Genomic DNA, 57671 nt, shown 5'->3' with positions numbered 1-57671 from the left:
CCCACCGGTGTGGCCGGGGGCGCCGACGCCCCTGGGAGCCCGCTGCCGGGTCGGGCCGGGCGGGGTGACGGGCACCAACTTCGCCCTGTGGGCGGGGGGTGCGGAGGCCGTGGAGCTGTGCCTGTTCGACGAGGACGGTACGGAGCTGCGGCTGCCGCTGACCGAGCTGACCCACGAGATCTGGCACGGCTTCGTGCCCGGGATCGGCGCCGGACAGCGGTACGGCTTCCGGGTGCACGGCCGCTGGGACCCGTGGACGGGAGCCCGCTGGAACCCGGCGAAGCTGCTCCTCGACCCGTACGCCCGAGCCGTGGAGGGTGACTTCGCCCTGCCGCCGGAGGTGTACGGGCATGTGCGGGACTGGCCCCAGCAGCATGTCGCCGACACCGTCCGCGACGACCGGGACTCCGCCCCGTACGTCCCGAAGGGGGTCGTCGTCCACGACGACGACGACTGGTCGGACGACCGCAGGCCCAAGACGCCCTGGCAGGACTCGGTCATCTACGAGCTGCACGTGAAGGGCTTCACCCAGCAGCACCCGGGCATCCCCGAACGGCTCCGCGGCACGTACGCGGGGCTCGCGCACCCGGCGGCGATCGAGCACCTCGTGGGGCTCGGGGTGACGGCGGTCGAGCTCCTGCCGGTCCACCAGTTCGCCCACGAGGACCACCTCCTGCGGCGCGGCCTGCGCAACTACTGGGGCTACAACTCCCTCGGCTACTTCGCCCCGCACGCCGGGTACTCGTCCTCCGGGACGACGGGACAGCAGGTGGGCGAATTCAAGAAGATGGTGCGGGCCCTGCACGCGGCCGGCATCGAGGTCATCCTCGACGTCGTCTACAACCACACGGCGGAGGCGGGCGAGCTGGGTCCCACCCTCTCCCTCAAGGGCATCGACAACCGCGGCTACTACCGGCTCCAGTCCGACGCCCGCCGGTACGCCGACTACACGGGCTGCGGCAACACGCTGCACGTCGTGCAGCCGCAGGTGCTGCGGCTCATCACCGACTCGCTCCGCTACTGGGTGACGGAGATGGGCGTGGACGGCTTCCGCTTCGACCTGGCGGCGGCCCTGGCCCGCTCGATGCACGACGTCGACATGCTCTCCCCGTTCCTCGCGGTCATCGCCCAGGACCCGGTCCTGCGCCGGGTCAAGCTGATCGCCGAACCCTGGGACGTCGGCAACGGCGGCTACCAGGTCGGGGCCTTCCCTCCCCTCTGGACCGAATGGAACGACCGCTACCGGGACGCCGTCCGGGACTTCTGGCGGGGCGCGCTGCCCGACGTACGGGACCTCGGCTACCGGCTCTCCGGCTCCAGCGACCTGTACGCGTGGGGCGGGCGCCGACCGTACGCCTCCGTCAACTTCGTCACCGCGCACGACGGCTTCACGCTCCGGGACCTCGTCACGTACGAGCGGAAGCACAACGAGGCCAACGGCGAAGGCAACCGGGACGGCACCCACGACAACCGGTCCTGGAACTGCGGGACGGAGGGCGAGACGGACGACCCGGAGATCCAGGCGCTCCGCCTCCGCCAGCTCCGCAACCTCCTCACCACGCTCCTCCTCTCCACCGGGGTCCCGATGCTCGTCGCCGGCGACGAGATGGGCCGCACGCAGGGCGGCAACAACAACGCGTACTGCCAGGACAACGAGATCGGCTGGCTCGACTGGTCGCTGCCGGACGACCCGGGCCGCGCCCAGCTCCTCGCCCTGACCCGCCGGCTCCTCGCCCTGCGCCACCGCCACCCGGTGCTGCGCCGCCGCGCCTTCTTCTCGGGGCGGCGGCAGGGCGCGGACGGCCTGCGGGACCTGGCCTGGTTCGGCGCGGACGGCGGCGAGATGACCGAGCGGGACTGGTACGCGCCGACGGCGACGCTCGGCCTCTACCTCTCGGGCCGCGACATCCCGGGCCGCGACGAGCGCGGGGAGCAGGTCACCGACGACAGCTTCCTCGCCGTCCTGCACGCCGGCTCCGAACCGCTGGAGTTCCGGCTGCCGGGCCCGCCGTGGGCGGAATCGTACGAACTGCTCGTCGACACCACCCGCGAGGACCAGTCCCGCGCCCCGGGCACGGTCCACGCGGGCGGCGGGACGATCACGGTGGGCGCGCGCTCGACGGTGCTGCTGCGGGTCCGGGAATGAGACGGCGGCCGGCCGAGGAGGGCGATCGGAAAACCGGATGAGACGTGTCAGTGGTGAACCGTAGGGTCGGCCCTGATGCCCGAGAAACCCATGCCCCCAGAGAACCCCTCCCCCGCCCGCTCCGCGGTGCGCGTGCTGCTGCGGCTGTGGCCGTACGTCCGGCCCGTGCGGGGACGGTTGTTCACGGCCGCGATCGTCGCGATCGTCGCCTCCTGTCTGTCCCTGGTCATCCCGCTCGTCCTGAAGTGGATGGTCGACGGGCCCATCACCGACCGCGAGCCGAGCGGCGTATGGCTGGGGGCGCTCTACCTCCTCCTGCTCGGCATCGCCGAGGCCGTCCTCTTCGGGTACCGGCGCTGGCTGGTGGCGCGCCCGCTCGCCGGGGTCGAGGCGCGGATGAGGGCCGATCTGTACGGCAGACTCCAGCGGCTGCCCATCGCCTTCCACGACCGGTGGGCGTCGGGGCAGCTGCTCTCGCGCGGCACGACCGACCTCATGCTGGTCCGGATGTTCCTCGCCTTCCCGCTGACCTTCCTGCTGGTCAACGGCGTGACGATCCTCGCCGGTTACGTGCTGCTGCTCGCCCAGGACTGGTCCCTCGGCCTGGTGCTGCTGACGCCCGTGGTGCCGCTGGTCATCGTCTGCTCGCTCTTCGAGAGCCGGTACGGGACGGTGGCGCGCCGCGCCCAGGACCAGGTCGGCGACCTGACGACGGTCGTCGAGGAGAGCGTCCTCGGCATCCGGATCGTCAAGGGCTTCGGCCGGCACCGCAGCCAGGCCCGGGCCTTCCGCGCCCTCGCCGAGCTGCTGCGGGGCACCGAGCTGACCAAGGCCCGGCTGCTCGCCATGATCTGGGCGGTCATCACCGTCGTACCGGAGCTGGCCATCGGGGCGGCGCTGGTCCTCGGCACCGTGCAGGTGGCGGACGGTGACCTGTCGGCGGGCACGCTCGTCGCGTTCCTGTCGACGGCGCTCGCGCTGCGCTGGCCGGTCGAGTCGATCGGCTTCCTCCTCGCGATGAGCCAGGAGGCGGCGACCGCGACGGAACGGTACTTCGAGGTGATGGACGCGACCGAGGAACCGGACACGTCCGCCCCCTCGGCGGTGGACGGCCCCGAGGGGGTCCGGTTCGAGGGCGTGACCTTCCGCTACCCGGACGCCCCGGAAGGGACGCCACCCGTCCTCGACGGGATCGACCTGCACATCCGCCCCGGCGAGACACTCGCGCTGGTCGGCGGCACCGGCTCCGGCAAGACGACGCTCACCGCGCTCGTCCCGCGCCTGCACGAGGCGACGGGCGGACGGATCCTGCTGGACGGCGAGGACATCGCCCTGATGGACCGGGAGCGGCTGCGGACCCTGGTGTCGGTGGCCTTCGAGGAGCCGACGCTGTTCTCGGCGAGCGTCGGGGAGAACGTCCTGATGGGCGCCGCGGCCGAGGCCGGCGAACCGGAACTGCGGCGCGCCCTGGGCGTGGCCCAGGCGGACGGCTTCGTCGACCGGCTTCCGCAAGGCACGGAGACACAGGTGGGCGAGCAGGGCCTGAGCCTGTCGGGCGGCCAGCGGCAGCGCCTCGCGCTGGCGCGCGCGGTCGTCGGCAAGCCCCGCTTCCTGGTCCTCGACGACCCTCTCTCGGCGCTCGACGTGCACACGGAGGCGCGCGTGGAGGCGGCCCTGCGGGAGGTGCTGCGCGAGACGACGGCACTGGTCGTGGCGCACCGCCCGTCGACGGTGATGCTGGCCGACCGGGTGGCGCTGCTGTCCCGGGGCCGGATCGCCGCGGTCGGCACGCACCAGGAACTGCTGCGGAGCAGCGAGGAGTACGCCTGGCTGATGTCCGGCAAGGACGAGGGGAACGAGAAATGACGGAAACAGCCGTCGCCACAAAAACCACAACCCCCACAACGCCCCCTCCCACACCCCCCACGGACCCCTTCGACCGCGACGACCTGCCGGCACCCCCGGGCGCGACGGGCGCGCTGCTGCGTTCCCTCCTGGCCGGCCACCGCCTGCGGGTCACGGTCGCCGCGCTGGTCCTCCTCCTCAAGGAGGCGGCGGTCCAGGCGGGCCCGCTGCTCGTGGCGTACGCCATCGACCGCGGCGTCCCGGCCTTCCGCGCGGGGGACCACGGCCCGGTGGTGGCGGTGGCGCTCGGCTACCTGCTCTGCGCCGCGCTCTCGGGACTTCTCCAGTACGCCTTCGTCCGGGTGGCGGCCCGGGTGAACCAGGACGTCCTGCTGGACATCCGGGGCCGGATCTTCCGCCACGCCCAGGTCCTGAGCGTCGACTTCCACGAGCGCTACACCTCGGGCCGGCTGATCTCCCGCTCGACGACGGACGTCGAATCGCTCCGCGAGCTGCTCTCGGAGGGCCTCCAGGAACTGATCGGTGTAGTCCTCTCCTTCGTGTCCATCGCGGCGATCCTCCTCTGGCTGGACCTGGGCATCGGAGCAATGGCCGTAGCGTCGTTCCTCCCCCTCTACCTGCTGGTACGGCTCTACCGGCGCCGCGCGGGCAAGGTGTACACGGAGAGGTCCACGGCGATCGCGGGCGTGATCGTGAAGTTCGCGGAGACCATGAACGGGATCCGCCCGGTCCGGGCGTTCCGCCGGGAGCGGACCAACGACGCCGAGTTCGCGGTGCTCAACCACCGCCACGAGCGCAGCAACGGCGACGCGCTCCTGGAGATGGCGCGCTACGTGGTCGGTTCGCGCCTGGTCGCGAACGCGGCGGTGGCGGGCATGTGCCTGTGGGGCGCGTACCGCGTCGCGGACGGCACGCTCGACCTGGGCGTCCTGGCGGCGGCGGTGCTGTACATGCGGCGGCTGTACGACCCGATCGACCGCCTCGGCATGTTCCTCAACTCGTACGAGTCGGCAGCCGCTTCGCTCGCGAAGATCGCGGGCCTCCTGGCCCAGGAGCCGGGAGTCCCGGAGACGACGACCCCGGACCACCTGCCGGAGCGCACGGGCACACCGGGCCGCGAGGTGGTCTTCGAGAAGGTCCGCTTCGCGTACAGGACGGGCGGCGAGGTCCTGCCGGCCTTCGACCTGACGATCCCCGCGGGCCAGACGGTGGCGGTGGTAGGGGCGACGGGCGCGGGCAAATCGACACTCGCCAAACTCCTGTCCCGCTTCTACGACCCCACGGACGGCCGGGTGCTCCTGGACGGAGTGGACCTGAAGGACCTGGCCACACCGGAACTCCGCCGGGGCGTGGTCATGGTGACCCAGGAGGCGTTCCTCTTCTCCGGCACGGTGCGGGAGAACATCGCGATCGGCCGCCCGGACGCGACCCACGACGAGATCGAACGGGCGGCGAAGGCCATCGGGGCCCACGAGTTCATCACCAGCCTCCCGGACGGCTACGACACGGACGTGCGCAAGCGCGGCGGACGGATCTCGGCGGGCCAGCGCCAACTGGTGGCCTTCGCACGGGCGCTCCTGGCGGACCCGGCGGTCCTGATCCTGGACGAGGCGACGAGCTCGCTGGACGTGCCGGGCGAGAGGGCCGTGCAGCGGGCGATGGACACGGTCCTGGCGGGCCGTACGGCGGTGGTCATCGCCCACCGCCTCTCAACGGTCGAAGTGGCGGACCGCGTGCTCGTGATGGAGTCGGGCAGGATCGTCGAGGACGGCACGCCAAGAACCCTGGTCTCGGGCAACGGCCACTACGCGGGCCTGCACCAGGCCTGGCGGGACAGCCTGGTGGGCTGAACGACGGCGGGAGTGGGGGACGTGGAGGGGGTCGTGTTCGGGACGTAGAGCGTGATTTGTGGCGCAGGAGAAACGCCGAGCTCTCAAGGAGCCCGCAGGCGCCGTAAATCATGCAGTCCCGAACGCGACCCCCGGAACGTCCCCCACGCACACTCAGGACCGGGCCCGCAACAAAGCAACCGACAACCCGGCCGCAATCAGCATCAACACAGCAGCCCCCACAGCGGCACCCCCCATGGCCTCGACAAAGGCGGACCGAGCCGCATCGACCACAGAAGCAGGCGCCCCCCACGCACCCCCCAACGTCTCCCGGGCGGCGGCCGGAGCGGAGGAGGGCATCGCGGCGGTGTAGACGGCCGCGCCGATCGACCCGAGGATCGCCATGCCGAGCGCCCCGCCCAGCTCCTGCCCCGATTCGAGGACGGCCGCGGCCGAGCCGGCGCGCTCGGGCGGGGCGGCGCCGAGGGCGAGTTCGTTGGCGAGGGTCATCGCGGAGACGAGCCCGGCGGCGTAGAGGGCACTGGCCACCAGGACGACCCAGAAGGGCGTGGCCCGGTCGATCGCGGCGAGCCAGGCGAAGCCGCCGGAAGCGACGAGGAACCCGCCGCCCATGACGTACGCCCGGTCGACCCGCCGGGCGAGCGCCGCGGCCACCGGGGCGGCGAAGAGGACGCCGCCGGCGGGGACGAGGCTCCACAGGGCCGCTTCGAACGGACTCTGCCCGAGCACGGACTGCAGGTACTGGGTGAGAAAGACAGCGAACCCGACCGTCGCGACCATGGCGAGCAGGTTGACGAGGAGGGACCCGCCGTAGGCCCGGGTGCGGATCAGTCCGAGGTCGATCAGGGGATGGGCGAGCCGCCGCTGCCGCCGGACGAACACCAGGCAGAGCAGCAGCCCACCGGTCACGGCGAGAGCGGGAAGGGAGGCCCAGCCCTCCTTGGCGAGCTCCTTGATCCCGTACACAACCGGCAGCAGAGCGGCCAGGGACAGCCCCGCACTCACCAGATCGAACGGCCCACCGCGGGCCGCTCCCTTGGACTCGGGAAGCAGCAGAGGCCCGAGGACGAGCAGCAAGGCCATCGCGGGCAGGTTGACGAGGAAGACGGACCCCCACCAGAAGTGCTCGACGAGCGCGCCGCTGACGACGGGCCCGAGGGAGATGCCGCTCGCCATGACGGCGGTCCACGCGGTGACGGCCGTGGCGCGCTGGGCCGGGTCCCGGAAGAGGTTGCGGATCAGGGCGAGGGTGGCGGGCATGAGGCAGGCGCCGCCGAGGCCGAGGAGGGCGCGGGCGCCGATGAGGGCGCCGGGGGTGTGGGCGTAGGCGGCGGCGACGGAGGCGACGCCGAAGAGGGCGGCGCCGCCGAGGAGCATCCTGCGGCGCCCGACGCGGTCGCCGAGGGCGCCCATGGTGACGAGGAGTCCGGCGAGGACGAAGCCGTAGGTGTCGAGGATCCAGAGCTGTTCGGTGGCGCCGGGGCGGAGGTCGGCGCTGATGGAGGGGATGGCGAAGTAGAGGATGGAGACGTCCATGGAGACGAGGAGCAGGGGCAGCATGAGGACGCCGAGGGCGACCCATTCGCGGCGCCCGGCGCGAGCGGGTCCGGTCTCGTACCGAGAACGTTCAGCAAGTGTCATGGGAGCAAGGAAGCAGCACGATGCGTACGAGGCCACGACTGCCCTAGTGCACCCCACCCGACACCCCCAACTTCCCACCTCACCAAGGCGTACACCGTCCCGACCGCACTAGTACACTCCCCCGCGTGACGACCGAGCCGCCCTACCTGGCCATCGCGGCGGAGCTGCGCCGCCGCATCCTGTCCGGGGAGCTGTCGCCGGGCGACCGGGTGCCGTCGACGCGGGCGGTGACGCGCGAGTGGGGCGTGGCGATGGCGACGGCGACGAAGGCGCTGGGGGTGCTGCGCCGGGAGGGCCTGGTGCGGCCGGAGCCGGGGGTCGGCACGGTGGTGGTCGGGCAGAAGGGCGCGGCCCCGGACGCGGAGCCGCTGTCACGGAAGCGCCTGGTGGACGCGGCGCTGGAACTGGCCGACGCCGAGGGCCTGAACGCGCTGACGATGCGCCGGGTGGCGACGGTGCTCGGGGTGTCGACGATGACGCTGTACCGCCATGTGCCGGGCAAGGCGGAGCTGGTGCGGCTGATGGCGGACGCGGCGTGCGGCGAGGTGCCGTTGGGGCCGGTGCCGCCGGAGTGGCGGGTGGGGCTTGAGCGGGGGGCGCGCTGGCTGCGCGGGGTGTACTCCCGGCACCGGTGGATGGCGCACGCGATGGCCTCGTTCACGCGGCCGGTGGCGACGCCGAACGCGATGGCGTACACGGAGTGGGTGCTGCGGTCGCTGCGGGGGACTCCGCTGACGCACACGGAGAAACTCCACGCCCATCTGCTGATCTTCGCGTACGTGCAGGGCCTGTCGATGGCCGACGATCTGGAGGAGCAGGCGCGGCAGGACACGGGGATCTCCGACGGCGAGTGGATGGAACAGAATGAGCCACGCTTCGACGCGATCCAGGCGGGCGGTTCGTACCCCGAGCTGAACTCCGTGACCAGCGGCGGCGGTTTCGGTCTGGACCTGGACGCGCTCTTCGAATTCGGGCTTCAGCGAACGTTGGACGGCATCGCGTCCATGATCGGCGAAACGTCCGGTTAACGAACACGGACGTACGGGCAGCGGACGAATTCCGGCCAACTTGCCGATGCCCTCATGACAGGTACCCGTCAGTCCTGTCACTCTCTCCCCGGTTCTTCGCATCAATGTTCACCGCTTCACCCGAACGTGCTCCACAGCTCTCCTTGCTCCGCCCGGACGGGCTCACCCAGGTCCGCCGGTACCCCCCTCGCATAAGGAGTCTGCGTGAGATCCACGCCCAGCCGCCGTGCCACCGCGACCGGCGCTCTGATCGCTGCCGCCGCCATGCTCGCCGTGAGCGTCCAGACCGGTTCCGCCACCGCGGCCGACGGCCCCTGGACCATCGCCCCCAAGGCCCAGCAGGGCTCGGCGGCGAACCCCGGCAAGCTCCCGGCCGACCTCACCCCCGCCGAGCGCACCGCGCTCATCAAGGCCGCCGACGCCGACAAGGCCGCCACGGCCAAGACGCTCGGCCTCGGCGCCCAGGAGAAGCTGGTCGTCCGTGACGTCGTGCAGGACCGCGACGGCACGACCCACACGCGCTACGAGCGCACCTACGCCGGACTGCCCGTCCTCGGTGGCGACCTGATCGTCGAGGAGTCCAAGGCCGGTGCGACCCGGAGCGTCTCCAAGTCGTCCCGCGCGGAGCTGAAGAACGTCGACACCGGTGCGACCGTCGCGCCGGCCGCCGCCGAGAAGCAGGCCGTCGGCCTCGCCCAGGCGGACGGCTCCAAGAAGGCCGCCGCCGACCGCGCCCCGCGCAAGGTCGTGTGGATGGCGCAGGGCGCGCCCGTCCTCGCGTACGAGACCGTCGTCGGCGGCCTCCAGCACGACGGCACGCCGAACGAGCTGCACGTCGTCACGGACGCGAAGACCGGCAAGAAGCTGTACGAGTGGCAGGCCGTCGAGACCGGCACCGGCAACACGCAGTACAGCGGCCAGGTCACGCTCGGCACGGCGCCGTCGTACACCCTGACGGACACGACCCGCGGCAACCACAAGACGTACAACCTCAACGGGGGTTCGTCGGGCACCGGGACGCTGTTCAGCAACACCACCGACGTCTGGGGCAACGGGACTCCGCAGAACAAGGAGACCGCGGGCGCCGACGCGCACTACGGTGCCGCGCTCACGTGGGACTACTACAAGAACGTCCAGGGCCGTAACGGCATCCGGGGCGACGGTGTCGGCGCGTACTCCCGCGTCCACTACGGCAACGCGTACGTCAACGCGTTCTGGCAGGACTCCTGCTTCTGCATGACGTACGGCGACGGCGCGAGCAACCTCAAGCCGCTCACGTCCATCGACGTGGCCGCGCACGAGATGACCCACGGCGTCACCTCCAACACCGCGGGCCTCCAGTACAGCGGCGAGTCCGGCGGCCTCAACGAGGCCACCTCGGACATCTTCGCGGCGGCCGTCGAGTTCTACGCCAACAACGCCCAGGACAAGGGCGACTACCTGGTCGGCGAGAAGATCGACATCCGCGGCAACGGCACCCCGCTCCGCTACATGGACAAGCCGAGCAAGGACGGCTCGTCCAAGGACGCGTGGTACTCGGGCATCGGCGGCATCGACGTCCACTACTCCTCGGGCCCGGCGAACCACTTCTTCTACCTGCTCTCCGAGGGCAGCGGAACGAAGACGATCAACGGCGTCACCTACGACTCGCCGACCTCCGACGGCCTGCCCGTCACCGGCATAGGCCGGGACAAGGCCGCGCTGATCTGGTTCAAGGCGCTCACCACCAAGTGGGGCACGACCACGAACTACGCCGGTGCCCGCACCGGCACGGTCGACGTCGCCAAGGCGCTCTACGGCGCCACCAGCCCCGAGGTCGCGGCCGTCGAGGACGCCTGGGCCGCCATCAACGTGGGCCCGCGCTCCGGTGGTGGCAACCCGCCGACCGGCACGGTCTTCGAGAACACCGCCGACGTGTCCATCCCGGACAACGGCGCCGCGGTCACCTCGACGGTCAACGTCACCGGGATCACCGGCAACGCCCCGAGCACCCTCGCCGTCGGCGTGGACATCGTCCACACCTACCGCGGTGACCTCGTCGTCGACCTCGTCGCGCCCGACGGCTCGGTCTACAGCCTGAGCAACCGCTCCGGCGGCAGCGCCGACAACATCGTCCAGACCTTCACCGTGAACGCCTCCTCGGAGGTGGCGAACGGCGCCTGGAAGCTCCGCGTCCAGGACAAGGCCTCGATCGACACCGGCTACATCAACGCCTTCAAGCTGACCTTCCCGTAACCCGGGAAGACCCGCCTGAAGAAGCGAATGAATTGACGTAGGCAACGGACGCCCGGAGGGAACGATCCCTCCGGGCGTTCGCGCGTCTGCATACCCTGGGGCGCATGATCAGGGTGCTGCTGGCGGACGACGAGACGATGATCAGGGCAGGGGTCCGGGCGATCCTCACCACCGACCCCGGAATCGAGGTGGTCGCCGAGGCCGGCGACGGCCACGAGGCCGTCGAACTCGCCCGGCTGCACCGGCCCGACGTCGCCCTGCTCGACATCCGGATGCCCCGGCTCGACGGACTCGGCGCCGCGGAGGAGCTCCGCAGGACCGTCCCGGACACGGCCGCCGTCATGCTCACCACCTTCTCCGAGGACGCCTACATCGCGCGGGCGCTCGCCCTCGGCGTCAGCGGCTTCCTGCTCAAGTCAGGCGACCCGCGCGAACTCATCGCCGGGGTCCGGGCCGTGGCCGCCGGCGGCGCCGCCCTCTCCCCCGCCGTCGCCCGCCGGGTCATCGACACCCTCGGCGGCGAGCGCCTCGGCCGGGCCGCCGAGGCGCGGGCCCGCCTGGCCCCGCTGACCGGCCGCGAGCGGGAGGTCGTCGCCCTCCTCGGCGCCGGTCTCTCCAACCAGGAGATCGCGGACCGGATGTACGTCGTCGAAGGCACCGTCAAGGCGCATGTGAGCGCCGTCCTGGGCCGCCTGGGGCTCCGCAACCGCGTCCAGCTCGCGATCCTCGCGTACGAGGCGGGCATGGTCCCCGATGCGTGAGCGCCTCTTCGACCTGGGGCTCTGGCTGCTGCTGTGCGTCCCCGTGCTGCTGAGGTCGGACCCCAACGACGGCGGGAGCTGGGCGCAGGTCGCCGTCGGCATCGTGGTGCTCGGCGGCTGCGTCGCGGTCAGCCGGCGGTGGCCGCTGGCGCCGATCGCGGTCACGGTCGCGGCGAGCCTGCCCGCCACCCTGGAGCTGTTCACCCCCTCGTACAGCCTGGCGCTCGTCGCGTTCGGCTATCTCGCGGGGCGCCGCCAGGAGCACACCCGGGGCGCGCTGTGGCTGTTCGGCGCGGTGGCGGCGGCCGGCCTGCTCCTCACCCGGATCACCGCGACCTCGCTGGGCCAGTGGTTCACGCTGCTGCTCGCACTGGCCCTGGCGATCGTCGCTCCCTGGCTGATCGGCCGTTACGTCCGCCAGTACGACCGGCTCGTGCACAGCGGCTGGGAGCTCGCCGACCGGATGGAGCGCGAGCAGGCGGCCGTCGCGGACCGGGAGAGGCTGCGGGAACGGTCCAGGATCGCAGGCGACATGCACGACTCCCTCGGCCACGACCTGGCCCTGATCGCCGTGCGCGCGGGCGCGCTCGAGGTCGATCCGGCACTCGGCCCCGACCAGCAGCACGCGGCCGGTGAGCTGCGCCGGGCGGCGGCCGACGCGACGGCCAGGCTCCGGGACGTCATCGGTGTCCTGCGCCAGCCCGACGAGGATCCGGCGCCCACGGCCCCGGGCGGCGAGCCGGTCGAGGAGCTCGTCGCCCGCGCCCGCGCCTCGGGCCTCGCGGTCACCCTGACGGTGACCGGGACGGGCCGGGAGCCCGACGGAATGGCGGGGTGGGCGCTGCACAGGGTCGTCCAGGAGGCGCTCACCAACGCGGCGAAGCACGCGCCGGGCGGCGGCGTGGACGTCCGGGTCGACGCCGGTGCCGAGCGCGTCGCCGTGGACGTCGTGAGCGGCCCGGGCACGACCGGTTCGCCGCTCGCCTCGGGCGGCACGGGGCTCGTCGGTCTCGACGAGCGCGTACGGCTCGCGGGCGGGGTCCTGTCGCACGGTCCCACGCCCGACGGGGGCTTCGCGGTCCGCGCGACCCTGCCGCGCCGGACGCCCGCCGGCGCCCCGACGGCCACGCCCTCCCGCACCGTGCTCTCCCCCACCTCGGCCCGGGAGCTGGACCGGGTCCGCCGCCAGGTCCGGAAGGGCCTCGCGCAGGCCATCTGGATCCCGCTCGCGCTGCTCGCCGCGCTCGGCCTGCTCATGGCCGGGGTCGCGCTCTGGACCCAGCACCAGTCGTATCTGGAGCCGGACGACTACGACCACATGCGGATCGGGCAGACCCTCACCGCCATCACCGAGGCCGAGGACCTGCCCGAGCACCCGCTGGACGGCCCGCCGAAGGGTGTTCCGGCGGAGCCGCCCGGCATGGACGAGTGCCGGTACTACCGCTCCACGCTGCTCGCCGCGGTCCCGGTGTACCGGCTCTGCTTCGTCGACGGGCACCTCGCCGACAAGGCCGAGGTGCGCTGAGACCGTCTACCGCAGCAGGACGCCCGCGCCCTCCCCCGCCGTCTCCTCCGGCACCGTCACGAGGCCGGGTTCCGCCGGGTGGGCGAGGAACGGGTGCGCGGGCAGGACCCGGACCGTGCAGCCGAAGGAGCCGGTGCGGTCGAGTTCCAGAGTGCCGGCGTACGGCTGCCGGCCCTCCAGGTCCGGGCGGCCCGCCGGCTTCAGCGGGACGGTACGGGTGTCGGCAAGGGTGTCGTCGGCGTCGACCCGGCCGGTGACGGCCTGCACCTCGACGTCGTCGGGGCTCAGCTCGCCCAGGGCGACCCGGACCCGGACGACCGGGGTCGAGCCGAGCTCCGCGTCCGCCAGGTCGTCCGCGAGCCCGTCGCCGACCTCGACGTGGTCGACGGACACCTTGGGCCAGGCCTCCCTGACCCGGGACTTCCAGGCCGCGAGCTCCCGCGCCCGGTCCGGGGTGAGCGCCCGGCGGGCGGCGCCGGCGGGGACGTACAACCGCTCGACGTACTCGCGGACCATCCGGTCGGCGAGCACCTTCGGGCCGAGGTCGGCGAGGGTGCGCCGGACCATCGCCGTCCAGCCGGCCGGTACGCCGTCGGGGCCCCGGTCGTAGAAGCGGGGGGCGACGCGGCGCTCGATCAGCTCGTAGAGCGCGGCGGCCTCCAGGTCGTCGCGGCGCTCCTCGTCGGCGGCCGCCGCGCCGTCGGCGGTGGGGATGGCCCAGCCGAAGTCGGGCTCGAACCACTCGTCCCACCAGCCGTCGAGGACGGAGAGGTTGAGGCAGCCGTTGAGCGCGGCCTTCATGCCGCTGGTGCCGCAGGCCTCCAGGGGGCGGAGGGGGTTGTTGAGCCAGACGTCGCAGCCGGGGTAGAGGCCGCGGGCCATCGCCATGCCGTAGTCGGGCAGGAAGACGATCCGGTGCCGGACCCGGGGGTCGTCGGCGAAGCGGACCAGCTCCTGCACGAGCCGCTTCCCGCCGTCGTCGGCGGGGTGCGCCTTGCCCGCGACGACGAGCTGCACGGGCCGCTCGGGGTGGAGCAGCAGGGCGCGCAGCCGGTCCTTGTCGCGCAGCATGAGCGTGAGCCGCTTGTACGAGGGGACGCGGCGGGCGAAGCCGATGGTGAGGACGTCGGGGTCGAGGACGGAGTCGGTCCAGCCGAGTTCGGCGGCGGCGGCGCCGCGCTGCCGCCAGGAGGCCCGGAGCCGGTCCCGTACATCGGTCACGAGCCGTTCGCGCAGGGTGCGGCGCAGTTCCCAGAGTTCGCGGTCGGTGGCGTCGGGGCCGAGCCGGCCGACCTCGGGGGCGACCCAGGTGGGGGCGTGGACGCCGTTGGTGATCGAGGTGATGGGCACTTCGTCGGCGTCGAAGCCCGGCCAGAGCCCGGCGAACATGTCGCGGCTGACGGCGCCGTGGAGGGTGGAGACGCCGTTGGCGCGCTGGGCGAGGCGCAGGCCCATGGCGGCCATGTTGAAGACGCCGGGGTCGCCGCCGAGCGGGGTCTCGTCGCCGAGGGCGAGGACGCGGCCCGTGTCGACGCCGGGGAGCGCGCCGTCCTCGCCGAGGTGGCGGGCGATGAGGCTGCGGTCGAAGCGGTCGATGCCGGCCGGGACGGGGGTGTGGGTGGTGAAGACGGTCCCGGCCCTGACGGTCTCCAGGGCGGCGTCGAAGTCGAGGCCCTGGCCCTGGAGTTCACGGATGCGTTCGAGGCCGAGGAGTCCGGCGTGGCCCTCGTTGGTGTGGAAGACCTCGGGGTCGGGGGTGCCGGTGAGCCGGGTGTACGTGCGGACGGCGCGGACGCCGCCGATGCCGAGGAGCATCTCCTGGAGGAGCCGGTGCTCGCTGCCGCCGCCGTACAGCCGGTCGGTGACGCTCCGTTCGCCGGGGGCGTTCTCCTCGACGTCGGAGTCGAGCATGAGCAGCGGGACGCGGCCGACCTGGGCGATCCAGATGTGGGCGTGCAGGCTGCGTCCGCCGGGCAGGGCGAGGGTGATCCGGGCGGGGGTGCCGTCGGCCTCGCGGAGCAGGTCGACGGGCAGCTCGCCGGGGTCGAGGACGGGGTACTGCTCCTGCTGCCAGCCGTCGCGGCCGAGGGACTGCCGGAAGTAGCCGTGGCGGTAGAGCAGGCCGACGCCGATCAGCGGGACGCCGAGGTCGCTGGCGGACTTGAGGTGGTCGCCGGCGAGGATGCCGAGGCCGCCGGAGTACTGGGGCAGGGCGGCGGCGACGCCGAACTCGGGCGAGAAGTAGGCGACGGCGGCGGGCGGCCGGCCCGCCTGCCCCTGGTACCAGCGGGGGGCGTGCAGATAGGTGTCGAGGTCCTCGGCGGCGGCGGTCAGCCGGGCCAGGAAGTCCCGGTCGGCGGCGAGCGCGGCGAGCCGGGGGGCTTCGAGGCTGCCGAGGATCCGGACGGGGTCGGCGCCGGCGACGTCCTCGGAGGCGAGGGACGCGAAGAGCGCGCAGGTGGGTTCGTGCCAGGACCAGCGCAGGTTGTGCGCGAGGTCGGCGAGGGGTCGAAGGGTGTCGGGGAGGACGGGACGCACGGTGAATCGACGGATTGCCTTCACGTGTTCCACCTTCGCAGGCGAGTACGGAGCGGAGTGGACGCACCACGCTGTGCGTCCGTCGTTCCGCTCCGACGTTAGGTCACCTCGGCCCGCGGGGCCACGGCGCGTCGGCGCGCATGGCGTGTCGGCACGGCGGGTTTCAGCCGATGGCGGGGAGCGGCACCTCGTACGGGGAGCCCTGATTGACCGTGTCCGGGTCGAAGGCGCCCGTGGCGGCGTAGCGCCGGGCGACGGCGGCGAGTTCCTCGGCGGGGAGGACGTCGTGGATGTCGGTGAAGCCGTGCGGGGCGCGCTCGTGGGCCAGGTTGATGACGACCTCGGGGCCGAGCCGCCGGTTGGCGCGCTGGAGCGCGGTCATGGCGGGACGGCGTGCGGACTCGTACGCGGCGAGGCCTTCGGCCGGGTCGTCGTGCCGGGCCAGCGCGTGGGCGAGGGCGCGGGCGTCGACGACGGCCTGGGTGGCTCCGTTGGAGCCGGTCGGGTACATGGCGTGGGCGGCGTCGCCGACGAGGGTCGTCCGGCCGTGGGTCCAGCGGTCGAGGGGCTCGCGGTCGACCATCGGGTACTCGTGGGCGGAGTCGGCGGCACGCAGGACGTCGGGGACGCTGACGCCGTCGAACTCCCAGCCCTCGTAGTGGCGGAGGAAGGTCTCCACGGGCACGGAACGGTCCCAGTCGCCGCGCAGCCGCTCGTCCCCGCACCCGAACGCCGCTCCGGAGCCGGACCCTGACCCGAATCCGGATCCCTCTCCGCGGTCGGGCTCGGCCGGGCGGGCCAGTGCCCAGTTCACGAGGACCTCGCGGCCCGGTCCCGTCGGCCGGCCCATCGGGTACACGACGGCCTTCTGCCGGTCGTCGCCCGCGATCAGCATGAACGAGCCCACCGCCCGGGCCGGCATCCGGGACACCCCCCGCCACACCAGCATCCCGTTCCACGGCGGCCCGCCCTCGCCCGGGTGCAGCGCCGCCCGGACCGCCGACCGGATGCCGTCCGCGCCCACCAGCACGTCCGGTTCGAGCGAGGCCCGGCCCCGTACGGCCCCCGACCGGTGCTCCAGGCGCAGCCGCGGCCGGCCGTCCGGCAGCGGCTCCACCCCGGTCACCCGGACCCCGGTCACCAGGGCCGCCGCGCCGAGCCGGGCCCGGACCGCCCCCGCGAGGACCTGCTGGAGGTGGGCGCGGTGCACCGAGAGCTGCGGCCAGCGGTAGCCGGCGCCGAGACCGCGCGGCTCGCGGGATATCAGACCGCCCGAGCGGTGGTAGTAGCGCAGCTCGCGGGTGGGCAGGGCGCCGGCCTCCAGCGCGTCGAGCAGGCCGAGGGCGTCGAGTTCGCGTACCGCGTTCGGCATCAGGTTGAGCCCGGCGCCCACCGGGCGGATCGCGGCCGCCGCCTCGACGACCGTGATCCGTTCGAATCCGGCGGCGTGCAGGGAGAGGGCGGTGGTGAGCCCGGCGATGCCGCCGCCGGCGATCACGATGTGCGGGCTCCGCCCGTACAGGGAGGAAGCATGGAGGGACATCGACTGCTCCTTCGCGCCGGGCTACGCGGCGGCGGGCCCGACCGGGGCCCCCGCGGGACGGCGCCGCACGGTCGCGCGGCGCACCATGGTCTCGTTCTCCCTGGTCAGGTCCAGGATGGAGCGCAGCAGCGCGACCGGGGCGCCGCCGCTGCCCTCCTCGTACAGGCGCAGGTCGTCGCTGTACGCCTTGCGGGCGACGCCGATGTGCCGGGCCCGGAAGGTCTTGAGGATCCGTAGCACCCGGCCGAGCGCGGCCGCCGAGTCCACGAGCTCGGGCGGCAGCCGGTCGACCTCCTCCCAGCTCACGGCCGCCGACAGTTTGCTCACGGCCGACACCCCGCCCCGGTGCCGGGCGTGGAACTCCCGCCAGGCCGGCAGGGCGTAGGGCAGGGACTCGGCGAGGAAGGCGTCGTAGGCGGCGTCGGAGCGGTCGCACTGCCACAGCGTCAGGTCGACCAGCCACAGCGGGACCTGCGCGGCGGCCGGTCCCAGGTAGTCGCGGCCCGCGACCTCGACCTCCTCGAAGTACGGCCGCAGGGTCACCGCGAAGTACTCGGGCGAGACCTCGGCGACCGTGAGGTCGATCGAGTCGACCATGGCCCGTACGTGGCGGGCGATCCGGTCCAGGGCGGCGGCGAAGCAGGGGTCGTACGGTTCGAGCCGGGCGACCCGGGAGCAGTCGTCGAGCGCCGCGACGAGGCCGGGGAAGACCATGCGGACGGCTTCCTGGAGGCGGGCCTCGGTCGGATGGCCGGTGTACGAGCGGCGGCGCGGCCCGGGCGGGTTCCAGGTCGTGTAGTGGTGGACCGTGTCCCGGGGCACCATGTCCGTCCGGCGGCCGAGGAGTTCGAGCACGGGCAGCGCCTCGGGGACGGCGTCGAGGGGCTGCACGCCGTGGCGTTTCAGCGAGCCGAGCAGGATGCCGAGGTCCCGCATCGCCGCGAGCGCGGCCCCGACGCTCCACAGCGCGGCCCGGTCCTGGTCGGGGACCAGGGCGCGCAGGGCGACGGTCAGGGCGGCGGTGTCGGCCCGGGCGTTCATCGCGGGCACCGCGGCGAGCAGGGCGTCGGCGCCCAGCGGGTCGGCGGCACGTATGTCCTCGGTGCGATGGCGCGGATCGCCGAGCACGGGACTCTCCTCTTCTTCGGGGCTCGTTCGCCTCCGGGGCGCTGGTGCGGCCCTTCGGCTCACTCGCCGGGTGGTCATGGGCATCGTGCGGGGGGTGGTGCGGGTCATCGGTGCTCCGGTACCGCGGCGCCCTCGGGGGACGGGGCCGGCTCCGGGAGGTGGAGGCGTACGGAGAGCAGGGCGGCGACGGCGGCGAAGGCGGCGCCGGTGAGCAGCGCGGCGCGGAAGCCGGCCGTCTCGGCGACGGCGCGGGCGGCGTCCGTGGCCTCGGTACGGGAGGTGGCGACGGCCACCAGGACGGCGAGGCCGAGGACGGAGCCGAACTGCTGGCTGGTGTTGACGAGTCCGGAGGCGAGCCCGGTCTCCTCGGGCGCGGCCTCGGCCGTGGCGGCGACGTTGGTGGTGACCATGACGAGCGGCAGGGCGGCGCCGATGAGCAGGCTGGGCGCGAGGACGGTGGTCGCGAAGGTGCCGTCGGCGGTGAGCGCGAGGGCCAGCCAGAGGGTGCCGGCGCAGAGGAGGGCGAAGCCGAGGGTCATGGTCCGGGGCAGGCCGATGCGGAAGAGGATCCGGCCGGTCTGCGGGGCGACCGCGACGACGACGAGCGAGAGGGGCAGCAGGCCGAGGCCGCCGCCCAGGGGCGCGTACCCGATGACGCTCTGGAGGTAGAGGCTGACCAGGAAGAACATCGGGAACAGGGTGGTCTGGGCGAGCGCGGCGAGGACGTTGGCGAGACGGAGCGCGGGACGCCCGAGGACGGCGGGCGGGACGAGGGGCGCGGCGGCGCGGGTCTCGACGGCGGCGAAGGCGAGGAGCAGCGCGAGTCCGGCTCCCCCGGCGCCGAGGGTACGGGCGGAGGTCCAGCCGGACTCGGCCGCGCCGACGAGGGCGTAGGCGACGAGCCCGAGTCCGGCGGTCGCGGTGAGCGCCCCGGCGAGATCGAAGCCGCCGGTCCGGAAGCGGCCGGCGCGGTCGTCGAGGAGGCGGAGTGCGAGGGCCGCGAGGGCGGCCGCGAGGAGGACGTTCAGCCAGAAGGTGGAGCGCCAGCCGAGGAGGTCGGTCAGGGCGCCGCCGAGGACCGTGCCGAGGACGCCGCCGAGTCCGCCCATCGCGGCGAAGGCGCCGAGCGCCCTGTGCCGGGCGGGTCCGTCGGGGAAGAGCAGGAGCAGCAGGGCGAAGGCGGCGGCCGCGGCGAGGGCCGCGCCGACGCCCTGGGCAGCGCGGGCGGCGACGAGCGCGGCGGCGCCGGGGGCGAGCCCGCCGGCGGCGGAGGCGGTGGCGAGGAGCGCGAGCCCGGCGAGGAACACCCGCCGGTGGCCGAGGAGGTCGGCGACGCGTCCGCCGAGGAGGAGCAGCCCGCCGAAGGTGATCAGGTAGGCGTTGGCGACCCAGGAGAGGCCCGCGGAGCCGGAGCCGAGGTCCGCGCCGACGGAGGGCAGGGCGACGTTGACGATCGCGGTGTCCATGATCAGGAGCAGCTGGGTGGAGGCGAGCAGCGCGAGCGCCCCGCGCCGCGGCCCGCGCGTTCGGGGGGTCGTCACCGGGTCGTCCCCAGGCCGTAGCCGTCGAGGCAGGTCCGGGSGAGCCGCTCGCACTCCCCGGCGGAGCCGGCCCAGGTCTGCATGGTCAGGTAGACGTGCGGGGCTCCGTGGTAGAAGCGCTCGTACTGCTCGTGGCGGCCGGCGAACTCGGAACCGAGCGCGTCCCAGGCCAGCTTGAGGAGTTTGAGCCGGTCCTCGGCGGGGTGGCCGGGGGCGCGGAAGTACTGCCGGACGAGCGGGCCGAGTTCGGGGTGGAGGAGGTCCCGGCCGCTCGCGGGGAGCTGGACGAGGGCGCCGCCCGCGAGGAGCTTGATGTCCTGGACGGCCCGCGGGTAGAGCTCGCCGGCCATGATCCGCTGGGCGAAGGAGATCTCCTGGCCCGGCCTGACCCCGCCGCGGCCCTCGTCGACCTCCTCGAAGGAGGCCTCGGCGGCGAGGACGAAGGCCTTGGCCTGGGCGACCATGCCGAGGAGCCGGCCGAGGGCCTGGGTGACGGGCGGCAGCTGCTCGGTGCCGTGGGAGCGGGCGACGAGGATCGCGAGGCCGGTGAGGAACTCCAGCTTCGTCCAGAAGCGGGTGGCGGACTGGTGGACGAAGTTCACGTAGGCGGGGGTCCGCCACCAGATGGCGCCGGTGGCGGCCGGGTCCCGGTAGGTGAGGACCCGCTCCCAGGGCACGAACACGTCCTCGCAGACGAGCATCGCGTCGTTCTCGTCGTAACGGGAGGAGAGCGGGTGGTCGAAGACGGACCGGGAGCGCCCCTCGTAGGAGGTGCGGGAGATCAGTCTGAGGCCGGGGGTGTCGAGCCGTAAGGAGAACGTGACGGCGTGGTCGAGGTCGTCCTCGGCCAGGGGTTCGATGGTGCCGACGAGGATCTCGTCGGCGAAGACGGCCCCGGTGCCGATGGTCTTGGCGCCGCGGACGACGATCCCGCCGTCCCGCTCGGCGACGATCCGGAGCGTGAGGTCGTCCTCGCCGGGGCCCGAGGCCGGGTTGGTGAGGGTGAAGGCGGCGTGCAGGTCGCCCTCGGCGAGCCGGCGGTGGAAGCCGAGGGCGTGTTCGGCGCCGTCGAAGGCCTCCCCGGTGAAGACGGCGGGCGCGGCGGCGAACCCGGCCGCGCCGGCGGCCATGTAGTCGGGGGTGCGGCCGAGGAAGCCGTAACTCGCCTCCGCCGTCGTCCGGAAGGCCCGGCGCCGGGCCACCAGGTCCTCGTACGACCGGGGCACGGCATAGGCGCGCCGCACCCCGCCCTGGACCAGGACGGGGTGGTGCACGGGGTCGTCGGCGAGGTCGTACAGACCGGCGAAGGAGGCCGCCGTGGCCCGGAAGGCGGGGTGCGCGGTGACGTCCTTGACGCGCTCCCCGTCGAGCCAGACCTCGCGCCCGTCCCGCAGCGCCTCCAGATACTCCTGCCCGGACCTCGTCACCGGTCGCTCGCCTCTCCTCGGGTGTCACGGCTCTGCCGTCCCGAGCCTTTCCGGCGGGGGGCGTCCGGGCAATGAACGTCCGTCCAGAGGTCCTTAAGAACCGTCCAGCCTCCGGCGCGCCGCCTGGACACCCGTCAGGCGGCCCTGGCGACCCCCGCGCGGTACTCGCCCGGCGTCACGCCGAACCACTTGCGGAAGGCGAGGTGGAAGCCGACGGCGCTCTGGTAGCCGATGCGGGCGGGCAGGGCCGACTGCGGGAGCGACGTCTCGGAGAGGAGGCGTACGGCCTCCTGCATGCGGCGGGCGGCGAGGTAGCGGGCCGGGGACTCGCCGACGAGCTCGCGGAAGGCGGCGGTGAACGCGGAGCGGGACATGCCGACCTCCCGGGCGAGGGAGTCGATCGTCCAGGGCTCGGCGAAGCGGGTCGCCATCATGACCACCGCCCGGCTGATGCCGGGGTGCCGCAGCAGCGGCAGCGAGGCGGGGTTCCCGGCGAGTTCGCGGAGGAGGGGGCGGAGCGCGAGGACGAGGGCCATCTCGAAGGCGCGCAGGGTGATGAGCCGGTCGCCGGGGCCGACGGGCCGGTCGGGTGCGGCGAGCAGCCGGAGGGTGTCGCGGAGCAGCGGCTCGCGGTCGACCTGGGCGCCGTCGAGGACGAGGGCCCAGGGCAGCGAGGTGTAGAGGCCGGTGGCGGCGCTGGCGTCGTAGTGGAGTCCGGCGCAGAGCAGCCGGGCCTCGGGTCCCGTGCCCTCGATGACGATCTCGCCGGAGGTGCCGGGCTGCCGTTCGGGCAGGACGGCCTTGAGGGGGACGCCCTGGCGTTCGGGCCGGTCGGCGAGGCGGTGCGCGGTGCCGGTGGGGAAGACGACGAGGTCTCCGGCGTGCAGTTCGACGGAGGCCTCCCCGTCGGTGGTGATCCAGCAGTCGCCCTCGACGACGTAGTGGAGGACGGCGCAGCTGCGTTCGGCGTCGCCCTCGATGGCCCAGGGGGCGCGGACGTGCCAGCGGCTGTCGAAGACTCCGGTGAGCCGGAGGGGTTTCAGGAGTTCGCTCAGCAGGTCCTCGTGCTCGGCACCGCGCTCGTGCTGGTCGTGACGGTCGGTTCCCACGGTATCCATGGACGATCCTTCAACTTCCGCCCCGGTTTGTTAATTGAACGGCCGAAGCCGCCGCGGCGAGCCTTGAGGCAGCCGACACGACAGCAGCGACAGCCTATCGAAGGGCCTAAGAAAGACATGTCCAGTGAGATTCCGATGCGGGTGGCGGTCGTGGGCGCGACCGGTTTCCAGGGCGGTGCGGTGGCCCGTCTGCTGGCCGAGCGGCACCACCGGGTCCGTGCCCTGACGCGGCGCCCGGAGGCCGACCGGCCGCCGCTTCCCGGCGCCTTCTTCCTCGCCGGTGACCTGGGGCGGCCGGGTGACGTGCGGCGGCTCTTCGAGGGCACGACGCACGCGTTCGTCACGATGCCGCTCGTGTACGAGCCGGAGCGGGTGGAGGCGTACGCGCGGAACATCGCGGACGCGGCCCTCGCCGCGGGCACGATCCGGCTGGCCTTCAACGCCAACACCCGTATCCCGCACGGTCCGACGGAGTTCGCCGCCTTCGAGACGCGGCGCCTCGCGGAGCGGGTGCTGCGGGACAGCGGGGTGCCGCTCGTGGTGATCCGGCCGCCGGTCTACCTCGACAACCTCTTCTCGCCGTGGAACGGTCCCGCGCTCGTCGACGACGGCGTCCTCGGCTATCCGCTGCCGGAGTCGGCGCGGACGGCGTGGCTGTCGCACCGGGGCCTGGCGGAGGCGGCGCTGGCGGCGCTGACCCGGGAGGGCCTGGAGGGGCGGACCTTCGACATCGGCGGTGCGGTGGCACTGACGGGCGGAGAGCTGGCGGCGGCGTTCGGCCGGGGCCTCGGCCGGGCGGTGCGGTACCAGGAGCTGGATCCGGTCGACTTCGAGCACGGACTCGCCGGGCTCCTCGGCCCGGCGGCCGCGGCCGGGGTGGCCGGGATCTACCACTACATGGCGAGCGGCGCGGACCCGCTGCTCATGGCGGGCGACGACGGGGTGTCGGCGGAGGTCCTCGCGCTCGAACCGGCCCCCGTGGAGGAGTGGGTGTCGCGCCAGCCGTGGCAGGTCTGGTCCACGGACGCGGAGGAGCCGGACGCCTCCCCGCGCCGCTGACGGCCGCACAGGAACCGGCCCCGTCCCTCTCCCGGACGGGGCCGGTTCGCGTGAGCCCGGCGAGTGAGCCGAAGGGGCGCGCCGGGGGAACAGGGGCGGGCGCGCGGAGGATCGTGAGGAACGAGCGATTCGAGCACGGCCGCCCCTGTGAGCCCGGCTCCAGCGCCCCGGAGGTGAACCGAGCCGTGAAAAGGGGGTCCGGGCGCTTGCCGGTGGGGCTACGCCCTAGTAGTTAACAAAGCGCCGGATTGCCCACCCGACAACCGGGGGAAGGCTCCTCCGGTACACACCCCCCGGACCCCGCGAACCCGTACTCCCTGTGGACCCGCCATCCGAGTGAACGCGGACAGGAGCGGCCATGCCCGCAACCCGCCGGCCGTCGACGGAGCTAGAAAGAGCGCACCACCACCCGCACCCCCGTAACCCGTCAGGTGATGCTGTGAATCCGCTCATGGGACGCATTCCCGTACTGGACGTACGCCCGCTGGTCGACTGTGGCCGGCGCCCCGCGAAAGCGGTGGCCGGAGAGACCTTCGAGGTGACGGCGACCGTCTTCCGCGAGGGCCACGACGCGGTCGCCGCCAATGTCGTGCTGCGCGGCCCGTCCGGCCGCCCCGGCCCGTGGACCCCGATGCGTGAACTGGCCCCCGGTACCGACCGGTGGGGTGCCGAGGTCACCCCGGACGCCGAGGGCTCCTGGACGTACACCGTCGAGGCGTGGAGCGACCCGGTGGCCACCTGGCGCCACACGGCGAAGATCAAGATCCCGGCCGGGATCGACTCCGAACTGGTCCTCGCCGAGGGGGCCGAGCTGCACGAACGGGCGGCGAAGGGCGTCCCGAAGAAGGGCGGCGGCCGTGAGGCCGTGCTCGCGGCGGCGGACGCGCTGCGCGACGTATCCCGTCCGGCCGCCGTCCGGCTCGCGGCGGCGCTCGCCCCGCGGGTGGTCGACTCCCTCGACCGGTACCCGCTGCGCGAACTCCTCTCCTCCTCCCCCGCGTTGCCGCTCCAGGTGGAGCGGGAGCGCGCCCTGTTCGGCTCCTGGTACGAGTTCTTCCCGCGCTCGGAGGGCGTGCGGAAGGTCAAGGGCCGTACGGTCCCGGGGAACTTCCGCACCGCGGCCGAACGCCTCCCGGCGGTCGCGGCGATGGGCTTCGACGTGGTGTACCTGCCGCCGGTCCACCCGATCGGCGAGACCCACCGCAAGGGCCCGAACAACTCCCTCTCGGCGTCCCCGAACGACGTGGGCGTGCCGTGGGCGATCGGCTCCCCGGAGGGCGGGCACGACGCGCTCCACCCGGACCTCGGCACCTTCGAGGACTTCGACGCGTTCGTGGCGCGCGCCCGGGAGCTGCGTCTGGAGATCGCCCTGGACTTCGCGCTCCAGTGCTCCCCGGACCACCCGTGGGTGGAGAAGCACCCGGAATGGTTCCACCACCGGCCGGACGGTTCGATCGCGTACGCGGAGAACCCGCCGAAGAAGTACCAGGACATCTATCCGATCGCGTTCGACACCGACATGGACGGGATCGTCGCGGAGACCGTGCGGGTGCTCCGGCACTGGATGGACCACGGCGTCCGGATCTTCCGCGTCGACAATCCGCACACCAAGCCGGTGGTGTTCTGGGAGCGGGTGATCGGCGAGATCAACGGCGCCGACCCGGACGTGATCTTCCTGGCGGAGGCGTTCACGCGGCCCGCGATGATGCGGACCCTCGGCGCGATCGGTTTCCAGCAGTCGTACACGTACTTCACCTGGCGCAACACCAAGGAGGAGCTGACGGAGTACCTCACCGATCTGTCCGGGGAGACGGCCGCGCAGATGCGGCCGAACTTCTTCGTGAACACCCCCGACATCCTGCACGCCTACCTCCAGGAGGGCGGCCGGCCCGCGTTCGAGGCGCGGGCGGTGCTCGCGGCGACGCTCTCCCCGTCCTGGGGCATGTACGCGGGGTACGAGCTGTGCGAGAACACCCCGCTGCGGGACGGCAGTGAGGAGTACCTGGACTCGGAGAAGTACGAACTCAGGCCCAGGGACTGGGAGTCGGCGGAGCGGGCGGGGAGGACGATCACCCCGCTGATCACCGCCCTGAACCGGATCAGGCGGCGTCACCCGGCGCTCCGCAGGCTGCGGAACATCACCTTCCACGAGACCGACAACCCGCAGGTGATCGCGTACAGCAAGCGATCGGGTTCGAACACCGTTCTGATGGTCGTCAACCTCGACCCGCACCACACCCAGGAGGCGACGGTCTCGTTGGACATGCCGGAACTCGGCCTCGACTGGCACGAGACCGTGCCGGTGCGCGACGAGCTCACCGGCGAGACCTATCACTGGGGCAGGGCCAGCTACGTGCGCCTAGAGCCGGGTGTCACACCCGCGCACGTCCTCGTCCTGCGACCGTCCCCGCAGACCGGAGGGTCACCCACATCATGACTGTCAACGAGCCCGTCCCCGACACCTTCGAGGACACCCCCGCCAAGGACCGCGATCCCGACTGGTTCAAGCGGGCCGTGTTCTACGAGGTCCTCGTCCGCTCCTTCCAGGACAGCAACGGCGACGGCGTCGGCGACCTGAAGGGCATCACGTCCAAGCTGGACTACCTCCAGTGGCTGGGCGTGGACTGCCTCTGGCTGCCGCCGTTCTTCAAGTCCCCGCTGCGGGACGGAGGGTACGACGTCGCCGACTACACCTCGGTGCTCCCGGAGTTCGGCGACCTGGCCGACTTCGTCGAGTTCGTCGACGCGGCCCACCAGCGCGGGATGCGCGTGGTCATCGACTTCGTCATGAACCACACGAGCGACCAGCACGACTGGTTCCAGGAGTCGCGGCGCGACCCCGAGGGGCCGTACGGCGACTACTACGTCTGGGCCGACGACGACAAGCAGTACGCCGACGCCCGGATCATCTTCGTCGACACCGAGTCCTCGAACTGGACCTTCGACCCGGTCCGCAAGCAGTACTACTGGCACCGGTTCTTCTCGCACCAGCCGGACCTCAACTACGAGAACCCGGCGGTGCAGGAGGAGATCCTCTCCGCGCTGAAGTTCTGGCTGGACCTCGGGATCGACGGGTTCCGGCTCGACGCGGTGCCGTACCTGTACCAGCAGGAGGGCACCAACTGCGAGAACCTCCCCCGGACCCACTCCTTCCTCAAGCGGGTCCGCAAGGAGATCGACGACCACTACCCGGACACGGTGCTGCTCGCCGAGGCGAACCAGTGGCCGGAGGACGTCGTCGACTACTTCGGCGACTTCCGCTCGGGCGGCGACGAGTGCCACATGGCCTTCCACTTCCCGGTCATGCCGCGGATCTTCATGGCCGTGCGGCGCGAGTCGCGCTACCCGGTCTCCGAGATCCTGGCGAAGACCCCGGAGATCCCCTCCGGCTGTCAGTGGGGCATCTTCCTGCGCAACCACGACGAGCTCACCCTCGAAATGGTCACCGACGACGAGCGCGACTACATGTACGCCGAGTACGCCAAGGACCCGCGGATGCGGGCCAACATCGGCATCCGGCGCCGTCTGGCCCCGCTCCTCGACAACGACCGCAAGCAGATGGAGCTCTTCACGGCGCTGCTCTTCTCGCTGCCCGGTTCGCCGGTGCTGTACTACGGCGACGAGATCGGCATGGGCGACAACATCTGGCTGGGCGACCGCGACGGGGTCCGCACCCCGATGCAGTGGACGCCCGACCGGAACGCCGGCTTCTCCTCCTGCGACCCGGGGCGGCTCTACCTGCCGGCCATCATGGACCCGGTCCACGGCTACCAGGTGACCAACGTGGAGGCGGGCATGGCCTCGCCGTCCTCGCTGCTCCACTGGACGAAGCGGATGATCGAGATCCGTAAGCAGAACCGGGCCTTCGGCACGGGCACGTACACGGAACTCCCGGCGTCCAACCCGGCGGTGCTCGCCTTCCTGAGGGAGGACGGTGACGATCTGGTCCTCTGCGTGAACAACTTCTCGCGGTTCGCGCAGCCGACCGAGCTCGACCTCCGCCGCTTCGCCGGCACCCAGCCGGTGGAGCTGATCGGCGGGGTGACGTTCCCGGCCATCGGCGAGTTGCCCTACCTCCTGACCCTTGCGGGACACGGCTTCTACTGGTTCCGTCTCAAGAAGGGCTGACCGACGGTCAGTTCGGATTCGTCCGGGGTGGGACGGTTTCCCCCGTCCCCCTCTGGGCACTGTGTCCCACACACGATTCAGGTCCATACGGGCCTTCTTGCCGGGCCCATACGGATCTTCCCCTTCCGACACGTCCCGCACTTCCGGACAGTCCAAGCCGCCATCCGGGACACTCTGCGCATTTGAACGCATACGACGCCCAACTGCGCGCCCCGGGGAAAGGACGCGATGCCATGCCGGAGACCGCATCCACCACCCGGGCCCCGGACGCCCTCCTTCCGTCCCTCGCCCCCCTTCTCCACGAATGGCTGCCCAGGCAGCGCTGGTTCGCGGGCAAGGGCCGCCGGGTCATCGGATTCACGCTGGACGCGGCCACCGAGCTGCTGCCCCTGGACGGCGCGGGACCCGGACTCCTCCATCTGCTCGTACGGGTGGAACAGCCCGGCCGCCCGGCCGGAACGCCCGCCGACTGCTACCAACTGCTCCTGGGCGTACGGACCCAGCTCCCACCCCGCCTCGCCCCCGCCCTGATCGGGCGGATCCGGCAGGGCCCGCTCGCCGGACGCGCGGTCTACGAAGGGCTGCGCGACCCGCGGCTCGCGGGACTCCTCTACGAGCGGCTGCGCAGCCCGGGCCGGACCGGCCCCCTGCGCTTCCACGCCACGACGGCCCTGCCGCCGGCCCTGGCCCCCCGCGTACTCGACGCGGAACAGTCCAACTCGTCCCTCGTGTACGGCGATTCCTACATCCTGAAGATCTTCCGACGGGTCAGCCCCGGCGCCAACCCCGACCTCGAACTGCCCCTCGCCCTGAGCCGGGCCGGCTGCGCACGCGTACCCGCCCCGGTCGCCTGGTTCGAGTCCGGGGCCTCGACCCTCGGCGTCCTCCAGCCCTACCTCCGGGACTCCCGGGACGGCTGGCGGCTCGCGCTCGACGCGCTGGCCGACGGACGGGAGTTCGTCACCGAGGCGCGGGCCCTCGGCCGGGCCACGGCCGAGGTCCACCTCGCGCTCGCCGACGCACTGCCCACCCGGCGGCTGCGGCGGTCCGAGACCGAGCACCTCGCCGCCGCCATGGACCGGCGGCTGCACGCGGCGGCGCAGGCGGTGCCGGCGCTCCTGCCGTACGTACCGGGGCTGCGGGCCGTCTTCGCGGCGGCCGGCGAGGCGCCCGGCGCGGGAGCGCTCCAGCGCATCCACGGCGACCTGCACCTGGGGCAGACCCTGCGGGGCTCCGACGGCGGCTGGGCCGTCATCGACTTCGAGGGCGAACCGGCGAAGCCGCTGGACGAGCGGCGCAGCCCCCAGCCCACGGTCCGCGACGTCGCGGGAATGCTCCGCTCCTTCGATTACGCGGCCCGCACCCACCGCCCGTGGAACGCGGACTGGGCGGCGCGCTGCCGGGCCGCGTACTGCACGGGCTACGCCGAGGCGGCGGGCGCCGACCCCCGCGCCGACCCGGCGCTCCTGCGCGCCTACGAGACCGACAAGGCGGTCTACGAGGTCGTCTACGAGGCCCGCCACCGCCCGGACTGGCTCCCGGTCCCGATGTCCGCGATCGAACGCCTGGCGGCGTCGACGTGAGATCCGGCCCGCGCCGCGCCCGTGTGGGCAGTCGTTCCGCAGGGCGGGACGACTGCCCACAACGGGGTGGGGCCGGCCCCGGACAGCCAAGGACCCGTCCCGCCCAGCGGGACGCCTGCCCACACGGCAGTGGGGCGGCTGTGCCGGGCAGGGACCCGTTCGGCCCAGTCGTCCCGCGGGCCCGCGTCGCTCTCGCCTGCGCCAACCCCCACGCGCCCCGTTCGGCCGAGTGTCCCGCGCCCGCGGGATGCCGTTTCCTACCCCGTACCCCCGTACCCCCGTACCCCTCGCCCTCCAGGAGGCACCCCCGTGACCGCCCGATCCGCAGGCAAGACGTCCCGCGCCAGGAAGACGCCCGCACCGGACCGGACCGCCGTGCGGATGGCGCCACCCCTCGACCCGGGTGACCGCGCCCGGCTGCTCGCGGGCGAGCACCACGACCCGCACGGCGTGCTCGGCGCGCATCCGGTGCGCGGCGGGGTCGTGGTGCGCGTGCTGCGCCCGTGGGCGAAGGAGGTCGTGGTCCTGACGAAGGGCCGTCGCGTCGTGCTGCACGACGACGGCGACGGACTCTTCTCCGGCCTGCTGCCGCTGCTGCGCAAGGTGCCCGCGTACGAGCTGCGCGTCCGCTACGAGGACGGGGGCGACGAGCTCGCCGTCGTCGACCCGTACCGCTTCCTCCCCTCCCTCGGCGAGCTCGACCTCCACCTCATCGGCGAGGGCCGGCACGAGGAGCTGTGGACGGCGCTCGGCTCCCACGCGCTGACCCACGAGGGCGTGGCCGGCACCCGCTTCGCCGTCTGGGCGCCGAACGCCCGCGGTGTCCGCGTCACCGGTGACTTCACGCACTGGGACGGCACCGCGCTGCCCATGCGTTCGCTCGGTTCGACGGGAGTGTGGGAGCTGTTCGTGCCGGGCGTCGGCGAGGGCGCCGTGTACAAGTACGACATCACGCGGCCGGACGGTTCGCACACCGTGCGCGCGGACCCGATGGCCCGCCGCACCGAGTGCCCGCCGAACACCGCGTCGATCGTCACCGCCTCGCACTACACGTGGGACGACGCCGAGTGGCTGGCGCGGCGCGGCACCCGCCCGCACCACGAGGCGCCGCTCTCCGTCTACGAGCTGCACCTGCCGTCCTGGCGGCCGGGGCTGACGTACCGGGAGCTGGCCGAGCAGCTGCCCGCGTACGTCCTCGACCTCGGCTTCACGCACGTGGAGTTCATGGCCGTCGCCGAGCACCCGTTCAGCGGCTCCTGGGGCTACCAGGTCACCGGCTTCTACGCGCCGACGGCCCGGATGGGCACCCCCGACGACTTCAAGTTCCTGGTCGACGCCCTGCACCGGGCGGGGATCGGCGTCCTCATGGACTGGGTCCCGGCGCACTTCCCGAAGGACGACTGGGCGCTCGCCGAGTTCGACGGGCGTCCGCTGTACGAGCACGAGGACCCGCGCCGCTCGCACCATCCCGACTGGGGGACCCTGGAGTTCGACTACGGGCGCAAGGAGGTGCGGAACTTCCTCGTCGCCAACGCGGTGTACTGGTGCCAGGAGTTCCACCTCGACGGGCTCCGCGTGGACGCGGTGGCCTCGATGCTCTACCTCGACTACTCGCGCGAGCACGGCGAGTGGCTGCCGAACGAGTTCGGCGGCCGGGAGAACCTGGACGCGGTGGCCTTCCTCCAGGAGATGAACGCGACGGTGTACCGGCGCTGCCCGGGGATCGTGACGTTCGCCGAGGAGTCCACGGCCTGGGACGGCGTGACGCGGGCGACCGACCAGGTGGGCCCCGGCGGCTTCGGCGGCCTGGGCTTCGGCATGAAGTGGAACATGGGCTGGATGCACGACTCGCTGGGCTACGCGGAGAAGGAGCCGGTGCACCGCAAGTACCACCACCACGAGATGACCTTCTCGATGGTGTACGCGTACAGCGAGAACTACATCCTGCCGATCTCCCACGACGAGGTCGTGCACGGCAAGCGGTCGCTGGTCTCGAAGATGCCCGGCGACTGGTGGCAGCAGCGGGCCAACCACCGGGCCTACCTGGGCTTCATGTGGGCCCACCCCGGCAAGCAACTCCTCTTCATGGGGCAGGAGTTCGCGCAGGGGGCGGAGTGGTCGGCGGAGCACGGGCCCGACTGGTGGCTGCTCGACCCGTCGTACGGGGCGGAGCCCGACCACCGGGGCGTGCGGGACCTGGTGCGGGACCTCAACACGGTGTACGCCGCGAACCCGTCGCTCTGGGAGCGGGACACCGCCCCGGACGGCTTCCAGTGGGTCGTCGGGGACGCGGCCGAGGACAACGTCTTCGCGTTCCTCCGCTTCGACGGCTTCGGCTCCCCGCTGCTCGCCGTCTGCAACTTCTCGCCGGTCGTGCGGCACGACTACCGGATCGGCGTGCCGGACACCTTCGCCGCCTGGGCGGAGGTCCTCAACACGGACGCCGCCCGGTACGGCGGCGGGGACGTGGTGGGCACCGACCCGGTGAAGACCGAGTCGGTGCCGTGGCACGGCCGTTCGGCGAGCCTGCGGATGACGCTGCCGCCGCTGGCGACGGTCTGGCTCAGGCCGGCGTGAGGTCCGGTGCTTCGTCCGGCGTGACGTCCCCAGCGGCGCTCCTGATCACGCCCAGTCGCTGAGTCGCACGGGTCAGCGCCACGTACAGGTCGTTGATCCCGTGCGGGGCGCCGGCCACGATGCCCTCGGGGTCGACGACCAGGACCGTGTCGAACTCCAGCCCCTTCGCCTGCCGGGGGTCGAGGAGGACCACCGGCCGGGTGAGGTCGGGGGCGGCTCCGTGGGCGGCGTCCGGCAGGGCCGCGATCAGACCGGGGAGCAGGCCCTCCGGCGCGATCACCGCGAGCCGGCCCTCGGTCCGCAGCTCGGCGGCGACCGCGTCGGCGGCCTCCTTCACCGGGTCGTCGACGGTCCGGTCCCAGGGCGCGACGCCCGTGGAGCGGACGGACCGGGGCGGTTCGAAGCCCGGGTCGGCGGCCCGCCGCACCTCGGCGGCGACCTCCATGATCTCGGCGGGCGTGCGGTAGTTGACGCCGAGGCGGACGTGCTCCCAGCGGTCCTGCACGTACGGGGAGAGGATCCGCTCCCAGGCACCGACGCCGGCCGGGTCGCCGGTCTGGGCGGGGTCGCCGACGAGGGTCATGGAGCGGGTCGGGCTGCGGCGCATGAGGAGCCGCCAGGCCATCGCGGAGAGCTCCTGGGCCTCGTCGACGATGATGTGGCCGAAGGCCCAGGTGCGGTCGGCGGCGGCCCGTTCGGCGGCGGTGCGGTGGTCGGCCTCCTCGTGCCGCTCGGCGAACCGCTCGGCGTCGATGATGTCGTGGGCGGAGAGGACCTCGGAGGCGTCCTCGTCCAGCTCCTCCTTGTCCTCGAACTCGTAGGTGCGCGAGGCGTACGAGACGTCGAGGACGCCCTGCGCGTACTGGATCTGGCGCTGCCGCTCGGCCTCCTGGGCGGCGCGGGCGGCCGAGTCGTCCTCGCCGAGGAGCTCGGCGGCCTCGTCGAGCAGCGGCACGTCGGCGGGGGTCCAGGCACCCGACTCGCGCCGGATCGCCGCGGCGTCCGCGTCGTCGAGGTGGGTGGGCTCGGTGAGGTAGTCGGCGAGGAACTCCTGGGGAGTGAGCGACGGCCAGAGGGTGTCGACGGCGGCGTGCACGTCGGGGTTGGCGGCGATGCCCTTGGCGAGCAGCGCGCGGTCGTCGGGGCCGAGGAAGTTGGGGCCGCCGTAGGGGTCGGCGCCGATGCGGTCGGCGAGCTGCTCGGCGAGCGAGTCGAGGATCCGGAAGACGAAGTAGGGGCGGGCGAGGTTGTGCGGGAGGACGGTCTCGCGGGCCTTGTGACGGGCCTCCAGGGCCATGTCCCAGTCGATGACGAGGTCCCCGTCCTCGTGCGGGACGACGAGGGGCGCGCCGCGCTCGGGGACCTGCTGGCGGTCCCGTACGGCCGCGGCCAGCGCGTCGGCCATGGCGGCGGAGCCCTTGACGGCGGCGGCGCGCGGGGTGTCGGTGCCGGTGGCGCGGACGCCGGGGAAGAGTTCGGCGGGGGTGGCGAGCAGGACGCCGGTCTCGCCGAGGGAGGGCAGGACGTTCCCGATGTAGCCGAGGAAGGCGGGGTTGGGGCCGACGATGAGGACGGCCCGCTTGGCGAGCTGCTCGCGGTGGGCGTAGAGGAGGTACGCGGCGCGGTGCAGGGCGACGGCGGTCTTGCCGGTGCCGGGGCCGCCCTCGACGACGAGGACGCCCTGGTGCGGGGAGCGGATGATGCCGTCCTGCTCGGCCTGGATGGTCTGCACGATGTCGTGCATGCGGCCGGTGCGGGCGGCGTCGAGCGCGGCGAGCAGCACCTCGTCGGCGTCGCGGCTCTCGTGGCCGGTGCGGGTGGCGTCGCCGAGGTCGAGGACCTCGTCGTGGAGGGCGGTGACCTCGCGGCCCCGGGTGCTGATGTGCCGGCGGCGGGAGAGGCCCATGGGCTCGTAGCCGGTGGCGAGGTAGAAGGGTCTGGCGATCTCGGCGCGCCAGTCGACGACGAGGGGCGTGCGGTTCGGGTCGTCCTTGCGGATGCCGATCCGCCCGATGTGGTGGTCACGGCCGTCGCGGAAGACGAGCCGGCCGAAGCAGAGGCCGCTCTCCCCCGCGTCGAAGGCGGAGAGCAGCCCGGACTGTTCGGCGACGGTCACGTCCCTTTCGAGACGGCCCTGGTTGCTGCCGACCCCGGGGGTGCGCAGGGCCTGTGCGACGGCGGCCTCGGCCCGGTCCCTCAGGTCGTCGAGGCGTGCGTACAGATCGGTGATGAATTGCTGCTCATTCCGAAATTCCTCGGTTGACAATTCGACTCCCGGCGCGATACAGTGCGTTTATTGAACTTCTCCGCGCTTAAGCATGTTCTCTTGCATGCGTCAGGCACGGAATCCATAAATATAAGCGATCCGATACCCCGACTGTCAATTCTAGTCGGGGTATTTCTGTATGCCCTGGTGAAAAATCCCGTGCACCCCGCCACGGCCCCTTGCTACGGTCACCCGCATGCAGCGCGCCGACATGAGGACGACGACGCCGGAGAGTGTCCCGGCGCGCTGACTGCTGATCCAGTGACGAAGCCCCGGGGCGAGTGCCCCGGGGCTTCGTCTCTTGTGGTCACTCGCCCGCCGACCGCGAGGAGACCACCGTGCACGACCACCGCAGGCTCGGCCGCGAGCTGAACCTCTTCGACACCGACCCGCTCATCGGCTCCGGGCTGCCGTACTGGCTGCCCGACGGCGCCGTCGTACGGCACGCCCTGGAGGAGTACATCCGCTCCGCCGAACGCCGGGCCGGATACCGGCACGTGTACTCGCCGGTGCTCGGCAAACGCGAGCTGTACGAGATCTCGGGGCACTGGGCGCACTACAGCGACGACATGTTCCCGCCGATGGAACTCGGCGGCGAGCAGTTCGTCCTGCGGCCCAGCCTCTGTCCCCACCACGCCCTCGTCTACCGCTCCCGCCCGCACAGCTACCGCGAACTGCCGCTGCGCATGGCCGAGCTGGGCGGCATGTACCGCTCAGAGCTCTCCGGAGTCCTGGGCGGACTGACCCGGGTCCGCGCGATCCAGCTGAACGACGCGCACCTCTTCTGCACCCTGGAGCAGGTCGCCGAGGAGGCCGGGGCGGCCCTGGAGATGATCCGGCGGGCGTACGAGGCCCTCGGCATCGCCCCCGCCCGGTACCGGCTCTCGCTGCCCGGGCCCGGCGGGAAGTACGTCGCCGCGCCCGAGCTGTGGTCGCGGTCCACCGCCCTGCTGCGGGAGGTGCTCGACGCGTCCGGGCTGTCCTACGAGGAGGCCGAGGGCGAAGCCGCGTTCTACGGGCCGAAGATCGACGTCCAGGTCGCCGACGGCGCCGGCCGCGAGTCCACCCTGTCCACCGTGCAGGTCGACTTCCACCAGCCCGAGCGGTTCGACCTCCACTACACCGGCGCGGACGGCGCCAAGCACCGCCCGGTGATGATCCACCGCAGCGTCATCGGCAGCGTGGAACGGGCCGTCGCCCACCTCCTGGAACACCACGGCGGCGCCTTCCCCGCCTGGCTGTCCCCCGTCCAACTGGCCATCCTGCCCGTCTCGGAAGCCGAACTCCCGAACGCGACCGCCCTCGCCGCCCGCTGCACCGAACGCGGCCTCCGAGCCGAGGTGACCGCCCCCGAACGAGGCACCCTGGGCGCCAGGATCCGGGAGACCCGCCTGGCCCCGTACCAGGCGATCATCGGCGCCAGGGAAGCCACCGCCGACCTGATCGCCCTGCGCCTACGAGACGGCCGCCGCCTCGACGCGGAACCGGCCGAGGGGATCCTCGACCGGATCGAGACCCTGATCGTCACCCACAGCACCGAGCTCTGGCCGATGGCCTGAGGCACGGCCTGGGCACTGCCGGGCGGATCACGCGATGACTAGCATCAGCTGCCGCAGCGAACGGCGAACGGGGGCTCTGTGGAAAGTCGACGACTGCATGGACGTCTCGGGGCGGCGGTGGCGCTGGTCCTCGCGGTGTCCACCGCCATGCTTCTGGGCAGGTCATGGAACGCCTGCGACGTGGGAGTCAACAACGCGTCCAACAGCGGCTTCCTGCTGTGGCTGTTCCTCCCGGGCCTCTGGACGGTCCTGCTCCTGACCTGGCTCACAACGGGCACCCTCCTCGGGCACCGCCCCCGCCTCCGTGCCCCCGCCCTCGCGGTGACACTCCTGGCTGTGGCCTGGTGCGCCCTCTCGATCTTCTGGGAGGGCGCCACCACCCCACCATGCCCCGACGGCACACCCCCGTGGTGGCCGGGCTTCATCCCTGCCCCGGGTTTCTGAGAGGACACGCCGCGGCGAACGAGCCGCCGACAGGCCCTAGCCCAGGACGTCCTCCAGTTCCTGGAGGAGGCGGCGCTTGGGGCGGGCTCCTACGAGGGACTTCACCGGTTCGCCGGCCTGGAAGAGCATGAGGGTCGGGGTTCCGAGGATTCCGTATGTCAGGGTGGTCTCCGGGTTCCGGTCGACGTCGATCTCGACGATCCGGAGCCGTGCCGCCTCCTCCGTGGCGATCGCGCCGAGTACCGGCTTCAGCTGGCGGCACGGGCCGCACCACTCCGCGGTGAACTTCACCAGGACCGGCAGTTCGGCCGCCAGTACCTCCGCGGCGAAGTCCGCGTCCGTGACCTCGGCCACGCCCTCTGAGTACGTCGTCATCTCCGTCACCCCTCCGTATCCGTGCCTGTGTCCCGCTCCGTACCGAGCTCGCACCGGGGTTCCGGGCCGTGCGGCAGTTCCGCCTCGGCCCGGAGCAGCTGGGCGCCCATCTGGGCGCGTACCGCTTGGAGCTGTTCGATCAGGCCGTCCAGTTCGGCGATCTTCCGCCGGTAGACGGCGATCGACGCGGGGCAGGCGTCACCCGTGGGGTGGCCCTCGCGCAGGCAGTCGACGAAGGGACGCGTCTCCTCCAGCTCGAACCCGAAGTCCTGAAGGGTCCTGATCTGCTGGAGGAGCCGCAGGTCGTCCTCGTCGTACGTGCGGTACCCCTGCTCCGTGCGCCGCGCGGTCAGGAGGCCCCGGGACTCGTAGTACCGCAGAGTCCTCGTGGTGGTTCCCGCCCGCTCGGCCAGCTCTCCGATGCGCATGTCCCCGAACGTAAGCCTTGACGCCGACGTCAAGGCAAGAAGGGAGCGGAAAGGGGGACCGTCAGGAACGGTGGCCGCCGGGCGGCAGCAGCGGCTTGCGCTCCACCGGCGACGACAGGACGACCGAGGTCGTGGTCCGGCCGAGGGCCGAGGTCTGCTCCAGGATGTCTTCCAGGTGGACGGTGTCGGTGACGGCGACCTTGAGGATCCAGCAGTCCTCGCCCACGACGTGGTGTACCTCCAGGACCTCGGGGCGCGCGGTCAGTTCCAGGGTCCGCGGGTGCTTCAGGGTGTAGCCGCCGTGCGGGTTCACCCGGATGAAGGCCTGGATGCCGTAGCCGAGCCGGGCCGGGGAGACGTGGGCGCCGTAGCCGGTGACCGCCCCGCTCGCCTCCAGGCGGCGGACCCGTTCGGTGACGGCCGCGGGGCTGAGCCTGACCTGCCGGCCGAGCTCGCTGAGCTTGATCCGGCCGTCGGTCTGGAGGAGGTCCAGGATCCGCCGGTCGATGGGGTCGAAAGCGGCCGCCGAGGAATCGTCGGCGGCGGGGCGCGAAGGCCGAGGTTCCTTCGGTACGGCGGCCGGAATTCCCATGGTTCCCCCTTCAGGCGGCGAGCACCAAACGTAACACTTGTCGTGCGACACAAGGGAGTTGGGATTCATGGACATTCTGGTCATCGGCGGTAATCGCTATTTCGGAAAGCGGCTCATCGCGCTGCTGAGGAAATCCGGGCACCGGATCACCGTGCTCAATCGGGGTTCTTCCGGCGCCCCGGAGGGAATCGAGCATCTCGTCGCCGACCGCGACGACGAATCCGCTCTCGAATCCGTCCTCGCGGGCCGTTCCTTCGACGTCGTCGTCGACCAGGTCTGCTACACCCCGCGCCAGGCGGAGATCGCCCGCCGGGTGTTCGGGACGCGCACGGGGCGCTATGTGATGACGTCGACGGTGGAGGTGTACGGGTACGAGGACTCGGCCGCACCGGTCGCCGAGTCCGTCCTCGACCTGGCCTCCGTCACCGTCGACACCGGCCTGGCCTGGGACGACCCGGAGTTCCGTGAGGAGCGCTACGGGGAGGGGAAGCGGCAGGCGGAGTCGGTCTTCGCGGCCGGGCGGCCGCCCTTCGCCTGGACCTCCGTGCGCGTCGCCCATGTACTGGGCGGCGACGACGACTTCACGGGCCGGCTCGACCACTACGCGCGGCGCATCCGGGCCGGCGAGCCGATCGCCGTCCCCGTGGTGAACCGTCCGGCGACCTATGTGTACGTGGAGGAGATCGCCCGCTTCCTCGCCTGGACGGTCGAGGCGGAATTCACCGGGCCGGTCAACGCCCATTCCCACGGCCCGCTCACCACGGCCGACATCTGCGCGGAGATCGAGAAGCGGGTGGGCGGCCGCACGGTGTTCCAGGAGGTGGAGGTCGGCGAGGTCTCGCCGTTCTCCTTCGCGCGCTCGTACGGCATGGACAACTCCCGTGCCACCGGGCTCGGTTATTCCTTCTCGCATTCCCACGAGTGGCTTGCGCGTGCGGTGGCCGAGACGGTCGGGAGGGGCGGGGAATGACTCGGTTCCGGATGCTGGGGGACGTACGGGTCGGGGCCGTCGGGCTCGGCACGATGCCGCTCTCCGTCGAGGGCCGGCCGGACGAGGCGCGGGCCGTGGCCACCGTGCACGCCGCCCTCGACGCCGGGGTGACCCTGCTCGACACCGCCGATTCCTACCACCCGCCGAACGGCGCGCCCGGCGAGGGCGAGCTGCTCGTGGCCCGGGCTCTCGCCTCGTACGGAGGCCGTACGAGGCGAGGTGCTCGTGGCGACGAAGGGCGGGCGGGGCCGTACGGCGGACGGCGGCTGGACCGTGGACGGGCGGCCCGACCATCTGCGGCGGGCGGCGGAGGGCTCGGCCCGGCGCCTCGGGTCAGCCCCGATCGGCCTGTACCAGCTGCACAAGCCGGATCCGGCCGTGCCGTACGCCGAATCACTGGGCGCGATAAGGGAGTTGCTGGACGCGGGGACGGTCCGGCTCGCCGGGATCTCGAACGTCGACTCGGCGCAGATCCTGCTGGCCCGCGAGATCCTGGGCGACCGGCTGGTCTCCGTACAGAACCGCTACTCGCCCGCCGTGCGCACGAGCGAGGCGGAGCTGCGGCTCTGCGCGGAGCTCGGGCTGGCCTTCCTGCCGTGGAGTCCGCTGGGCGGGATCTCGCGCAGCTCGCTCGACGGGGCGTCCGTGCTTGAGGAGGACCCGGAGTTCGGCGCCTTCCACCGGGTGGCGCGGGAGCGGGGGGTCAGTCCGCAACGGGTGGCTCTCGCGTGGCTCCTCGCACGGTCGGAGACGGTGCTTCCGATCCCGGGCGCGAGCCGCCCGGAGTCGGTGCGGGACTCGGCGGCGGCGGCCGAACTCGTGCTCACCCCAGGGGAGTTGTCCCGACTGGCCGTTCAGTAGCGGAGGGCGTGGGGCGTTCGGCAACCGAAGACACCGGACCCATTGACGGGGCCGGTGTCTCCAACTACAAAAGCTTCCTGAGAGCGCTCTGAGAGCGCTCTCAGGTCAGCGCACACCCCGCGTACGTCCCCCGGAGGTGTTCCCCTTGCGTTCCCCGAGCCGCCGCGCCAGACGCACATCCCGCATCCCCCTGCTCGCCTCGCTCCTCGCCGGCGCCCTCGCCACCGGCGCCCTCGTCGGCCTGGGCGGCGCGGGCAGCGCCAACGGCGCCGTCCCGCCCGCCCCCGGTTGGTCGCTCCAGTGGAGCGACGACTTCAACGGCCCCGACCGCGCCCTGCCGAACGGCGCCGACTGGCAGATCGACACCGGCCACGCCTACCCCGGCGGCCCCGGCAACTGGGGCACCGGAGAGATCCAGAACTACACCGCGAACCCCGACAACCTCCGCCTCGACGGCACCGGCAACCTGCGGATCACCCCGCTGCGGGACGGCGCCGGAAACTGGACCTCGGGCCGGATCGAGACCCGCCGCGCCGACTTCAAGGCCCCCGCCGGCGGAACCCTCCGCATCGAGGGCCGCATTCAGATGCCGAACGTCACCGGCGACGCGGCCCTCGGCTACTGGCCCGCCTTCTGGGCGCTCGGCTCCCCCTACCGGGGCAACTACTGGAACTGGCCCGCCATCGGCGAGTTCGACATCATGGAGAACGTCAACGGTCTTAACTCCGTCTGGGGCGTGCTCCATTGCGGAGTCAACCCGGGCGGCCCCTGCGGCGAGACCACGGGCATCGGCGCCAGCCGCGCCTGCCCCGGCGCGAGCTGCCAGTCGGCCTTCCACACGTACCGCTTCGAGTGGGACCGCTCGACCTCCCCGAACGAGCTGCGCTGGTACGTGGACGACCAGCTCTTCCACAGCGTGAACGAGGCCAGGGTCGGCGCGCAGGCCTGGGCCGACATGACCGGCCACGCCGGGTACTTCCTGCTGCTCAACGTGGCGATGGGCGGGGCCTTCCCCGACGCGCTCGCCGGAAGGACCCCGACCGCCGCGACCGTCCCCGGGCGGCCGATGCTGGTCGACTACGTGGCGGTGTGGACGAAGGGCGGCGGCTCGACGACCCCGCCGACGACACCCCCGACCACCCCGCCGACCACTCCCCCGCCGTCCGGCTCCTCGCAGCTGTACCTGCGGACGGGCGGCGGCGCCGGGGACGCGACCACGGCCTCGACAGTCTCGCTCGCCTCGGCGGGCGGCGCCAACCACGACGGCACCCCGGCCAACCCCCAGGTCTTCACCTCGGGGCCGGTCACCCGGACGTACAACGGCGGCGCCACCCAGTTCGACCTGTTCGTGGACGCCGGCACGTCCGTCGCCAACGGCCAGCAGGTACGGGTCAGTTACGACCGTACGGGCGACGGGAGCTGGGAGCGGATGGAGACGTACCAGTACTTCGCGACCGATCCCGTACCGGGCTACGAGCACTACACCCAGGCACGCGGCCTGAAGTCGGCCACCGGCAGCCACGGGAACCTGGTGAACGGCAAGGTCCGCGTCGAGGTGTGGAACGCGATCGGGAACGGGCCGAGCACGCTCGGCACCGGCAACCAGTCCGTCGTCCGCATCCCCTTCAACTGAGCGGGGGCGCCACCATGCATCGGATCCGCAGGCTGCTCGCCGGCGCGGGCGCCGTCCTGGTCCTCGCCACCGCCGGGTGCACGACCGCCCGGACGGACCACTCCTCGGGCCACGCGGCCCACCGGTACACGTACACGAAGGCCCAGCAGGCGGCGATCGTCGCCCAGGCCGCGGCCCCGCTGCGCGGCTCGGAGTTCCGCGCGGACTGCTTCTCCAGCCACCGCCGCGGCGACGACCCGATCGTCTTCCCCGGGCAGGCGGGCCGCTCGCACATCCACGAGTTCTACGGGAACAGGACCGCGAACGCCTCCTCGACGCTCCAGTCGCTGGCCGCCGGCACCACCAACTGCACCCCGCAGACCGACCTGTCCTCCTACTGGACGCCGACCCTCTACCAGAACGGCGTGCCCGTCGCCCCCGAGCGCGTCACCGTCTACTACCAGGGCCTCACCGACCCCACCCGCGCCGTCGCGCACCCGCGCGGACTACGGTACGTCGTCGGCAACGCGCTGGCCACGGGACCCGAGCAGAACCCGGCCGCGCGCTGGTCCTGCGTCGGCCGGACGGAGTCCGGGCGGGACTTCATGAACTGCCCGCCCGGCACCAAGCTGGAGAACTACCTGGACTTCCCGACCTGCTGGGACGGGAAGAACCTGGACAGCCCCAACCACCGCGACCACATGACGTACGCGACGGGGCCGAGCTGCCCGGCGAGCCACCCCGTCCCGGTGCCCCGCCTGGAACTGCTGATCACCTGGCCGGTGAACGGCGGCGGACTGAGCCTGGCGGGCACCCGGAACGGAACGAACGTGACGGACGCGCCCGGCTACACCTTCCACGGCGACTTCTTCAACGCCTGGGACGAGGGCGAGCTCAGACGCCGGGTCGCCGACTGCATCAACGCCGGCTACATCTGCGGGACCGACGGCCGGCCGATCCAGCAGTAGGGAGGTGAACACGAGAGGGACCGGTCCCGGCCGCCTGCGCGGTCGGGACCGGTCCCTCTCCCGAGGCCCGGATCCGGCTCAAGGCCCGGGACTCGGAGTCGTCGGAGTCGTCGGAGTCGTAGGAGTCGTGGTGATCCGACGGGGTCTTCGGGGTCATGCGGGTCGTCCGGGTCGTGACGACCCGGACGGGGCTTCGGGTCTTCGGGGCTTCGGGTCTTCGAGGTCCCCGCGGTCAGACGCCCGCGCGGGCCTTCTCCTCGCCGTCCTCGGTCCGCTGGTCCGGGACCGGGGCCGGCGCGTGATCGTCGACGAGGGTCTTCTCGTCGAAGGGAATGTGCCCGGCCAGGACCTCCGCGACCCTCGCCTTGTCGATCTCCTTCGTCCAGGTTCCGACGAGGACGGTGGCGACGGCGTTGCCCGCGAAGTTGGTGAGGGCGCGGGCCTCGCTCATGAAGCGGTCGATGCCGACGATCAGGCCCACCCCGTCGACCAGTTCGGGCCGGTGGGACTGGAGGCCGCCCGCGAGGGTCGCGAGGCCCGCGCCGGTGACGCCCGCCGCACCCTTCGAGGCGATGATCATGAAGACGAGGAGCGAGATCTGCTCGCCGAGCGAGAGCGGGTCGCCCATCGCCTCGGCGACGAAGAGGGAGGCCATCGTCAGGTAGATCGCGGTGCCGTCGAGGTTGAAGGAGTAGCCCGTCGGGACGGTGATGCCGACGACCGGCTTGCTGACGCCCAGGTGCTCCATCTTCGCGATGAGCCGCGGCAGCGCGGACTCCGAGGAGGAGGTGGACAGGATCAGCAGGAACTCGCGGCCCAGGTACCTCAGCAGCGTCCAGATGTTGATCCCGGCGACCAGTCGCAGGATCGCGCCGAGCACGACGAAGACGAAGAGTCCACAGGTCAGATAGAAGCCGATCATGATGACGGCGAGGGACTTGAGGGCGTCGATGCCGGTCGCGCCGACGACGGCGGCGATCGCGCCGAACGCGCCGATCGGGGCGACCCACATGATCATCGCGAGGATGCGGAAGACGAGCCGCTGGATGTGGCCGATCCCGCGCAGCACGGGCTCCCCGGCGGCGCCCATCGCCTGGAGCGCGAAGCCCGCGAGCAGGGCGACGAGGAGCGTCTGGAGGACCTCGCCCTCGGTGAAGGCGGAGACGAGGGTGGTGGGGATGATCCCGAGCAGGAAGTCCGGCGTGGACTCGCTCGCGCCCTCGGCCTGCTTGGCGCCGGCCTCGGCGATCTCCTTGGTGAGGTGGAGGCCGGAACCGGGCTCCAGGAGGTTGCCGACGAGCAGGCCGATCGCGAGTGCGACGGTCGACATCACGAGGAAGTAGCCGAGGGCGAGGCCGCCGACGGCGCCGACCTTCGCGGCCTTGCGGACCGATCCGACGCCGAGGACGATCGTGCAGAAGATGATCGGCGAGATCATCATCTTGATCAGGTTCACGAAGCCGGTGCCCAACGGCTTGAGCTCGACGGCGACGCCCGGCGCCAGGAAGCCGACCGCGATGCCGAGCAGTACGGCGCCGATGACGGCCAGATACAGATAGTGGGTACGGTCCCGTCGTGCGGCCACGGGGTCCTCCTCGCGCTGGTGGGTGTCCACGTCCCGGTGGACTCCGCGACTATCCATCAGCCTGTGACCCGGGTCACGGTTGCGTACGTTTCGTTCACGACCGAAACATCCGGCGGGGTCGGAGCGGGGCCGGGACAGGACCGTGCCCGGGCCTGCGGGAAGAGAACGATTCGGGAACGCAATGCCCTGGCGCAAATGCGGCCGTGCACACTTACCCGCATGCGTTTCCCCCGTCCCCGCCCCCGCAGCCTGGCCGGTCAGCTCTTCGCCATGCAGGTCGTGCTCGTGGCCGTCGTCGTGGCGGGCTGCGCGGTCTTCGCGTACGTCACGGACCGGGCCCAGGCCGAGGAGACCGCGCGCCGCCAGTCGACGGCGACCGCCGCGGCCGTCGCCGACTCGCCCTCCGTGGTGGCCGCGGCCCGCTCGGCCGACCCGTCGGCGGCGCTCCAGCCGTACACGGAGTCGCTGCGCCGCCACGCGGACGTCGCCTTCGTCGTGATCATGGCGCCGGACGGGACCCGCTGGACGCACCCGGAGCCCGCCCAGATCGGCCGCACGTACCTCGGTCACATCGAGGAGGCGGTACGGGGCCGGACCTTCTCCGAGACGCACCTCGGCGTGCTCGGACCGTCCGTCCGGACGGTGGCGCCCGTGTACGACGACGACGGCCGGATCGTCGCCCTCGTCAGCGCGGGCATCACGATCGAGAGGATCAGCGAGCAGGTACGGGAGCAGGTCACCGCCCTCCTCGGCATGGCGGGCGCGGCGCTCGCGCTCGGCGGCGCCGGGACGTACGTCGTCAACGCCCGGCTGCGCCGCCACACGCACGGCATGAACGCGGCGGAGCTGAGCCGGATGCACGACTACCACGAGGCCGCGCTGCACGCCGTACGCGAAGGTCTCGTGATGCTCGACGGACGGCGGCGGATCGCCCTCATCAACGACGGGGCACGGGAGTTGCTCGGTCTGGACGAGGGGGTCGTCGGCCGCTCGGCCGCCGAACTCGGCCTGCCCGCACCGCTGACGGGCGCACTGCTCTCCTCCGAGCCGCGGGTGGACGAGACCCATCTGACGGCCGACCGGGTGCTCGTCGTCAGCACCCGCCCGGTGGTCGGCGGGGAGCGGCGCGGCACGGTCGTCACGCTCCGGGACCGTACGGAACTCCAGGCGCTGTCCGGGGAGTTGGACTCCGAGCGCGGCTTCACGGAGGCGCTCCGCTCCCAGGCCCACGAGGCGGCGAACCGGCTGCACACCGTGGTGTCGCTCATCGAACTGGGGCGGGTGGCCGAGGCGGTGGAGTTCGCGACGGCGGAGCTGGAGCTCGCGCAGGCGCTCACCGACCGGGTCGTCGACGCGGTCGGCGAACCGGTCCTCGCGGCGCTGCTGCTCGGCAAGGCGGCGCAGGCCAACGAGCGGGGCGTGGAGCTGGTGCTGACCGAGGACAGCCGGATCGACGACGGCCGGGTGCCGGCTGCCGTGCCCTCCCGCGACCTGGTCACGATCCTGGGCAACCTCATCGACAACGCCGTGGAGGCGGTGGGCGGGACCCCGCACGCGCGCGTGAAGGTCACGGTCGCGGCCCGGGCCGGCGACGGCGAGCTGCTGCTGCGGGTCGGGGACAGCGGCCCCGGCGTCCGCCCGGCCGACCGGGACGCGGTCCTGGGCCGCGGCTGGTCGACCCGCGGCCCGGGCCGCGGCCTCGGCCTGGCCCTGGTGGGCCAGGCGGTCTCCCGCGCCTCCGGCACCCTGGAGCTGGCGGACGCGGCGGAGGGCGGCGCGGAGTTCACCGTACGACTGCCGCTGCCGAGGGACGGACGGGCGGGGGCGGCCGGCGGGGAGGCGGATGCCCTGCTCGTGCCGAACGGCACGGCATCGGCGCCCGCGCCGGCCGGCGGAATCGCCTCGGCGTCCGGCCCGACCGACGGCACGGCAGGCACCGCAGACACCACAGGCACCACAGGCACCACAGGCACCATCCGCGCTGCAGACACCGCCGGCGCCGCAGACACCACAGACACCGCCCGCACCACCCCGACCCGACCCGAGGTGACCCCGTGAGTACGCGTCCCCTCCGTGTCCTCGTCGTCGAAGACGACCCCGTCGCCGCCGACGCCCACGCGCTCTACGCCGGGCGGGTCGAGGGCTTCACCGTCGTCGGGATCGCCCACTCGCGGGCCGCCGCCGTGCGGGTGCTCGACCGGACGCCGGTCGATCTGATCCTGCTCGACCTCTACCTGCCGGACGGCCACGGCCTCCACCTGCTGCGCGCGCTCCGCGCCGCGGGGCACTCCGCCGACGTGATCGCCGTGACCTCCGCCCGCGACCTGGCGGTCGTCCGCGAGGGCGTCTCCCTCGGCGTCGTCCAGTACGTCCTGAAGCCCTTCGCCTTCGCCACGCTCCGGGACCGGCTCGCGCGGTACGCGGAGTTCCGGGCGTCCGCCGGGGAGGCCTCGGGGCAGGACGAGGTGGACCGGGCGCTCGCCACGCTCCGGGCCCCGCACCCCGCCACGCTGCCGAAGGGGCTCAGCGCCCCGACCCTGGAGGCCGTCACGCGTACCCTCCGGGACACCCCGGCCGGGGTCACCGCCGCCGAGGCTGGCGCGACGGTCGGGATCTCCCGGATCACCGCCCGCCGCTACCTGGAGCACCTCGTGACCGAGGGCCGGGCCGTACGCGCCCCGCAGTACGGGCAGATCGGGCGGCCCGAGCTCCAGTACCGCTGGCTCGACGGCCGGGCGCGCGGCCGCTGAAGCACCGGAACCACGGCCACTGACCTGCGGATTCCGTGGTTTTCCGGCCTGCTGGTACCGACCAGCGGTTACTGCTCGGTTCCCACGTTCCTACGACGTCGCACGTTGGGGGAACGCACCGTAGCCAGCCGTCACCGTCCGCACCTACCGTGGCCGGGTGCACCAACCCTCTCCCCCCTTCAACGGCCTGGCCGCGCGCACTCTGCGCGAAGGACTCGGCATGGCCCCGGGACATGTCGCGTACGGCCTCCGCGCCCAGTACGGCTTGTTCGTCAACCCCGACACCGTCGTCGCCTGGGAACGCGGCCGCGTCCTCCCGACCGAGCAGGAGCTCACCGCCCTCGCGGGCGTGCTGTGGTGCGCTCCCTCCGAGCTCATCGCCGCCGCCACGACCCTGCGCGAGCACCGGCTGGCCCGCGCGCTCTCCGCGGACGAGCTGGCCCGGCGGATCGGCGTCGCGGCCCACGTCTATCAGCAGATGGAGGACGAAGGCCGCTGGCGCGGCACCGAACGCCAGACGGCCGCCCTCGCGGAGGTCCTCGGCCTCGGCCCGCGCGCGCTGATCACGGCCACCGGCGGCGACGAGAGCCTCGCCGAGCTCCTGCGCGACGCGGCCACCACCCGCTGGCAGGCCTATGTGAAACCGGCCGTGAAGGTGGTGCCGCTGCCCAAGCGGACCGTGGAGTCGGCGCTCCAGCGCCTGCACACGGACTACCACGCGCGGATGGCGGCGACCAGCAGCTGGGGCGCCTCGGGGGCGACGGGCGACGAGGGGCGCGCGTACCTGGAGGAGATCACCGGGCACTTCTGGGCGGCGGTGGGTCTGTAGCGGTCGCATCGGCCGTAGCGGCCGGACGGTCTACCCCGGGGGGACGTAGATTGGCGGCCGTGAGACGACACGTACCCTTCGAACGACTCCACAACTTCCGTGACCTGGGCGGCTATCGGACCGCCGACGGCGGGACCGTACGGTGGGAGACCCTCTACCGCTCCGACTCCCTGGCCAAGCTCGCGGAAGCCGGCCCCGACGACCTCGCCGCCTTCCGCGCGCTGGGCGTGGCCACCGTGATCGACCTGCGCTACCCGTGGGAGATCGACGCCAAGGGCCGCCTGCCGGAGACCGAGGAGGTCTCCTGGCACAACCTGTCCATCGAGCACCGGCCGTACGACCAGGCGGAGATCGACCCGGACCTCGACCCGTGGCGTTACCTCGCCGACCGGTTCGCCGAGGTCGCCGAGGACGGCACGGAGGAGATCCGTACCGCTCTGGAGGTCATCGCCGCCGCCGACGGCCCGCTCGTCTTCCACTGCGCCTCCGGCAAGGACCGCACGGGGCTCATCGCGGCCGTCGTCCTCGCGCTCCTCGACGTCCCCGACGAGGAGATCCTCGCGGACTTCGCGCTCACGGAGCTGGCCACGGAGCGGCTGATCGCCGACTGGCGGGCCTCGCACCCGGGCCGCGAGCTCCGCTGGCCGGGGTACGGCCGGGCGCCGGCCGACATCATCCGGCTGTTCCTCGCGGACCTGCGCGAGCGGTACGGCTCGGTGTACGGGTACGTCACCGGCCGCGTCGGGCTCGACCCGGCGGTGGTGACGGCGCTCAGGGCCCGGCTGGTGGACCCCGTCCAGCGGGTCAGTTCCTGCGGTCGAAGCTGAAGAGCTGACCGTCCGCGTCCGACGCGCAGGGGGCCTGGGCCAGTCGCGCCCAGGCCGCCGAGCGGTCCCCGACGACGGTGACGCAGCTGCCGGGCGTCGCGGAGCCCGCCGGCACGATCCGGTAGCCCTCGACGGGGGTGCCGTACGGCTCCATGAAGAACTCCTCGATCCGGCTCGGGTCGCCGCACTCGGAGTCCTCGTACGCGGCGTCGGGTATGCGACCGCCGGAGGGTATGCCGGAGCAGCCGGGGCCGTAGTCCGGGTGGTCCGAAACGATCCTCCACCGGCCCTTGCCCCGGTCCGCCAGCGAGTAGAGCGGCACCTTCGCGTCGGCGCACGGCACCTGGTGGATCTGCCCGGTGCGGGAGCCGCGCCGCTCGCCGAGGCACAGGTCCGCGCCGATCACCCGGATGCGGACGTCGCCGGCGGCGGGCGCGGTGAGAGTACGGGGCGGGTGGGCGCCGTGCCCGTCCCGCAGGACGGCGACGACGCTGAACCCGGCGAGGACGAGCCCGGCCACTGCGACCGTCGCGACGAGGGCACGGCGTATCCGGGACCGGGGCCCCGGCGGCGGGGCCGCGGGTTCGCCGTCCATCGGCTCCGCGGGGTCCCCGGGCCAGACGACGGAGGGGCCGACGGCGTGATCGGGGTCGTCGTCCGGGGAGGCATTCCCGACCGGGCCTTCGTCGGATCCCTCGCCGGCACCCTCGTCCGAATCGGCACCGTCGCCCGAATCGGCGCCCCCGTCCGAGTCGGCACCCTCGTCCGAGTCGGCTCCGTCGCCCGGATCGGCTCCCTCGGCCGGGCCCTCGTCGGCGGGTGCGTACACCCCCCGTACCGCGAGTGCCTTCCGTACCGCCTGCCACTCCTCAAGCTCGTCCGGTCCGATCCCGCACGCGCGGACGAAGGAGATCAGGAGCTCCTCGCGGGGGACGGTGGCGCGGGACAGCATGTTGGCGACGGTGGACCGGGGCAGGACGTCGCCGCGCGCCTCGGCCCTGGCCGAGAGCTCGCGGTAGGTCAGGCCGGACCAGTCCTTGAGCGCCTGGAGGCACGCGACGAACTCCGCGGCGTTCCGTGCCTCCCGCGGGTCGGGTGCCCGTTCCCCCGGCATCATCCGCGCCTCCCCCTTCCGCCGGACAGGGTTGGGACATGTCCGGGACAGGCCTCAAGCCTTGTTGATCTCGCGCTCCGGCTCAAGAGTGGAACTCGGCAATTCCGGTGGTGATGCCGGTCACGGACGAGTGGCCCCGACCCTCCACGGGGGGAGGGTCGGGGCCACTCGGGTGTGTCCGGGTCCCGGAGCGGATCCGGGACAGGTCGGGACGGAAGTCCCGTCCGGAGGGACGGTCAGAAGACCGACTCGGCCTCGCGCATCCGGTCCTCGGGGACCGTCTTGAGCTGCGTCACGGCCTCGGCCAGCGGCACCATCTCGATGTTCGTGCCGCGCAGCGCCGTCATCCGGCCGAAGTCGCCGCGGTGCGCCGCCTCCACCGCGTGCCAGCCGAAGCGGGTGGCGAGGACGCGGTCGTACGCGGTCGGCGTGCCGCCGCGCTGGACGTGGCCGAGGATGACCGGGCGGGCCTCCTTGCCGAGGCGCTGCTCCAGCTCGACGGCGAGGAGGTTTCCGATGCCCTGGAAGCGCTCGTGGCCGAACTGGTCGATCTTGCCCTTCTTGTACTCCATGGAGCCTTCGGCCGGGTGCGCGCCCTCGGCGACGCAGATGACGGCGAACTTCTTGCCGCGCGCGAAGCGCTCCTCGACCATCTTGACGAGGTCGTCGACCTGGAAGGGGCGTTCGGGGAGGCAGATGCCGTGGGCGCCGCCGGCCATGCCGGACTCCAGCGCGATCCAGCCGGCGTGGCGGCCCATCACCTCGACGACCATCACGCGCTGGTGGGATTCGGCGGTGGTCTTCAGCCGGTCCATGGCCTCGGTGGCGACGCCGACGGCGGTGTCGAAGCCGAAGGTGCGGTCCGTGGAGGAGATGTCGTTGTCGATCGTCTTCGGGACGCCGACGACGGGCATGCCGGCGTCGGAGAGCATCCGGGCGGCGGTCAGCGTGCCCTCGCCGCCGATCGGGATGAGGACGTCGATGCCGTACTGCTTCGCCAGGTCGGGGGCCGACTCGGCGGCCTCGCGCAGCCGGTTGCGCTCCAGGCGCGCGGAGCCGAGGATCGTGCCGCCGCGGGCGAGGATGCCGCTGACGGCGTTGAGGTCGAGGGGCCGGTAGTGGCCGTCGAGGAGGCCCTTGAAGCCGTCCTCGAAGCCGATGACTTCGTCGTTGTGGCCGGTCAGCGCCCGGTGCACGACCGACCGGATCACTGCGTTCAGGCCGGGGCAGTCGCCGCCTGCGGTGAGAACTCCGATGCGCATCGTGCTGTGTCTCCTGCTCGGTCGCGGTCCAGATGAGCCACGGCAATTCTCACACGCCCGGCTTGACGGGGACGCTCGACGCCGCTGCGCGCGTCCCTGCCGGAGGCCCCGCGGAGGCCTTTCGTCCCGGGGTTCCGGGCCCTTCGTCCGGCGGGCGACGTAACCACTGGCGGGGGTATTGTCAAGGGGGTAATGCCGCCCTATAGGGGCTTTCTGAGGACCGTCGATTGACGCACAGGCGATCGACATGCGGGCCGTGCGGTGCCGGGAGGCACCACCCGGCCCGTTCCCCAGGACCGCCCCGTTCCGCTGGACTGGACAGGAGACCACGGCGTGACGCGCAGCGTGTACGTGACCGGGATCGATCGCGGTGACGGCCGCCAGGTCGTCGAGCTGGGAGTCATGGAGCTCCTCACCCGCCAGGTCGACCGGGTGGGGGTGTTCCGTCCGCTGGTGCACGACGGCCCCGACCGTCTCTTCGATCTTCTGCGGGCCCGCTACCGGCTCTCGCAGGACCCCTCGACGGTCTACGGCATGGACTATCACGAGGCCTCCGCGCTCCAGGCCGAGCAGGGCACCGACGAACTGGTCTCCCGGCTTGTCGACCGCTTCCACGCGGTGGCCCGCGAGTACGAGGTCGTCCTCGTCCTCGGTACGGACTTCGCCGCCACGCAGCTCCCCGACGAGCTCGCGCTCAACGCCCGCCTCGCCAACGAGTTCGGCGCCTCCGTCATACCGGTGGTCGGCGGCAAGGGCCAGCCCTCGGAGTCCGTACGGGCCGAGGCCCGCAACGCCTTCCGGGCGTACGACGGGCTCGGCTGCGACGTGCTCGCGATGATCGTCAACCGGGTGGCACCCGAGGACCTCGTGGCGCTGGAGCGGCTCGCGACCCGGGTCCCCGTGCCCTGCTACGTACTGCCCGACGAGCCGGCGCTCGCCGCGCCCACCGTCGCCCAGATCACCCACGCGCTCGGCGCCTCCGTCGTCCTCGGCGACGACGCGGGCCTCGCGCGCGACGCCCTGGACTTCGTCTTCGGCGGCGCGATGCTGCCGAACTTCCTCAACGCGCTGACCCCCGGCTGCCTCGTCGTCACCCCCGGGGACCGGGCCGACCTGGTCGTCGGAGCGCTCGCCGCCCACTCGGCCGGAACGCCGCCGATCGCCGGCGTGCTGCTCACCCTCAACGAGCGGCCCAGCGAGGAGATCCTGACCCTGGCGGCCCGCCTCGCGCCCGGCACCCCGGTCATCTCCGTACCGGGCAACAGCTTCCCGACCGCGGCCGAGCTCTTCGCCCTCGAAGGCAAGCTGAACGCCGCCACCCCGCGCAAGGCGGAGACGGCCCTCGGCCTCTTCGAGCGGCACGTCGACACCGCCGACCTGCTCAAGCGGATCTCGGTCGCCCGCAGCGGCCGGGTCACGCCGATGATGTTCGAGCACGAACTCCTCGAACAGGCGCGGGCCGACCGGCGCCGGGTCGTGCTCCCCGAGGGCACCGAGGAGCGGGTGCTGCGCGCCGCCGACGTCCTGATCCGCCGGGACGTGTGCGACCTGACGCTCCTCGGCGACGTGGAGGCCATCCGCAAGAAGGCCGCCGACCTGAGCGTGGACCTGCGCGAGACGCAGCTGATCGACCCGCAGACCTCGGAGCTGCGCGACTCGTTCGCGGAGAAGTACGCGGCGCTCCGGGCCCACAAGGGCGTCACCGTCGAGCTCGCCTACGACGTCGTCTCGGACGTCAACTACTTCGGCACCCTGATGGTGCAGGAGGGCCTGGCCGACGGCATGGTCTCCGGCTCCGTGCACTCCACGGCCGCGACGATCCGCCCGGCCTTCGAGATCATCAAGACGAAGCCGGAGGCGTCGATCGTCTCCTCGGTCTTCTTCATGTGCCTCGCCGACAAGGTGCTCGTGTACGGCGACTGCGCGGTCAACCCCGACCCGAACGCCGAGCAGCTCGCGGACATCGCCGTCCAGTCGGCGGCCACGGCGGCGCGCTTCGGCGTGGAGCCGCGGATCGCGATGCTCTCGTACTCGACGGGCACCTCGGGCTCCGGCGCGGACGTCGACAAGGTGCGCGAGGCGACGAAGCTGGTCCGCGAGGCGCATCCGGAGCTGCGGATCGAGGGCCCGATCCAGTACGACGCCGCGGTGGAGCCGTCCGTGGCCGCCACGAAGCTGCCGGAGTCGGAGGTGGCCGGTCAGGCGACCGTGCTGATCTTCCCGGACCTCAACACCGGCAACAACACGTACAAGGCCGTGCAGCGTTCGGCCGGCGCCGTGGCCGTCGGCCCGGTGCTCCAGGGTCTGCGCAAGCCCGTGAACGACCTCTCGCGCGGCGCGCTCGTCAGCGACATCGTCAACACGGTCGCCATCACGGCGATCCAGTCCCAGGTCCCCACCAAGACCCGCGAGGAGCTCCCCGCATGACCGGCACCCCCACCCGTGTCCTCGTCCTCAACTCCGGCTCGTCGTCGGTGAAGTACCAGCTCCTCGACATGGCGGACGGCAGCCGGCTCGCGGTCGGCCTGGTGGAGCGGATCGGCGAGGAGACCTCCCGCCTGGTGCACACGCCGCTCCAGGGCGGCGGCGGGGAGAAGCGCGAGAAGAACGGCCCGATCGCCGACCACGCGGCCGCGCTGAAGGCGGTCGCCGAGGAACTGGCGGCGGACGGCCTCGGCCTGGACTCCCCCGAACTGGCCGCGATCGGCCACCGGGTGGTGCACGGCGGGCTGCGGTTCAGCGCTCCGACGGTCGTCGACGACGAGGTGCTCGCGGAGATCGAGCGGCTCGTGCCGGTGGCGCCGCTGCACAACCCGGCGAACCTCACCGGCATCCGTACGGCGATGTCCCTGCGTCCCGACCTGCCCCAGGTCGCGGTCTTCGACACCGCCTTCCACACGACGATGCCGGAGTCGGCGGCGCGGTACGCGATCGACGTGGAGACGGCGGACACGCACCGCATCCGGCGGTACGGCTTCCACGGCACCTCGCACGCGTACGTCTCGCGCGAGACGGCGAAGCTGCTCGGCAAGGCGCCGGAGGAGGTGAACGTGATCGTGCTGCACCTGGGCAACGGCGCCTCCGCCTCGGCGGTGGCGGGCGGCCGGTGCGTGGACACCTCGATGGGCCTGACGCCGCTGGAGGGCCTGGTCATGGGCACCCGCTCGGGCGACATCGACCCGGCGGTCACCTTCCACCTCAAGCGGGTGGCGGGGATGTCGGCGGACGAGATCGACATCCTCCTGAACAAGAAGTCCGGCCTGGTCGGGCTCTGCGGCGACAACGACATGCGGGAGATCCGCCGCCGCGTGGACGAGGGCGACCCGGCGGCGACGCTGGCCTTCGACATCTACATCCACCGCCTGAAGAAGTACATCGGCGCGTACTACGCGGTGCTCGGCCGGGTGGACGCGGTGGTGTTCACGGCGGGGGTCGGCGAGAACGCCGCCCCGGTGCGGGAGGCTGCCATCGCGGGCCTGGAGGAGCTGGGCCTCGCCGTGGACGCGGACCTCAACGCCGTGCGTTCCGACGAGGCGCGGCTGATCTCTCCGGACTACGCGCGGGTGGCGGTCGCCGTGGTGCCGACGGACGAGGAGCTGGAGATCGCGCGGCAGAGTTTCGCGCTCGTTCAGAGCTCGGTGAGCTCGAACGAGTGAACGCTTGAGCGGGCCCGCGCCCATTTGTACTTTCCGCCAGTCGGAATATTCCGCAGTGAAACAAACCGATAGGATCCGCCTCATGCGCCGTTCCAAAATCGTCTGCACGCTGGGCCCCGCCGTCGACTCGTATGAGCAGCTGAAGGCTCTCATCGAGGCCGGTATGAACGTGGCCCGATTCAACTTCAGCCACGGGTCCCAGGCAGAACACCAGGAGCGGTACGACCGCGTCCGGCAGGTCTCCGCGGACACCGGGCACGCCGTCGGCGTCCTCGCCGACCTCCAGGGCCCCAAGATCCGCCTCGAGACCTTCGCCGAGGGTCCGGTCGAGCTGGTGCGCGGTGACGAGTTCACCATCACCACCGACGACGTCCCCGGCGACAAGTCCATCTGCGGCACCACCTACAAGGGTCTGCCCGGCGACGTCTCCAAGGGCGACCAGGTCCTCATCAACGACGGCAACGTCGAGCTGCGGGTCGTCGAGGTCGACGGCCCCCGGGTCAAGACCGTGGTCATCGAGGGCGGTGTCATCTCCGACCACAAGGGCATCAACCTGCCCGGCGCGGCCGTCAACGTCCCCGCCCTGTCGGAGAAGGACGTCGACGACCTCCGCTTCGCGCTCCGCATGGGCTGCGACATGGTCGCCCTCTCCTTCGTCCGCGACGCCAACGACGTCAAGGACGTCCACAAGGTGATGGACGAGGAGGGCCGCCGCGTCCCCGTCATCGCCAAGGTCGAGAAGCCGCAGGCCGTCGAGAACATGGAGGCCGTCGTCGCGGCCTTCGACGCGGTCATGGTGGCCCGCGGCGACCTCGCCGTCGAGTACCCGCTCGAGCGGGTCCCGATGGTGCAGAAGCGCCTCGTCGAGATGTGTCGCCGCAACGCCAAGCCGGTCATCGTCGCGACCCAGATGATGGAGTCGATGATCACCAACTCCCGTCCGACCCGCGCCGAGGCGAGCGACGTCGCCAACGCGATCCTGGACGGCGCGGACGCGGTCATGCTGTCGGCCGAGTCCTCGGTCGGCGCCTACCCGATCGAGACCGTCAAGACGATGTCGAAGATCGTCACCGCGGCCGAGGAGGAGCTGCTCTCCAAGGGCCTCCAGCCCCTGGTCCCGGGCAAGAAGCCGCGCACCCAGGGCGGCTCCGTCGCCCGCGCGGCCTGCGAGATCGCCGATTTCCTCGGCGGCAAGGCCCTGATCGCCTTCACCCAGTCCGGCGACACGGCCCGCCGCCTCTCCCGCTACCGGGTGCAGCAGCCGATCCTCGCCTTCACGACGGACGAGAACACCCGCAACCAGCTCACCCTGAGCTGGGGCGTCGAGTCCTTCCTCGTCCCCTTCGTGGAGACCACCGACGCGATGGTCGACCTCGTCGACGCCGAGCTCCTCAAGCTCCAGCGCTACAACGAGGGCGACACCATGGTCATCACGGCCGGCTCGCCCCCCGGCGTCCCCGGCACGACGAACATGGTCCGCGTCCACCACCTCGGTGGCGGCGAGCACGCCTGACGTCCCGCCTGATCCGTATACGGCCGTGGGCCGCACCCCTTGAAGAAGGGATGCGGCCCACGGCCGTTTCCGGACAGTGCTTTAAGACACAAGCCGTCCGGCAGCCGAAAAAGATCTTCCGCCTGCGAATGTGCCGGTGCAATGATTACCGCGCCTTCCGGGGGGAGGGCAGGGGTGTGCCCTGACCAGGCACCCGGGGGATCTCAGTTCACGCCGCGCCTTGTGCAACGGCGCACCACGCTCATCCAAGCCCGAACCCGTGCCTCCACCCGGGGCGACCTCATTGTCGACCCACAGGTGGAACGCGTGTACACGACATTCCTGCCCAAAACACGGGGGACGAGACGGAGACGGTTCCGGCGCGGAGTCGCCGCAACCGCTCTGACGACGGCATCCTCCATCCTGCTGACCTTCCTCTCCGGCGCCCCGGCCCTCGCGGACGAACCCGGGGACAACCCCACGAACCCGTGGGAGCGGACCCTCCGCATCAGCCTCGGTGTGACAGCCCGCCAGGACCGCTGCGTGGCCGCCCGCTTCATTCATCTCGGCGGCCCGGAGGCGAAGGCTCTCGCGGGCCGCTCGCTCGCCGGGACCGACGCCGACGTCGCCACGGCCATCGGCCACCGCGGCTGGCTGCTCTCCGGCCCCCTCGGCCAGGCCCTCGACCGTGACAAGGCCGCCGCGGACACCGCGATCGACACCTTCCAGGCCCGCCAGTTGAAGCTAGACGCCTCGAACTCCCCATACCGCTCCGTGAATTACCAGGGCGGGCGCGACTTCCACGCCCCCGCCTTCGGCGCGGGCATCCTGGGCTTCGCCGGGCACACACTGTGGGGCAAGATCACCGACGACCCCCGCCCGATGCCCGGCAAGGCGTCCCTGGACAAGGCGCGCACGGTACTGGAGGGAATCTCCACCCCGGACGACTACTGGGAGACCAGCTACCGGGCCGTGGCCAGTGACGAACTCCTGGGGATCCGAGGAGGCAGCGGCGCATCGGCCAACGATGTCGCTCAGTTCCTGCGCTACGGCGGCTTCCCCAAGCAGGCACCCGCGCCCGACTCGCTGGAGTTCCGCACCGAGGCCGAAGCCCTCAAGATCGCCTGGGCGAACTGTGACAGCGCCAACCCCATCGATTACAACCGCGCCCTGACCGGCCCGGTCGTCCAGGCCTTCACCGAGTGGGAGGCCGAGTACGCCGGGCAGGCCAAGCAGCGTGCCGACATCATGGCCGCCGAACTGGAAGCTGCCAAGCAGACCCGGGTGGCGACCACGGCCATGATCGAGGCCATCCGCCAGGCATGGCTCGCCGACCAGATCCTCTACTGGCAGAAGTACTGGTCCACCCACACGGACGGCAAGCCGGGCGCAGCCGTCTTCACCAAGGCGACTGCGGACCTCGGTGCGGCACGCAACACGGCCACTGCCCAGGTCGCGATCGCCGACAAGGCGGCAGCGGCGGCAGCTGCCGCCTCCGGCAAGGCGGCGACCGCCCAGGCATCCGCCTGGGCGGTCGCCGACGCGGCGAAGACTCCGCGCGGCCGAGGGCTCCTCTACGCCCAGCAGTCCGTCCAGGTCGCGAAGGCATCGAGCGCCGCCGCGCTGGCCGCGGCGAAGACCACGGCGACTGCCGCCAACGCGGCCAAGGCAACGGCGGCGAACAGCGGCGCGCTCTACGCCCTGAGCAAGACCCAGGCACACGCCCTCAATACCGAGTTCCGCAGGGCCGCCGCGCAGGAGGCCGCCGCACAGGCGAAGTCCGCAATGCAGGCGGCCGAGGCCCAGGCGAAGGAAGCCGCCGCCAACGCCACCAAGGCCAAGCATGCACAGGCCACCGCGGAGTCCGCGGAGCGGACCGCCAAGGAAGGTGCGGCCGAGGCCAAGCGGCAGCGCGGCATCGCGGAGGCCGAGAAGGCGAACGCCACCCGAGAGCGGGAGAACGCAGGCCGGGAGCGCGAGAAGGCCGCCGTCGCCGAGCAGCGCGCACAGGCCGAACGTGCGGCCGCACAGCAGGCCCGCGCCTCCGCCGAAACATCCGCCACCGACGCTGCCGCGCAGCGTGAGGCGGCCGAGGCGGCCGAAGGCCGGGCCGCACTCGCCCGCTCCACCGCTGAAACGGCCGAGCGAAACAGGAACGCCAAGGCTTCGCGCGCCGCTGCGCTGGAAGCCGCCGCAGCAGCAGCCGAAGGTACCGACAGCGCCGGCGAGGCACGGGAAGCCGCAGGCGCCGCTCGCGCGGCCGCCAACGAGGCATCGGACGCGGCCGGTCGGGCTCGGACGGCCGCAGGCGAAGCTTCCACGGCTTCCGTGAACGCCCGGGCCGCTGCCACCCGTTCCACCGCAGC

Annotated in this window: 39 protein-coding genes and 1 pseudogene (2 of these 40 cut by a window edge); 26 read left to right on the top strand and 14 right to left on the bottom strand. The window is 72.4% G+C overall.

Annotation, left to right across the window (positions count from 1 at the left end; genetic code table 11):
• From glgX to ASC82_RS09805, 3 genes are all read left to right on the top strand, one after another.
• On the top strand, positions 1–2146 hold the 3' portion of the coding sequence (gene glgX / locus ASC82_RS09815) for a glycogen debranching protein GlgX (RefSeq protein ID WP_079039175.1). 92 nt of this gene lie to the left of the window's left edge; the window shows 2146 of its 2238 coding nt (coding positions 93–2238); its start codon lies off the left edge, out of view; its stop codon occupies positions 2144–2146.
• A gap of 75 nt (positions 2147–2221) precedes the next feature.
• On the top strand, positions 2222–4012 hold the full coding sequence (locus ASC82_RS09810; protein ID WP_056644245.1) for an ABC transporter ATP-binding protein: 1791 nt from the start codon (positions 2222–2224) through the stop codon (positions 4010–4012).
• Positions 4009–5862: an ABC transporter ATP-binding protein gene (locus ASC82_RS09805; RefSeq protein WP_056644243.1), complete on the top strand. Its 1854-nt coding sequence runs from the start codon at positions 4009–4011 to the stop codon at positions 5860–5862. Before ASC82_RS09810 ends, ASC82_RS09805 begins: the two co-directional genes overlap by 4 nt.
• A 153-nt stretch (positions 5863–6015) precedes the next feature.
• Here ASC82_RS09805 and ASC82_RS09800 read toward each other — a convergent pair whose 3' ends face one another.
• Positions 6016–7503, bottom strand: a complete 1488-nt coding sequence (locus tag ASC82_RS09800; RefSeq protein ID WP_056644242.1) for an MFS transporter — start codon at positions 7501–7503, stop codon at positions 6016–6018.
• A 125-nt stretch (positions 7504–7628) separates the two neighbouring features.
• Here ASC82_RS09800 and ASC82_RS09795 point away from each other — a divergent pair, with 125 nt between their 5' ends.
• From ASC82_RS09795 to ASC82_RS09780, 4 genes are all read left to right on the top strand, one after another.
• Positions 7629–8531 carry a TetR/AcrR family transcriptional regulator C-terminal domain-containing protein gene (locus ASC82_RS09795; RefSeq protein ID WP_056644240.1) on the top strand — a complete coding sequence of 301 codons (903 nt, stop codon included), beginning with the start codon at positions 7629–7631 and terminating at the stop codon, positions 8529–8531.
• Between the two features lie 204 nt (positions 8532–8735).
• Positions 8736–10766 carry a M4 family metallopeptidase gene (locus ASC82_RS09790; protein ID WP_056644237.1) on the top strand — a complete coding sequence of 677 codons (2031 nt, stop codon included), beginning with the start codon at positions 8736–8738 and terminating at the stop codon, positions 10764–10766.
• A gap of 104 nt (positions 10767–10870) precedes the next feature.
• On the top strand, positions 10871–11527 hold the full coding sequence (locus ASC82_RS09785; RefSeq protein WP_056644235.1) for a response regulator transcription factor: 657 nt from the start codon (positions 10871–10873) through the stop codon (positions 11525–11527).
• Positions 11520–13052, top strand: a complete 1533-nt coding sequence (locus ASC82_RS09780; RefSeq protein ID WP_056644233.1) for a histidine kinase — start codon at positions 11520–11522, stop codon at positions 13050–13052. Before ASC82_RS09785 ends, ASC82_RS09780 begins: the two co-directional genes overlap by 8 nt.
• A 6-nt stretch (positions 13053–13058) precedes the next feature.
• Here ASC82_RS09780 and glgP read toward each other — a convergent pair whose 3' ends face one another.
• From glgP to ASC82_RS09750, 6 genes are all read right to left on the bottom strand, one after another.
• The gene (gene glgP / locus ASC82_RS09775; protein WP_056644232.1) at positions 13059–15614 is read right to left on the bottom strand and encodes an alpha-glucan family phosphorylase; all 2556 of its coding nucleotides are present in this window, start codon (positions 15612–15614) and stop codon (positions 13059–13061) included.
• A 139-nt stretch (positions 15615–15753) separates the two neighbouring features.
• Positions 15754–17133, bottom strand: coding sequence for an FAD-dependent monooxygenase (locus tag ASC82_RS09770; RefSeq protein ID WP_056644231.1), 1380 nt, complete (start codon positions 17131–17133; stop codon positions 15754–15756).
• 21 nt (positions 17134–17154) lie between these two features.
• Positions 17155–18261, bottom strand: a complete 1107-nt coding sequence (locus ASC82_RS09765; protein ID WP_056644230.1) for a monodechloroaminopyrrolnitrin synthase PrnB family protein — start codon at positions 18259–18261, stop codon at positions 17155–17157.
• Positions 18262–18365: 104 nt separating this feature from the next.
• Positions 18366–19802 carry an MFS transporter gene (locus tag ASC82_RS09760; RefSeq protein ID WP_056644229.1) on the bottom strand — a complete coding sequence of 479 codons (1437 nt, stop codon included), beginning with the start codon at positions 19800–19802 and terminating at the stop codon, positions 18366–18368.
• Positions 19799–21229: a 4-hydroxyphenylacetate 3-hydroxylase N-terminal domain-containing protein gene (locus tag ASC82_RS09755; protein WP_056644227.1), complete on the bottom strand. Its 1431-nt coding sequence runs from the start codon at positions 21227–21229 to the stop codon at positions 19799–19801. Before ASC82_RS09755 ends, ASC82_RS09760 begins: the two co-directional genes overlap by 4 nt.
• A 134-nt stretch (positions 21230–21363) precedes the next feature.
• The gene (locus ASC82_RS09750; RefSeq protein ID WP_056644225.1) at positions 21364–22347 is read right to left on the bottom strand and encodes an AraC family transcriptional regulator; all 984 of its coding nucleotides are present in this window, start codon (positions 22345–22347) and stop codon (positions 21364–21366) included.
• Between the two features lie 117 nt (positions 22348–22464).
• Here ASC82_RS09750 and ASC82_RS09745 point away from each other — a divergent pair, with 117 nt between their 5' ends.
• The 5 genes from ASC82_RS09745 to glgB all read left to right on the top strand — a co-directional run bounded on the left by ASC82_RS09745 (position 22465) and on the right by glgB (position 31694).
• Positions 22465–23406: an NmrA family NAD(P)-binding protein gene (locus ASC82_RS09745; RefSeq protein WP_079039174.1), complete on the top strand. Its 942-nt coding sequence runs from the start codon at positions 22465–22467 to the stop codon at positions 23404–23406.
• A 451-nt stretch (positions 23407–23857) separates the two neighbouring features.
• Positions 23858–25843: an alpha-1,4-glucan--maltose-1-phosphate maltosyltransferase gene (locus ASC82_RS09740; RefSeq protein ID WP_242427622.1), complete on the top strand. Its 1986-nt coding sequence runs from the start codon at positions 23858–23860 to the stop codon at positions 25841–25843.
• On the top strand, positions 25840–27534 hold the full coding sequence (treS, locus tag ASC82_RS09735; RefSeq protein WP_056644219.1) for a maltose alpha-D-glucosyltransferase: 1695 nt from the start codon (positions 25840–25842) through the stop codon (positions 27532–27534). The genes ASC82_RS09740 and treS overlap by 4 nt, the downstream gene beginning before the upstream one ends.
• 233 nt (positions 27535–27767) lie before the next feature.
• Complete coding sequence (locus ASC82_RS09730) at positions 27768–29117, top strand: phosphotransferase (protein ID WP_056644217.1); 1350 nt, start codon at positions 27768–27770, stop codon at positions 29115–29117.
• A 309-nt stretch (positions 29118–29426) separates the two neighbouring features.
• Complete coding sequence (gene glgB / locus ASC82_RS09725; RefSeq protein WP_199862505.1) at positions 29427–31694, top strand: 1,4-alpha-glucan branching enzyme; 2268 nt, start codon at positions 29427–29429, stop codon at positions 31692–31694.
• On the opposite strand, the gene ASC82_RS09720 is transcribed toward glgB, so the two are convergent.
• The gene (locus ASC82_RS09720; RefSeq protein WP_056644215.1) at positions 31681–33960 is read right to left on the bottom strand and encodes an ATP-binding domain-containing protein; all 2280 of its coding nucleotides are present in this window, start codon (positions 33958–33960) and stop codon (positions 31681–31683) included. The genes glgB and ASC82_RS09720 overlap by 14 nt on opposite strands.
• 281 nt (positions 33961–34241) lie before the next feature.
• Between ASC82_RS09720 and thrS the strand changes: the two genes are divergently transcribed.
• Both thrS and ASC82_RS09710 read left to right on the top strand, forming a co-directional pair.
• Positions 34242–35519 (top strand): threonine--tRNA ligase, encoded by a 1278-nt coding sequence (thrS, locus tag ASC82_RS09715; protein ID WP_277914783.1) that lies wholly within the window; start codon positions 34242–34244, stop codon positions 35517–35519.
• A 180-nt stretch (positions 35520–35699) separates the two neighbouring features.
• On the top strand, positions 35700–35963 hold the full coding sequence (locus ASC82_RS09710; protein ID WP_242427621.1) for a hypothetical protein: 264 nt from the start codon (positions 35700–35702) through the stop codon (positions 35961–35963).
• 36 nt (positions 35964–35999) lie between these two features.
• Here the strand turns inward: ASC82_RS09710 and ASC82_RS09705 are convergent, their stop codons facing one another.
• The 3 genes from ASC82_RS09705 to ASC82_RS09695 all read right to left on the bottom strand — a co-directional run bounded on the left by ASC82_RS09705 (position 36000) and on the right by ASC82_RS09695 (position 37358).
• Positions 36000–36338, bottom strand: coding sequence for a thioredoxin domain-containing protein (locus tag ASC82_RS09705; RefSeq protein WP_056644933.1), 339 nt, complete (start codon positions 36336–36338; stop codon positions 36000–36002).
• Positions 36339–36343: 5 nt separating this feature from the next.
• A complete protein-coding gene (locus ASC82_RS09700) occupies positions 36344–36766 on the bottom strand; it encodes a MerR family transcriptional regulator (protein ID WP_024755234.1) in 423 nt (140 codons plus the stop codon).
• Between the two features lie 61 nt (positions 36767–36827).
• A complete protein-coding gene (locus tag ASC82_RS09695) occupies positions 36828–37358 on the bottom strand; it encodes an Lrp/AsnC family transcriptional regulator (RefSeq protein ID WP_079039173.1) in 531 nt (176 codons plus the stop codon).
• A gap of 67 nt (positions 37359–37425) precedes the next feature.
• On the opposite strand from ASC82_RS09695, the gene ASC82_RS09690 reads away from it, so the two are divergent.
• The 4 genes and pseudogenes from ASC82_RS09690 (at position 37426) to ASC82_RS09675 (ending at position 41790) form a co-directional block, all read left to right on the top strand.
• Positions 37426–38328, top strand: coding sequence for an NAD-dependent epimerase/dehydratase family protein (locus tag ASC82_RS09690; RefSeq protein ID WP_056644209.1), 903 nt, complete (start codon positions 37426–37428; stop codon positions 38326–38328).
• Positions 38325–39210: pseudogene (locus ASC82_RS09685) on the top strand (aldo/keto reductase). Before ASC82_RS09690 ends, ASC82_RS09685 begins: the two are co-directional and overlap by 4 nt.
• 145 nt (positions 39211–39355) lie before the next feature.
• Positions 39356–40843, top strand: coding sequence for a glycoside hydrolase family 16 protein (locus ASC82_RS09680; protein WP_056644207.1), 1488 nt, complete (start codon positions 39356–39358; stop codon positions 40841–40843).
• A 14-nt stretch (positions 40844–40857) separates the two neighbouring features.
• Positions 40858–41790, top strand: coding sequence for a DUF1996 domain-containing protein (locus ASC82_RS09675; protein WP_056644205.1), 933 nt, complete (start codon positions 40858–40860; stop codon positions 41788–41790).
• Positions 41791–42022: 232 nt separating this feature from the next.
• Here the strand turns inward: ASC82_RS09675 and ASC82_RS09670 are convergent, their stop codons facing one another.
• A complete protein-coding gene (locus tag ASC82_RS09670; protein ID WP_242427620.1) occupies positions 42023–43405 on the bottom strand; it encodes a cation:dicarboxylase symporter family transporter in 1383 nt (460 codons plus the stop codon).
• Positions 43406–43594: 189 nt separating this feature from the next.
• On the opposite strand from ASC82_RS09670, the gene ASC82_RS09665 reads away from it, so the two are divergent.
• The 4 genes from ASC82_RS09665 (at position 43595) to ASC82_RS09650 (ending at position 47781) form a co-directional block, all read left to right on the top strand.
• Positions 43595–45433 carry a sensor histidine kinase gene (locus tag ASC82_RS09665; RefSeq protein ID WP_242427619.1) on the top strand — a complete coding sequence of 613 codons (1839 nt, stop codon included), beginning with the start codon at positions 43595–43597 and terminating at the stop codon, positions 45431–45433.
• Positions 45430–46125 (top strand): response regulator, encoded by a 696-nt coding sequence (locus ASC82_RS09660; protein ID WP_056644203.1) that lies wholly within the window; start codon positions 45430–45432, stop codon positions 46123–46125. The genes ASC82_RS09665 and ASC82_RS09660 overlap by 4 nt, the downstream gene beginning before the upstream one ends.
• Positions 46126–46345: 220 nt before the next feature.
• Positions 46346–46954, top strand: a complete 609-nt coding sequence (locus ASC82_RS09655; RefSeq protein WP_056644200.1) for a helix-turn-helix transcriptional regulator — start codon at positions 46346–46348, stop codon at positions 46952–46954.
• 59 nt (positions 46955–47013) lie between these two features.
• A complete protein-coding gene (locus ASC82_RS09650; protein ID WP_056644929.1) occupies positions 47014–47781 on the top strand; it encodes a tyrosine-protein phosphatase in 768 nt (255 codons plus the stop codon).
• On the opposite strand, the gene ASC82_RS09645 is transcribed toward ASC82_RS09650, so the two are convergent.
• Positions 47759–48898, bottom strand: a complete 1140-nt coding sequence (locus tag ASC82_RS09645) for a helix-turn-helix transcriptional regulator (protein ID WP_056644199.1) — start codon at positions 48896–48898, stop codon at positions 47759–47761. The two genes, ASC82_RS09650 and ASC82_RS09645, sit on opposite strands and share 23 nt — an antisense overlap.
• 233 nt (positions 48899–49131) lie before the next feature.
• Positions 49132–50157: an ATP-dependent 6-phosphofructokinase gene (locus tag ASC82_RS09640; protein WP_056644197.1), complete on the bottom strand. Its 1026-nt coding sequence runs from the start codon at positions 50155–50157 to the stop codon at positions 49132–49134.
• Positions 50158–50490: 333 nt separating this feature from the next.
• Between ASC82_RS09640 and pta the strand changes: the two genes are divergently transcribed.
• From pta to ASC82_RS09620, 4 genes are all read left to right on the top strand, one after another.
• Positions 50491–52584 (top strand): phosphate acetyltransferase, encoded by a 2094-nt coding sequence (pta, locus tag ASC82_RS09635; RefSeq protein ID WP_056644194.1) that lies wholly within the window; start codon positions 50491–50493, stop codon positions 52582–52584.
• The gene (locus ASC82_RS09630) at positions 52581–53813 is read left to right on the top strand and encodes an acetate kinase (RefSeq protein ID WP_056644192.1); all 1233 of its coding nucleotides are present in this window, start codon (positions 52581–52583) and stop codon (positions 53811–53813) included. The genes pta and ASC82_RS09630 overlap by 4 nt, the downstream gene beginning before the upstream one ends.
• A gap of 82 nt (positions 53814–53895) precedes the next feature.
• Entirely contained in the window at positions 53896–55326 is a 1431-nt protein-coding gene (gene pyk / locus ASC82_RS09625) for a pyruvate kinase (RefSeq protein WP_056644190.1), read from the top strand.
• A 306-nt stretch (positions 55327–55632) separates the two neighbouring features.
• Positions 55633–57671, top strand: partial view of a hypothetical protein gene (locus tag ASC82_RS09620; RefSeq protein ID WP_157863458.1) — the 5' portion only. The gene runs 1711 nt beyond the window's last position; 2039 of the gene's 3750 nt are visible here — the first part of the coding sequence; its start codon is at positions 55633–55635; the stop codon falls past the right edge of the window.

It is taken from the genome of Streptomyces sp. Root431 (assembly GCF_001426585.1).
In the GTDB taxonomy this organism is placed as follows: domain Bacteria; phylum Actinomycetota; class Actinomycetes; order Streptomycetales; family Streptomycetaceae; genus Streptomyces; species Streptomyces stackebrandtii.
This window is presented reverse-complemented; position numbering and strand designations above follow the sequence as displayed.

Coding starts and splice junctions, on each gene's coding strand:
- ASC82_RS09810 (WP_056644245.1), top strand. CDS start 2,222: ATGCCCGAGAAACCCATGCCCCCAGAGAACCCCTCCCCCGCCCGCTCC.
- ASC82_RS09805 (WP_056644243.1), top strand. CDS start 4,009: ATGACGGAAACAGCCGTCGCCACAAAAACCACAACCCCCACAACGCCC.
- ASC82_RS09800 (WP_056644242.1), bottom strand. CDS start 7,503: ATGACACTTGCTGAACGTTCTCGGTACGAGACCGGACCCGCTCGCGCC.
- ASC82_RS09785 (WP_056644235.1), top strand. CDS start 10,871: ATGATCAGGGTGCTGCTGGCGGACGACGAGACGATGATCAGGGCAGGG.
- ASC82_RS09780 (WP_056644233.1), top strand. CDS start 11,520: ATGCGTGAGCGCCTCTTCGACCTGGGGCTCTGGCTGCTGCTGTGCGTC.
- ASC82_RS09770 (WP_056644231.1), bottom strand. CDS start 17,133: ATGTCCCTCCATGCTTCCTCCCTGTACGGGCGGAGCCCGCACATCGTG.
- ASC82_RS09750 (WP_056644225.1), bottom strand. CDS start 22,347: ATGGATACCGTGGGAACCGACCGTCACGACCAGCACGAGCGCGGTGCC.
- ASC82_RS09745 (WP_079039174.1), top strand. CDS start 22,465: ATGTCCAGTGAGATTCCGATGCGGGTGGCGGTCGTGGGCGCGACCGGT.
- ASC82_RS09740 (WP_242427622.1), top strand. CDS start 23,858: ATGGGACGCATTCCCGTACTGGACGTACGCCCGCTGGTCGACTGTGGC.
- treS (WP_056644219.1), top strand. CDS start 25,840: ATGACTGTCAACGAGCCCGTCCCCGACACCTTCGAGGACACCCCCGCC.
- ASC82_RS09730 (WP_056644217.1), top strand. CDS start 27,768: ATGCCGGAGACCGCATCCACCACCCGGGCCCCGGACGCCCTCCTTCCG.
- ASC82_RS09705 (WP_056644933.1), bottom strand. CDS start 36,338: ATGACGACGTACTCAGAGGGCGTGGCCGAGGTCACGGACGCGGACTTC.
- ASC82_RS09700 (WP_024755234.1), bottom strand. CDS start 36,766: ATGCGCATCGGAGAGCTGGCCGAGCGGGCGGGAACCACCACGAGGACT.
- ASC82_RS09695 (WP_079039173.1), bottom strand. CDS start 37,358: ATGGGAATTCCGGCCGCCGTACCGAAGGAACCTCGGCCTTCGCGCCCC.
- ASC82_RS09690 (WP_056644209.1), top strand. CDS start 37,426: ATGGACATTCTGGTCATCGGCGGTAATCGCTATTTCGGAAAGCGGCTC.
- ASC82_RS09675 (WP_056644205.1), top strand. CDS start 40,858: ATGCATCGGATCCGCAGGCTGCTCGCCGGCGCGGGCGCCGTCCTGGTC.
- ASC82_RS09665 (WP_242427619.1), top strand. CDS start 43,595: ATGCGTTTCCCCCGTCCCCGCCCCCGCAGCCTGGCCGGTCAGCTCTTC.
- ASC82_RS09655 (WP_056644200.1), top strand. CDS start 46,346: ATGGCCCCGGGACATGTCGCGTACGGCCTCCGCGCCCAGTACGGCTTG.
- ASC82_RS09645 (WP_056644199.1), bottom strand. CDS start 48,898: ATGATGCCGGGGGAACGGGCACCCGACCCGCGGGAGGCACGGAACGCC.
- ASC82_RS09640 (WP_056644197.1), bottom strand. CDS start 50,157: ATGCGCATCGGAGTTCTCACCGCAGGCGGCGACTGCCCCGGCCTGAAC.
- ASC82_RS09630 (WP_056644192.1), top strand. CDS start 52,581: ATGACCGGCACCCCCACCCGTGTCCTCGTCCTCAACTCCGGCTCGTCG.
- pyk (WP_056644190.1), top strand. CDS start 53,896: ATGCGCCGTTCCAAAATCGTCTGCACGCTGGGCCCCGCCGTCGACTCG.